The following is a 57671-nucleotide window of genomic DNA, read 5'->3' on the forward strand; positions in this document are numbered from 1 at the left end:
CGAAGGATGGAATAACCAAACATTCCCGGACTAATCGGTTTTAACCCGTTAAAATTCTTTTCATGAATGCTATGCGGTGTTTCTTCAAAATTAAACCATTCAAACTCCTGGCTAAACAATGGATTAAAACCAAGTTGATTGGCTTCTTCAATAACTTTTTTTAACACATTTCTTGGACAGACATATGCTGATGGGCCAGTTAATTCACAAAGAAAAAATGGTATATCGTTTTCCCACGGAATTTTTCGAAATGTGGAAAGATCTATGCTTGCTGGCGTATCGGGATAACCTTTGTGCCATCCACTAAACGAGGAGTTATCATACGAAAGATCGTTCGAATCCCATCCGAAGACAACATCACAAAATCCAAAATGCGAATTATTAATGGATAGAAATTTTTCAGCGCTGATGTATTTTCCCCGCAATACTCCATCAATATCGGTAATTGCAATTTTTACTTTACCGGAAGGATGGTTTTTTACATAATGAAGTATTTGTGATTCATTCATAGGAATGTTATTTAAAATATTTTGAAGAGAACATATAAAACAGAGTTAGCGCAACGGAGATTAGTATTGTTAAATTTAGGAGCGAGCTGTCTTGTTTGCATAATAAGGATATTGATAGATACCCTCTATCGCACAAACGTGGTATTTGTAAATTTGGTATGTAGTATGGCTTTTGAGAACCAAAATTTAGGATTTGGTATTGTAAAATGAATACTTTCTACAGTTCTGTCAACTGAAAAAAGTGAGAGCGCTTTTTAAAGAGTCTCTTAAAACAAAAAACCCTTTTCTCTATTGATGAGAAAAGGGCATTTGCATCTTGTGCTTTGCGGTTAGGACGCTCCATCAGAGTAATACACTATTGAAGAGGTGAATTTGGGACGAGAACATGAATCTCAATACTGGACTGAAATTATCGTTTTCTTACCGGACGAGCCTGTTTTACATTGAATAATCCAACAAATAAGGCATATCCAAAGAGTGCGCCAAAACCTATTTGTCTCATTACTCCAAGCAAATCGGTTGTTTGCCACTCCTGCATTACTTTTCCATCTTTCACTTTTCTGATAAAAATTCCATGCACTTCCAGATTTTTATTATTGGCGGGCGCTCCCATAAATTTTCCAGTATTCACTGCTTTTGAAATAAAACGGATTGATGCAGTATCACCGTCCACAACAATGTGAGGAAATTCCATTCGTAAATTTGAAAATGCCGCTTTCATATCCTGCATAAAACCAATGTACTCATCTTTTGTAAAGACGAATCCGTCCCCGGTATAGGTAAATTTTTCATCTAAGAGATTGTCAAGATCGTTCCATCGCCCTTCTAAGATTGCTTTTGACACGGCTAATGCTGTTTGTTGAATGTTTTCTTTTTGCATGATTGCCCCTTCGGTTATAAAAAATGTTCTGTGATGGTGTTAAGGTACAGAGATACCGAACAGACAACAAGATACTACCCAAAAAGGAAGCACTATCTTTTTGGGTAGTATGGTTTGTTTTTATCTATACGGTATGTATATTTATTCCATGAACAGATATAAATTAAACGGAACATATTTTTATTGTCCTGTCGATCTTACACTTCGTATTGTTGGTGGCAGGTGGAAAGGCTTAGTCATTTGGAATTTACGCGACAAGCCAAAACGATTTGGAGAATTGAAAAAGATCCTGGTGACAATCAACGACAAGATGTTAACGCAGACATTGCGCGATTTGGAAGTGCATGGTGTTGTTACACGAAAGGTTTACACCGTTGTTCCGCCAAAAGTGGAATACGCGCTAAGTAAAGAAGGGAAAAAACTTCTCACCATCATGCAAGGAATGAGCGATTATGGTGAAAAGTTTAAAGTGAAATAATGATGTAATTTGAAACCAATGAAAAGCTACGAAGTTCCAATCGCTTCCACCAAAAGGGATAGTCATTTGAAATTTATGTAACTCCTCGGCAGAATTACATAAAAATTCAAAACGTGCCACCAAATCACAAAAACACGAAACTGCGCAAAAAAAAATTTGAACCATTACCCCAAAAAGATTGGTGAAATTTTGTTCTTTCGTGTTTTAGTGGCAAAAATCACTAATGTTAGTAGTTACGTATTTTTAAACCAAAAAAGCCCTTCTCGTAATTACGGAAAAGAACTTTTACGTTTTGCACAAAGCGCATCGTTTCGGCGGACGAACTAAATTTATAATTATCCGATTATCTTTTATTTTTCATGCCCGAACCAAAAGCAATACCTCTCTTCATCTTAATCCAATTCCACGCTTGTATGCGATCTGTGCCTCAAAGGAGATGACCTTCGAGCTTCCTTCATGCCGCTGTATCCTGATGGTAGAGAGAAATATTTTAATCATGGCTGAGCGGTTTGATGCAGCGATCGCCATCTCTTCGGGTGGAATTTTTTCCATGGATGCATTACCATATTTTGCCGTGAGGTTATCGACAAGGGGCTTCAGATCGATCTGCAGAGAATCGGCGGTATTCTTCTCATTCCACACTGTAATTGTTATTGTGCTCAGATCTTTCCCAATTCGGTATCCAATTCCTTGATCCGAAAATTCACGATTCGTGACCCCTGAAGAAATGCGCTGCCCTCGCAACATTCGTTCATAACCTTCAATGTCCATCACTCTATCTCGATCCGTTGTAAGAGTGATTATCCCGTTTACCGATGACTGCCACACACGAACATATGCTACCCCCATCAGTTTCCCGATTTGCGCCGGGTCTTTAAAGGCATAACCAATTCCCGTACTGTCGCGTTTTAAACTTTCGCTAAACCATGGCTGGATCGCATCGAATCCATGAATTTCTGATAAATAATCAAGGATCGAACTGATCTGCCGGGTAGTTTCCAATTGCAGTGAGTCGTGCTTGCTCTGCACCCGTCCATCAACAAGCATATTATTTTGAACAAGAATATCCTTGAGACGATTGACCTGACTCGCTTCCGAAACGGCGAACATTCCCCATGGACCCACGTTCACAACAAACAGTGCAATGCAAAGAGATGCGGTAAGAAAAAGAATATTTTTTTTCTTGCTGAAAATGAAATATGATGTGAACACACAAAGCCATGCCACGGTTGCGAAGCCAAGATATCTCCCTTCGGTAATCCCGTACTCGGAGACTCTCTGCCATATCGCCAAGAAAAGCATAACCGTGAGCGGAATGATGATGACATAGAACCAGCGGGCAGCTGTTTTGATCCAGCTATTTTCGATTCGCTCTCTAATCGGATGCACTAACAATAGCGAGGTGATACCTGTCGCGATGAATCCAAGAATAAGCCTGCTCACCCATCCTTGAGGCCAATCCCACGCCAGCAGAATCTTCCCGAGATATGCATACAGGATGACGAAATAGATGAGCACAAGAGGAAACAAAATATATTGAGAGAAGATCTTGAGTCCCTTCGGATAGTCCGCAACTTCGTTAATACTATCCAGGTCTTTGGGAATACCTGCAAGAAAAAACCAGATCGAGAATACTCCATTGATGAATACCCACAATTCCCCATACCGCTTTCCGGGAATATCCACCCCGAAAAGATTGTTCAGCGCAGCAAGTGCAATTGCCAGTCCACCCCACATGACGATGGCAGAGATACCGGCAGTAAGGACTCTCACAACCACCGTTTTACAAAAGTGCCAATACCCGAGATTATTTTCGCTCCTCAGAAACGGTATTGTTAGTGTAAAGAAGATCAATCCCAACGTGAGCATCAATAATCGCATGATATGAAATGCAGGTGCGTCGGTAAGATCCTGAGGGACTGTTGTCGAATAGAGTGCAACGAACAGTACACCAGCAAACTGAAAACCAAAAGAAACCGCTTTCCCCCATTTCCATTTCTCAGCCGTAAGGACAAGTCCGGTCAATAACGGAAATCCGAGAATTGCCCCAAAGAGGATCTGCACCAACACCGTCGGTACGATCGATTCATTGTATTCGATCAATACCAATCCGCACGCAGTTCCGACAATTGTATCAAGAAGAACAAGCGGAAAACGAACAAAGGTATTAACTGCGTTTGCGACAGCTTGGGAAATGGTTGGAAGTTTCATTGGCGCCCCCGTAGTAATGGAAAGGAGAACGAGTGGTAAGGCAATCGATTGTATCTCACACAATCGTTATTTTATACTTAGACGTATGCTGTGGTAAAATAGCTCACCTCGTCGAGGAAATCAAGCAATTGAATTCGAAGGAGAATTGTTCAAAAGATCATTACACATTGAGATTATTGTTTTTGGAATTGTTGCGGTAAACAAACCTTAGGTTCGTAAATGCTATAAGTATTGGAACTGGTGGTACATTACAATAGGCAAATTTCTCCGTAACGATACTTTCTATCCTTTTATGACGGCAGACGTTTCGAAGAACATACCAACAACCGGAATTATTGCATTTTTCACTTTTCATATGCACATTCGGCAATGGAAATGGTGACCAAATGATCTTTATTGCAGGAATGACTATAGCGGTGTTCTTTGAATTCTTGCTTATTGGCAAGAAGAACAAATCCAGACCGGAAATAATCCTTATACTCTGGATGTTTCTGATTACGCTGCATCTCTTCATCTTCTATCTCTGGTACAGCGAAGAAATTTATCATTACCCTTTCCTGCTGGGAGTCAGCTACCCTTTTCCGCTGCTCCACGGTGTATTCCTGTATCTGTACGTCGGTACACTTACCAACCAGCTGCCGAAACGTAAAACCTTCCTGATCCTCCATGCCTTCCCTGCTGTTGTCATGTATCTCTTTTTGATACCATTCTTCGTATTATCAGCGGACGAGAAAATTTCCATTTTTAAAAGCCTGGGTGCGGGATACGAGCTTTTCCGGACGATATCAACGTTTGCGGTCAGTGTTTCCGGTATTGTGTACATCGTTTGGTCAAGTCTGCTCCTTAGAAATCATCGCCGTCGTATCCTTGACCGATTTTCCTATCAGCACAAGATCGATCTCCAGTGGTTGCAGATTCTCACCTGGGGCATGGGGGGAATCTGGTTGTTGGTTCTCTTCACCAACGATACAGTTATTTTCATGGGAGTGGTTGTCTTCGTCTTCATGGTTGGTTTTTTTGGTATCCGCCAAGCGAGAATCTTTCCGGCAACCACAGAACCGATGCAGGAGGATGAAGTAAAAGAAAAATATGCAAAATCTGGACTGAGCGACGAGCAGGCAGAACGACTGTATCGGGAACTGACTCGCTTGATGACCGGCGAATCGATGTACAAAAAGAGCGAACTTTCCGTGGATGACCTTGCAACACGACTCAATGTCCACTCCAATACTCTTTCCCAGGTGATCAATGAGAAAGCGGAAAAAAACTTCTACGACTTTGTTAATCACTACCGCCTTGAAGAATTCAAACGGATGGTTTCAGATCCAAAAAACCGAAATCTCACATTGATGTCGCTCGCGTTCGACTGTGGATTCAACTCGAAATCCTCCTTTAACCGGCATTTCAAAAAAATTACCGGCCAAACTCCCTCCGAATATATCGCTTCCGTAAACACTCCATAATAGACCGTACATACGATTCACCATGCAAGGCAAGACACATATTGTGGTTTCATCTTGCACGCTGAAACGAATTCGCCTCTTCACCACCGTATCTTTTTCCCGGTAATGAATATTACCGGGAACAGATTCGGGATCTCCCCGAACGTCCAGACCAAATAAATACCGATGGCCGTTAAGGACCGTTCGGAAATGTAAAGGAGCGTTTTATGAAACAGCGTATCATCACCGCCCTCTTGACAGCGATTTTTGCAATCGCATCATCAGTACCGGCCTTCGCCCATGGTGGATCAAAAAATGTGAAACTTCACGTCAGTAACCGATGGTCGGAGTGTGCCTTGCAGCTCGATCCGTCACTGACACAACAAGCCTGGAGTCGTTTTACCGAAGAGGCTGGTTTAATCACCTATTTTCGTTCGCTGACCGACGCACGACCGATGTCCTTTGGAAATTTCGAAGTGTCCCTGCTTCAGTGGCAGTCTAAAATCGACGATACCAATTCCAGCTGGAACGACACTTTTGTCCATCCTGATTCTACGCATTGGCTCTATGAAGGAGATCGGTTCGGATTTCCCGGATTGACCGCCAGAACCGGTATCACTGACCGGATTGATATTGGAGTCTATTTCACACAGAACCCAAATGCAAATTATGGATTTTGGGGTGGACAGGTTCAGTATAATATTGTCAACGATCGCGATAATCGTTGGGCCGCATCCGCACGTGCAACCATGGTGAAGTTGTTCGGTCCCGACGATATCGATTTTGGTATGTATGGTGTTGATTTTCTGACGAGCAGATCTTATGCCGTTATTGCTGATTGGGTTTCCCTCTCTCCGTATGCGGGCATTTCCGTGTATCTTTCCCGTTCGCATGAAAATTCGGCTGCGGTTACATTGAATGACGAAAATATTTTCGGAATACAGGCAATGATCGGTGCCGTTGCCGAGATCTCAGCATTCCGATGCGCAGTGGAATACAATTACGCTGCTGTCTATTCGCTTTCGTTTAAACTCGGTGTGGCTTTTTAATAGAGCGGAAATTGAAATTATTATTCACAGTGAACTGAATGATGGTTAAATGATTTGCGTCAATGAAAGGAGCGCGTTTAATGGATACAACATACAATCGCCTGCGTTTGAATATTGGATTGATCATATGCTTGTTGTCGGTTCATGCAGCGGCACAGAACAACACAGCACTCGTGTTCACCCATGCCGGTATAATTTCAATGACGAAAGAAGAGGTTCTCAGAGATTATTCTGTTGTGGTAAGAGACGGTAAGATTACGGAAGTGGGTCCGTCAGCTACGGTGACCCTTCCCCCCGGTGCAACCGTCATTGATGCAACGGGGAAATTTTTGATCCCTGCATTATCGGATATGCATGTGCATGTCGAAGGTGATGCTTGGAATATCATGTACCCGAAGGAAAAGCAATTTTCCCGTAATGAAATCCGTTTTGAAGATATTCTCTTTCTCTACATCGCTTACGGTATTACCACCGTGAACATCATGTCTGCCCTTCACGAACACATACCGTTGAGGGAGAACATTGAGCAGAACAAATTGATCGCTCCCCGACTCGTTCTATCCAGGATGATTGACGGTGCGGGAAAAGCGTGGCCTCCTCCCATTAGCACATGGGTTACCGGCGCTGACGAAGCAAAAAAGGCGGTGCTGGAAATGCATCATCACGGGTATGACATGGTGAAGGTCTATTCCTTTTTGGATAAGATTTCTTACGATACCATCATCGCCACGGCACGCTCGCTCTCTATGCCGGTAGTTGGACATATTCCCCTTTCCACGTCTCCGGAATATGTCGTTGCGGCAGGACAAAAAATGATCGCCCATTCCGAAGAAGTCATGAAATTTGCAAAACAGTACAATGCTGCAGAAGTCGATCATTATGCTTCGCTCTTCGCCGCCAGTGATACGTGGGTCACCACTACATTAATCCTTCATCGTAATCTCAACGCACTGTTGAGGAATTCCGATGAAGAACTGACCAAGCCCGGCACCGAATACCTTCATCCGATGGCAACCGGCATCTGGAATTACATTTATCAAAACTTGTACAAGCCTATCCCGACGAAAAACCGGGAGGCCTTAATCGACGGATACAAAAACTTTCAGCGGCCGTTCGTTTATGAACTCAATAAACGGGGAGGCAAATTGTTGATCGGAACTGACGCTTTAATTCCTTCCACCTTGCCAGGCATTTCTCTCCATGAAGAGTTAAAGGAATTAGTCGATGCAGGATTGACTCCGTTCGAAGCATTGAAGATCGCCACAACAAATACGTTTGATTTTCTTGGCGAACGCGACAGGGCCGGCACCATCGAACAAGGGATGGCGGCGAATCTGCTGCTCCTTGAAAAAAATCCGCTGGAGGATATTACTTCTACAAGGACAATTCTTGGTGTGATGACACAGAACCGATGGATATCGAAAAAAGATATCGAGATTCGGTTAACAACGATTCGTGAATCCTATGCAACAATACGAAAGCGGTAATCGATGATCAATGAAATGGAAAAGGCTATTTATTTACTCATAAAAAAAATATCCCGACCGTCGCTGGTCGGGATAGAGATATTTTCTCTGCATCACATTTTCATTGCATTTAATTATTTCAGATGCAGCATTCTTTTTACTTCCATAAACCGGTTATCCTGCCCATAAACAGGCACCATTTCCATCCGATAAAAATATACGCCTGACGCAAGGTGCGTATTCCACACAACGGTGTGCTCACCGGGCTGCTGGATTTTATTCACAAGATTTGCCACGGCAATCCCGAGCGAGTTGAAAATTGTGAGCGTCACGCGGCTTTCTTCCGGCAACGAATACAGAATGCGTGTTGAAGGGTTGAAGGGGTTAGGATAATTTTGCGAGACACTGAATTTTGTCGGACGAATATTGTCCGCGGCAGCACCTTCCGTACTTCCTCTCTTTTCGTAGACAGCATATCCCCACGCCGGCAACGTGATTGAATAATTTTGGGTCACTGTCTTTGCTGAATCATTGAAGATATCGTGATACGTGTCGGAATAACTCTCCGCACTCACGGTGACTGTTCTTTGGGAATTTGAAACATTAAATATGCCGCACACTTTGTCTGCACCTTTTTGACGAACGAACGCGAAAACATTTTGATCATCGGATGTTGCCAGCCGAACCAGGCTTGCGCCCACTGCGCCGTTCCATAGTGCACTGTTGTATCGTTTTGTGCGAAGCAGCGCGCGATAACGGTTCGCCAATGGATGAGTCTGCCACACGATCGAGTCTTTATCAAAGAATTTCAGTCTGTGATTCAATCCGGTTTCCTGTCCCCCATAGATCAGCGGCACGCTGCGGAAAACAAGCGAAAACGCGATGAACGACTCCGCCGCACTGCCAAATAATTCGGTGTCGGTTCCATACCATGAGTTTTCATCATGGTTAGAGGTGAAGTACATTCGAAGGGCATTCCCACCGAACGACGCACTTTCATTCTGCACATATGCAGACAAATTGTTCGCGTTATTGGATCCATTCGCAAGACGGGTCAAAAGACCATTGCCAAAACCATAAAAACTCCAGGCATAGGTGATATCAAATCCTGCAGGATAGTACTTTGCACCATCGTCCTCAGCAATCATCATAATGTCAGGATATAATGTTTTTAATTCGGTGATCGCCTGCGTCCAAAAATCGATCGGAACAAAGCTTGCCGCATCGCAGCGAAAGCCGTCGATCTTTGCCGTCGCGATCCAGTATTTCATCGCACCGATCATATAGTTCCGCAGCTCCTGGTTGGTGAAATCAAGTTGAATCACGTCGCTCCAGTTTGTGCCGTGCGGAGCGATAAAATTACCGCTGCCGTTCTTTTCATACCATTCAGGATGCGTCAGTGTCAATCCATTATCCCACGCTGTATGATTGGCGACCCAATCCATAAGAACATGCATGCCTTTGGAATGGATCGAATCGACAACCGCTTTTAGATCATTCAGCGTGCCGAATTCTGGATTGACAGCGTAGTAATCTTTGACAGAATAATAACTGCCGAGACTCCCCAGCCTGTTTTTTGACCCGATCGGATGAATCGGCATAAACCACACCACGCCGACACCGAGATCTTTGAGACGATCGAGATGTTTCCCGAAGGCGGCAAAGGTTCCTTCCTTCGTGTACTGCCGCACGTTCACTTCATAAACGCTGAGATTATAACTCCATGCGCTGTGACCCTGAGAAATCGCCTTATCCGGCTGTATCCCAATCAAAACACAAGCAAGTAAGAAATACATTGCGGTGGTATGTTTCATATCATTCCTTTTCTGTTATCAAGAGCGGGCCCATACAGATGAATATTATTATCCTTCTTGCTAATAATCGAAAAACTTTGTTTTTCAAAAGAACTTAAAAAGTGCATGAAAAAATCTCATCGCTCTTTCTAATTGAGTTTTGAAACTCTTATATCGACCGTTTTCTCGCCATAACTCACCAACCTCGAGTAATCATCTGGTTTCTCAGATTTCAATTGTTGGTAAGTGTTTTTTCCAATAGGATGAAGATCGTTGAAAGATTTAATAGATTCGAAAGGGTTTTCAGTTTTTTGATCTGTTCCAAACTCTTTGTTGCGATACTTCTCATTTATTGGGCTATTGCCGTCGAATGACTTCTTAAATATTTCAATAACTTCAATTGTTTTATTTGAGGTATCAGGCAAAGGTGTTTTTTTCTTGAGTATGTCCGTTAGTAATCTTTGTCCAATATCAGTCCTGCTGCGTAGGAATCAAATGTCTTTTACAAAGTTTCGAAAGACCTACATCAGAAAGAGTAAATTCTTTGGAGAGTTTAATAAGCGGAGTCTTCCAAACGAGTTCATACAATTCGGTTCGGCTTATTTTGATAGTATCGTGATTATTCATTTCTTAAGACAACTAAACATGGCTACCGATATTAAGAGCGCGCAAATTTTAGTAGTTCATCTATAGAATTAACATCTCCTGTCTTAAGTGCAGTAAGATAATTGGATCGAGTTTGCCCTTTTTGGATGAGATTACCACTACCCCATGTGAACAGTTCTCCTCCATATATTTTTTCTATAATGATATCTGCCATAAGCCTTGAATGCCTGCCATTCCCATTGGGAAAACAATGTATCGAAACAAGTCGATATTTAAACCTTATTGCAATTTCATCTTCTGAAAATACATGATGTTCAATCCAGTATTTTGTGTCAACTATCAAAGCTCTCAGCTCGGTCCGAATCTGTGTCCAATCCACACCAATATTTTTATTGGATTTTCTTTGTATTCCTGCCCAAGACCAGACGTCGCCCAGCATCCTTTTGTGAAGATCGAAAATGAATTCTTCAGAAAGAATTTTATCTACTGATAAACTTCTGCCCATCAACCACTCGAAAGCTTTTTCAATATTCTGTTGTTCTAATTCATCAAGCTCTCCTCTGGTTGCAATCGATTTTATTTTTAGTTCATCTAATTCCTCTGGCGTTAATGGAGTTTGACCGGGATCGTAAGTTAGATTTAATCCCATAAGAAACTCGGCAGTTTTAATTCCAGTTCTTTGGCTTTTTCTTTAATAGCAGCTTTGGTTCTATTGTCTGAAATTGCCTGATCTTCTAATGCCATAGTGTGCGCTGTTCTAAGAACGATATGCTTAGCTACTTCATAAGTTTTTTTTCGTATGTAGTTTTGGAGAGATCCTTCTCTTGGCACAAATCCATATACCAATTCAAGATCCATAGCAGCCGCTGTCTCGCGTAATGTTTTTAAAGTGATATTACCTTCGACCTCTCGCTTCTCGATACCTTGGAGCGTCGGTTCACTGATTTGGAGTCTTTTGGCAACGGATCTTCTCGGCATGCCAAGGGCAGTTCTAATAGCAAGTAACCATCCGTTTGGTGGTGCAAATGGTTCTTTTATATTACGAAATTTTCGTATTTTGCTATCTAATTGCTTTATAATCAAACGTTTTTGGTTATTCATATAAGCCTACATGCTTATTAAAACATATTATTATCAGTCTATATGCTGATTTATTTAATATTAAAATAAGCATATAGACTTATATTGTCAAGGAAAATATATGTCTATATGCTAACTTATTTTCACACCTAAATCCATATTTGTATGGGTGAATATTTAGAAGAAGATGCTAACAAAAGTAATGATTACTAAGATTGAATCATTCTTAAAGATGAAGGAGCCAAAAGGGTTGCTGCGATTTGGTTTTCGTAGAGGTGGAAAACTCGATATTGACTGGAAAAAAGAGAAGGCACCCGAAACACAAGTTTCGAGTGCCTTCATTGGGTGGCTCCGCGAGAAACACGAGGAGTCTAACTTTTTAAAGTTCGAAATTCCTGTTGTTTTGGTCAAAATATGCAAAGGCGCCCAGCATATTTTCATCGACCACAAGCGTTTACCCTACTATCTGAACCTCCACAATTCGGATATGATTGCGCTTCGGGTGGCTGGTCTGATCCACCCAGAAGTACCGGACAAGATTTCGTAGATTTCCCTTTTTTAATAAAGAATTCGCAATAAGGGAAGAAATATCTGGTCATCGACCCAGTTCGAATCAAATCGTGTTTTGATCTTCCTCCTTTTTCTATTCATTACTTCACAAATTCATTCCTGTACCCAAAACATGAAGATAATTCGAAAAAGGTTAGCTTGATCGTACTCGGAGAAACATATTATGAGATGCGTTTGGATTGCAGTTTTTAAGAACCGTGCTGCAATGGTGAAATACTTCAGCGATAGCAGTATCTGGATGCGGTCAGTCATGATCGATCTACTCGACGATCATAATATTTCTTCCTTTGAGATAAGTGTGACCGGACCATAAAAAACCGATCCAGAAAAGAGAGAGCAAATTTGCCAAGTTATGTATATTTCGTATTCAATCCATTGCGGGGAAGAATTTTTGTTTTCTATCAATAATTCTTTCGGGGATCTATACCCCGGTGCATACCGTCGTCGATGAGTAGTATATTTGATACAACATTCTTCGCTGTCAATCCTTGCATCCTCCAGTGATACAAACCACCGTTGATTGAAATACCCCTACCTCACCCTGCAAAAATGACGATTGAAAATATACTGAAACTCTATTCCTTCTTATCATTTATTTCCTTATTCTTTGGATGATAATTTCGCTGTTGTGATGGTAATGAATGAGAAAATTCAATAACCCAATGTGGATCAGTATGAAAAAATTAATCGAATGTGTTCCGAATTTCAGCGAAGGACGGAACATGGCTATCATAAAACAGATCACTTCTCAGATTGAACGAGTTGACGGTGTCCGGCTGCTTGATGTGGACCCCGGAAAGGCTACCAACAGAACAGTGGTAACGTTTGTCGGTGAACCTGAGGCAGTTCTTGAAGCTGCATTTCAGGCGGTAAAGAAAGCTTCTGAAATTATTGACATGAGAAATCATACCGGTGAACACCCCCGCATGGGCGCGACCGATGTCTGCCCACTCATTCCGATTTCCGGAATTACAATGGAAGAAACAGTTGTGTACGCACGACGCCTGGCAGAACGCATTGGAAAGGAACTTTCCATTCCCGTGTATTGCTATGAGTACGCTGCCTATACCGAGGAGCGAAGAAATCTTGCGAACTGCCGCGCAGGAGAATATGAAGGGCTTCAAAAGAAATTGTCCGACCCGGAATGGAAACCCGACTTTGGTCCTGTTGCATTTAATGCTACAGCAGGAGCAACTGCCGTCGGCGCTAGGGATTTTTTGATCGCCTATAATATAAACCTGAATACAACATCTGTGCGAAGAGCAAATGCAATTGCGTTTGATATTAGAGAAAAGGGGCGTCCGAAAAGAGAAGGCAACCAGATCGCAGGCAAAATCCTTAAAAATGAAAAAGGGGAAGATCTGTACATTCCCGGCACGTTGAAAGCGGTGAAGGCCATCGGATGGTACATTGAAGAATACGGTATTGCACAAATTTCAATAAATCTTACCAATATCAACATCACTCCTGTTCACATTGCATTTGAAGAGGCATCTAAAAAGGCATTGGAACGGGGAATACGGGTCACCGGTTCTGAATTGATTGGATTGATACCCTTACAGGCCATGCTCGATGCAGGAAAATATTTTTTGAAAAAACAGCAGCGTTCGGTCGGTATCGCAGAGGAAGAAATAATAAAAATAGCAATAAAATCGCTTGGCCTCGATGATCTCAAACCGTTCAATCCAAAAGAAAAGATCATAGAATATCTGCTAGAAGACAATTCAAAAAAGAAATTGATCGACTACACCTGCAAGGGATTCGCAAACGAAACAGCATCAGAATCACCCGCTCCGGGAGGCGGATCAATTTCTGCATACATCGGCGCACTGGGAGCGTCGCTGGGAACGATGGTGGCAAACTTATCGTCCCACAAAGCCGGCTGGGATGAACGGTGGGAGGAATTTTCCACTTGGGCAGAAAGGGGTCAGGCGATCAAGGACAAGCTGTTGTTCCTGGTTGATGAAGACACCAATGCATTCAATGCAATCATGGATTCGTACAAACTTCCAAGATCAACAGACGCAGAAAAAAAATTACGGTCTGAGGCGATTACTACAGCAACACGATATGCGATTGAAATCCCCTTCCAGGTCATGGAGACATCGTATGCATCAATGGAGCTGATAAAGGCAATGGCGGAAAAAGGAAACCCGAATTCGGTCAGTGATGCGGGGGTCGGTGCGTTGTGTGCGCGGTCCGCCGTGATGGGTGCATTTTTGAATGTGAAGATCAATGCTGCAGGGGTGAAGGAATCTGATTTTGTAAAAGAAAAACTTCACAAAGGTGCAGAGTTGGAGAGCAAGGCAATGGCACTCGAAAAAGAAATTCTCGAGATCGTTAATAGTAAAATTCAATAGAGTATATCGAGATATCCTTCATCGACTCAGATCTGATCTCTGCTTCCTCTCGATTCACCAAACGCATCGGAAAATACGGCCTTGTTGAGAAGAACTCAACCGCTGGTGTTCTCCAACTCGACGTTTTCAACCCACGGTTTGACCATTATGTACTAGATCGTGTTCTAAGGAATATACGACATACACAGTATACGCTATAAAATGAAAATCCCGACCATGGTGGTCGGGATTTCTCGCTCCGCGGGTAGGGCTCGAACCTACAACCCCGTGATTAACAGTCACGTGCTCCGCCATTGAGCTACCGCGGAATCAAACAATTTCTTCAATTGTTCAAGGTTTGGCTTAACAATATAGCCAACAAACGGAAAAAAGTCAACGAATTCTTCATATTTACACTACATTTCATGAATATCCTAATTTTTCCGCTTCTTGACTGCCCTTTCGCATTTCGGTATATTATTTTTAAATGCAGTAGATTTTGAGAATCGATGGCTCGCATCATGCCGAAATTTTGGGGAACTGTAAAATTGCCTGCTTCGTTTTGTTCCTAAAAAAATATTGATGGTATTTAAAAGAAACTCACTACGGAATTCGTCTTAATAGAGTAAGTCATAAGAAAAGGGAAAATACATGGAAGGAAATTTTTCAAATCGTGTTCAGGATGTCATCCGACTCAGCCGCGAAGAAGCGCTCCGGCTCGGTCATGATTATATCGGCACAGAACATTTACTCCTCGGAATCATCCGTGAAGGTGAGGGCATTGCCGTAAAGATCCTCCGCAACCTTGGCTGCGATCTTTATAAACTAAAAAAAGCGGTCGAAGATACTGTCCGCACTTCTGGCGGAACGCTGACCATCGGAAATATTCCTCTTACAAAACAGGCTGAAAAGGTTCTAAAGATCACCTATCTGGAAGCGAAACTCTATAAATCCGATGTCATCGGAACGGAACATCTTCTCCTCTCTTTATTAAGGGATGACGATAATATCGCCGCTCAAATCATGCATCAATTTGAAGTGCATTACGATAAAGTCCGCGCAGAACTTGACAATATTATCAGCGGAAAACCGTCGCAGCCACCGGCTCCAGGCGGACAGCCGCAAGAAAAGAAACAGGAAAAATCTAAAACTCCGGTGCTCGATAATTTCGGCCGTGACCTGACAAAGCTTGCAGCAGAATCAAAACTTGATCCCGTTGTTGGACGGGAAAAAGAAATCGAACGTGTGGCGCAAGTTCTTTCGCGCCGCAAAAAGAATAATCCCGTACTCATCGGCGAACCCGGTGTAGGAAAGACTGCCATCGCTGAAGGTCTCGCACTTCGGATTATTAATAAAAAAGTTTCTCGCGTACTTCACGACAAACGCGTTGTCACACTTGATCTTGCCGCACTCGTTGCGGGAACAAAATACCGCGGACAATTTGAAGAACGAATGAAAGCGGTGATGAATGAATTGGAAAAAGCAAGAGACGTTATCCTTTTCATCGACGAACTTCACACCATCGTTGGTGCGGGCGGAGCATCCGGCTCGCTTGATGCATCGAATATGTTTAAGCCGGCATTGTCGCGCGGAGAACTGCAATGTATCGGTGCTACCACGCTGGATGAGTATCGTCAGTTTATCGAAAAGGATGGTGCACTCGATCGCCGGTTCCAAAAAATTATGATTGATCCCGCAAGTGTTGATGATACCATTCAGATTCTGGCAAATATCAAAGACAAATATGAACAGCACCACGGAGTTCGTTATACCGAGAAGGCAATTATCTCCGCCGTAAAATTAAGCGACCGGTATATTACCGATCGTAATCTTCCGGACAAAGCGATCGACGTTATGGATGAAGCCGGCGCGCGTGTCCATTTGGCGAACATTGTCGTTCCGCAGGAAATTTTGAAATTGGAAGAAGAGATCGAAAAGATTAAACTCTCCAAAAATAGCGTGGTGAAAAGTCAAAATTTTGAAGAAGCCGCTCGACTTCGCGATCTGGAAAAGAAATTATTAAGCGATCTGGAAATTGCAAAGCGAGAATGGGAATTAAAATCGCAGTCGTTAATATTCGATGTGACGGAAGACCACATGTCTGACGTTGTTGCGATGATGACAAGCATTCCTGTCAACAAGATTGCCGAAGGCGAAACACAAAAATTGCTCAAGATGGATTCTGCGTTGAAGAATATCATCATCGGCCAGGACGAAGCGATTGAAAAACTGACGAAAGCAATTCGCCGCACTCGCGCGGGATTGAAGGATCCGAAACGTCCTATTGGTTCGTTCATTTTTCTTGGACCAACCGGCGTTGGAAAGACTGAGTTGGCAAAATCACTCGCACGGTATCTGTTTGATTCGGATGAATCGCTGATTCGCGTTGATATGAGCGAGTATATGGAAAAATTCTCTGTTTCACGACTCGTTGGCGCTCCTCCCGGTTATGTGGGATACGAAGAAGGAGGCCAACTGACCGAGAAAGTCCGCAGAAAACCGTATTCGGTTGTTTTGCTGGATGAAATTGAAAAAGCTCACCCCGATGTATTCAACATATTGCTTCAGGTATTGGATGATGGTATCCTTACTGACTCGCTCGGAAGAAAAGTCGATTTTAAAAATGTCATTCTCATTATGACATCAAATATCGGTGCACGGGATATTAAAGTAACAAAAGGATTCGGTTTCGGCGATGAAGCGATTGGGGACAAATACAAACATATGAAGGATACTATCGACGAAGCAGTAAAGCGTGTCTTCAATCCGGAATTTTTAAACCGCATCGACGACACTATCGTCTTCCATCAACTGAATAAAGAAGATATCACCAAGATCATTGATCTCCAGGTGAAAGAACTCTTCAAACGGATGAGCACGATGAACATCTCCATCGAATTGACCAAACAAGCAAAAGAATTTCTTGCCGAAAAAGGATACGACCAACTCTATGGCGCACGTCCGTTGCGGCGCGCATTACAGAAATATGTTGAAGACCCGGTCGCAGAGGAAATCTTAAAGGGGACATTCGGTGAAGGTAGCATCATCAAAGTAAAAATGAACAAGAAAAAAGATGATCTCACATTCACTTCTGGAACACAATCTGATGACAGCGGCGAAGCACCGGAAGAATTAAAACAGGAAGGTGTAGCGTAAGAGTGTTTTTTAATGCCATGACTTAAAGTCATGGCATTAAAAAACGAACGCGGTTAGCTTATATTCTGCAATCGATAAAATGCAATCAGGTCGGTACCGACCGGTTTCCCACCGCTCTGCCGTATCATCGTTGTAATTTGCCCTCGATGATATGTTGAATGATTCACCAAATGCTGTAATGACTGCCACACTTTTTGCGTTACCTGCTCCCCCTTCAAATTATGAAATGTCAACGTGCGCCCTAATTCCGTTTCTGTTAATACTGAAATGTATTTTTTCCATCCCGCCTCCACATCACTCCATTTCGTCTTTACAGATGCATACGTCGAAAAAACATCCTTCTTCATAAACACTCCGGGATCTGCACCGTTCATCCGCTGCAGCCAGATATCTTCGGCACCGCAAAGATGCACCAGCGTTCCGTGAATACTTCCAAAACTGTTTTTGAGATCAACATACAACTGTTCTTCAGGTAGTGTATCGACTGCTTGAAGCGTTCGAGCATTAGCCCATGAGTTGAATTCAAAAAGTGTTTTGAAATCAGCAATATTCATAAGTTTTCTTTTATGTTTGATAGATCTCTTGCTTGATGTATGATCGCCAATATTTCTATAAGATCATCGTTGGTTCTGTAAATAATTCGATAGTGATGAACAAATATTTCTCTAATGGCAATTTCTGCAACTTCAGGCACTATTCTACCCATCAACGGAAAGAGCTTTAAGTTTTCAGCGGCAAGGATTATTTTTTCAATAAGAATTGAAGCGTAACGGGTCGAATCTGGAGTAAGATATGATTGAATACCATCTAAATCATTCACTGCAGGATCTGTCCACACTATTTTCATCGGATCCCGAATTTCCTCTTCACCTCTTCGTGGACAATGACATTTCCTTCGTCAGCTGCTTTTATTCCTTTGGATATTTTTTGACGAACATAAAGCTCATAAAAAATATCATCCCATGAAGCTGAGGAAGGGAGTTTTTCAATAAGATCTTTTGCTTCTTGTTTAGCACTGTTCATTGTTTAACCCTCCTCCTTCAAAAATACATCATGGTGACTTTATGTGCAAGTAAGTAATTTTTTTATCTCAAATTCTCCTTCACTTTTGCCAAAAATTTCAGCGCTTCCAATGGCGTCATAGCATTGATGTCGATTTTTTTTATCGCATCGCGCACCTCGTCATCTTTCATCTCAAACATGGTGATCTGCGGGGTGTTCTCCACTCTCGTCATACGACGTTTAGATTTACCGAGATGACCGTCACCTTTCAATTCATGCGGAGTCAATTGCGACGCTTCGAGATTTTCCAGAATCTTTTTTGCGCGATCGGTCAACGATGTGGGAAGTCCGGCCATCATCGCAACCTGAATACCATACGAATGGTCGGCGGTTCCCGGTGTAACCGTGTGGAGGAATACCACTTTATCACCATATTCTCTTACATCAACTTTGTAGTTTTTAATTCTAGGATAAAGAGTCGCAAGCTCGTTCAATTCGTGGTAATGCGTCGCAAACATTGTGCGGGCACCGATCTGTTCATGCAAATATTCCGTCAATGCCCAAGCAATGGAAATTCCGTCAAATGTGCTGGTTCCCCTGCCAACCTCATCCAATAATATCAGACTCCGCTTTGTTGCACGATTGACAATGTTGGCCGCTTCATGCATCTCCACTAAAAACGTACTTTCCCCGCTGGTGATGTTATCGCTCGCTCCGACCCTGGTGAAGATATTGTCTGTTAATCCAATAACAGCCCGTTTTGCCGGAACAAAACTTCCGATATGAGCGAGGAGGACGATCAATCCCGCCTGACGCAAGTAGGACGACTTACCGCTCATGTTTGGTCCGGTGATAATCAGGATTTGCTGCTCTTTCGTATCCAACTGCACGGAATTCGGAATATACTGCTCACCAATTGGAAGCAATTGTTCAATTACCGGATGCCGTCCCTCTTCTATAATAAGCGCATCACTTTCGTTCACCTCCGGTATAGTATATCTATTCTCTTGTGCAGCCTGCGCTAAAGAAACAAGGCAATCAAGCGTTGCAATCTGCTGTGCATTGGATTGAATCACACCGGCAAATTGCGATGCATGTAATCTCAGTTCATTAAATAATCTTATTTCAATCGCAAGAATTTTTTCATCCGCATTCAGCACTTTGTCTTCGTACTCTTTCAGCTCGGGAGTAATATACCGCTCCGCATTCGTCATCGTCTGCTTGCGGATGTAATCATTCGGGATTTTTTCTTTATGTGTATGGGTGATCTCAATAAAATATCCGAATACATTATTGAATCCAATCTTCAACGATGAAATTCCTGTCCGTTCCCGCTCTTTTATCTGGAGCTGTGCAATCCAATCTTTTGCGGAGAATGACAATGACCGAAGTTCATCTAATTCCTTGTTGAATCCTTCACGGATCACTCCCCCTTCATCAAATTTCATCGGTGGATCGTCCGCAATCGCACGAGTGATTGCATCGGTCAGTTCTTCCAGAGGTTGAAGCTTAGAGTTAATCTCATGCAGAGTGGAAAGATTTTCCAAATCTTTAAGATTTGGAAAATCTTGGCTAAGAATCTTTTTCAACTTCGGAATGCTTTGCAAAATCCTCTTCAGCGCCAGCATCTCCCGCGGATTCGCGCGGCTTGTGGCGATGCGTGCAATCAGTCTCTCCATATCACCGATTTCAGAAAGTTCTGATTGAAGATCTGTACGAAGTGAAGATTGATCCACAAGAAATTTCACACCACTCGACCGCCAATGGATCTGTTCAATCTTTTTTAATGGATTGTTCACCCACCGTTTTAATAGACGCCCACCCATTGGGGTGTTTGTTTTATCAAGCACAGAGAATAATGTTCCGTCAAGTGAGCCTCCGAGAGATGAGGTAATTTCAAGATTTCGTTTCGTTGCAGGATCGAGAACAATGGTATCTTCAACAGAATACGGAACGATTTTTTGAATATGAGCAAGGTTCGCTTTTTGTGTCTCATTCAAATAATGCATCACTCCACCGGCAGCGATAATTCCGATGCTCATCGATTCAATGCCAAATCCTTTTAAGGACTGAGTCTTAAAATGCTGAAGCAGTTTCTCATTTCCATAATCAAATTGAAACAGCCAGTCATCAAGCGATGAATAAATTCCTTTATACTGTGTACGAAGCAATTCCTGAAATGATTCTTTGTCCCGCTTTTGGACGAGTAATTCTGCGGGTGCGATGGAACCCAGAATCTCCGGAAGTTGTCGAAATGGAAATTCCGAAGTATAAAACTCTCCCGTAGAAATATCGACGAATGAGAATCCGATAAGATCATTTGCCGCAGCGATAGCGCTTGGCAATGCAACACACGCAAGATAATTATTTTGTTTCTGTTCAAGAATTTTATCGGAAAAGGATACTCCCGGCGTTACAACTTCAATCACATCACGCTTCACAATTCCTTTTGCAAATTTCGGATCTTCCAGTTGTTCACAAACGGCAACCCGCAAACCGGCCTTTAGTAATTTTGGAAGGTACGTTTCGAGCGCGTGATAGGGAAATCCTGCTAATGGTGTTTCTCCTACGTCCCCAGCTTTACCACGGCGAGTGAGTGTAATTCCCAATACTTTCGAAGTTGTTTTTGCATCTTCATCGAATGTCTCATAGAAATCCCCCATCCTAAAAAGCAGGATTGTATCCGGATATTTCGCCTTTACGGAGGCGTATTGTTTCATTAAGGGGGAGGACATAGTAGATTACAAGATTGCAAAATTACATGATTATCAAAATTAAAACTTCCGAAATCATAGTGATTTCGGAAGTTTATTGTGGTTTCAAAGTAGAAAAAAAATAGAGGGGAAACAAGAAGGGAGGGTCGCCTCATCCTCTACTATGTAGATAAGGGAACATCATTTTTATAGTGATCACGCCGTCTTGAATGATAACTTTAACAAGCTAAAAACAATAAAGGAGAGAATCGTTGCCGCTACAGGATACAACACTTCAACAATCATCCTTGAAGAAAGAAATACCCAAATCCCTCCAGCGATATATATCGTAAATAGGAACGCAGTCAAAATCAGCGAAACAAAAAAGCCGAATCGGTACACCGTGATACCAATAATAAGAACCGAGAGAATAATTAACGCAATTGTCAGCTCTCTGCTCTGGACGTAATTGGAGTTTTCAATAAGACTAATGATGGAGCTGGCAACTGCTTGAGTATAAATCGGTGAAGTAAAGAGTCCATCGCTATAGTTCCAGGCGATAAGGACAATTTTTTTTTCAAAATCATTCTTGAACTTGCGAAGATCCGTAATTGGAACTTTATCAATCTGAGAATCTCTTCCGATGGAAGAAATATCTGCGGTATATTGTACCATATCGGTTGATCCGTTGTCATTAAAACCATGGAATGCTACATAATGGAAATTCCTTAATAGCCTGATGATACAGATATTATCCGAAAACGCTTCACCATTACTGTTGACAGGAACTTTGATATCACCAACAATAATCGTATTTCCAATCTTCACCGGTCTTATCGAATCTGGAATGCCGTAATATCGCCTCGCCACTGAGAGAGCAATATCCGCTGTATAACGGTATGGGAAATGGCGAACAAGGTTCGAGTAATATCGCGTGTACGGTTCTATTTTTTTAACCGTCAAAGGCGAAAGGTTGTTTTTCGAGATCGGATTTTGATAATACCAATAGTCTCCCGCGAAAGTAACGCGGCTCATCGATTGAAGAACATTCACCAGCGAATCCAATCTCTTCAATCTCCTTTCCGTCATCGGATACAACCTTCCCGGAAGTTCGATAATCACGACTTTGGCACCGGCATCTTTTAAATCCTCGGAGATTTTGATCATATCAGTGATATAGCGATGGGGATTATTATCTTCGGAATAGAAATGCAACACTTCAACATAATTTTTTGGATTGGGAAATTGACGGGTAATTGCTTCCCTGTACATTCGTTCAATGCTTCGATTCTGCAAAAAGAAATCCTCATTGCCGTTGAATACTTGGTTAACATTCATGATCAACATAAAGGAAATGATAGACGCTCCCCATACAACAAACCATAGAAGGGTTTTATTTCTTGGAGAAAGCTGCTGAGCATAATACCGTTGGAGTATGCCTCCAATTCCCAGTTCGTAAAATCGAACAAGTTTCGGTGAAGGGTTGGGACGGGAAGTGATCACAAATAGAATGGCTTGCATTATTTGATATAACAAAACCAATCCGCCTATAGACAACACAACAATGATGCCTCGTAATGCTGCGTATTTGTTGGAATACGACATTCCGGTATAGGAGGAATAGATATACACCAGCAGAATAAATAGCAGACCGGTGATACTTAAACGGATAAGATATGGTACTATTTTTTTCATTATAGTGGTTTAATTTCGTGAGTATTGAAGTGTATTGGGTAGCGGAAATTGACTGATCATCTGTGATTGCTGCGTCTGTTGTTCACTTGATAACGAATCGAAAGACAACAGCACCGCCGCTCCAAAAAGAAACACTGCAATCATCGATAGCATCGCCGTTGGGATGGAAATGATAAACCGCCGTTCCAGCAGCGGACGTGATGTCATATCCAAGACGCCAAGTTTCTGATCGAGCAGTTCCGGCACCGGAGTATATTCTAATTGTCGAGCAGTATCGTGGATCGATTTTGCAGTGAAGAAAAATTCTCTGCATGCTCCACATGCTGCTAAATGCTGGAACATTGGCTGCAACGCATCCTGCGGAAGTTCATTGTCTAAAAATTGACTGATCTGTTCTTGATGTTCTTGGCAATTCATGACCAACTCTCCTAAAATATTTAGTGAATCTTTTTTCCATTGTCATATTCTTCGTTAACAGTTACGACCCCTTTTTTATTAAATTCTCTCCTCTTTCCATGACGTAATCCATTCAGCGTTTCCCATTCTTCCCGTTTTATTCCGGTGCTGTCAAAATATGTCTGACGTTCCCTTTTTTCACCAATCACTATTTTTTCATACTGCAGCTGTCCATTGGCATAATATATTCGAAATCCTGCCGAATCGTTTACGGAAATAAGCTTTCCATCGTCGGTATATCGTTTTCCCGTTATCACCATCCCTAAACCGTCAGCGGAAGGCCACCGGGTCATGATAGAAATAATTTGACCCTTCGATCCATATTCAACAATACTATCTTTATCCGGAATTTCCTCACGTCGCACAGAATTCATTCCGGATGATTGGAAGAAGTAAAACATTTCCGAGTGCTTTTTTCCTTCTACGGTGAAGTGTATCCGCTTGATGATTCTGCCGTGCGCGTAATATACTTCCGTAACGGAACCATCGTTGAGTTTGTTTTTCACCATTCCATCCTGCGGCGCTCGCTGACGACACCCTTCCGACAGAATACAAATCACAAAAACACCGAAGAGTAGATATTTCATAAACCCTCGCAAGTCGGATTGATTATCACTAAAAAAATGGTTTAAGCATTTCGTTCAACGCTACGCGCGATTTGTAGAGTTTCGTTTTTACGGCACTAACCGTCGTCGAAGTCAATTGCGCAATTTCATTGTAGGTCATCCCCTCAATCTCGCGGAGGAGATATGCTTCCCGGTATGCCGGTTTTAATTGTTGAATTGCCTTCTCAATTTTTTCCTTTGTTTCCATCTGAATGGAAATGCTTAACGGTGTGGAATGATCAAAAACTATTGTTTCATCATCAAATTGTTCCATCAAAATAGTGTTCTTTCTTCGGATAACCATCAACACTTCATTCCGTGCAACAGAAAATAGCCACGACTTACAAGCAATTCCTTTTTCTATGGAGTGGATTTTGGTGATCATCTTCAAGAATGTTTCCTGCGACGCATCTTTTGCAGCATCCTCATCCGTTAACATTCGCAGACAGAATGAATAGATCCCATTCTTATGACGGGAATAGAGCACGGCACCGGCACCGATCTCTCCGTTCTTTAATCGTATCACTAATTCTTCGTCCGAAATTGAAAGCGAATTCACTGGTCCCATTATTGTTCTTGAATTGCGGTAGTAAGATGCACAAGAAGATGAAAAGTTGCCACTCCCCTCCATTGCCTTTCGATACCATTCTCTCTATATTTCTGCCACTTCATTCACGATTCAATCAATTTTCCGGAGACATATTATGAAACAGCTCACAGTGTTTCTTAGTTTAATACTGCTCGTCTCATTGACAGACGCACAACTGAAAAAACGCGTTGCTATTGCAACATTTGAAGATAAAACCGGCTCAGGCTATGCTCACATCGGCTCCGGCGTTGCCGATATGCTGACAACCGCATTGGTAAAATCTGGTAAGTTTACAGTAATTGAGAGGCAGGAATTAGAAAAAGTTCTGAATGAACAGAAATTGGGAGAAAGCGGTCTTGTCACCGCAGAAACCGCTCCAAAGGTCGGAAAACTTCTCGGGGTTGAATTGATTGTTGTTGGATCTGTGTCGGAATTTGGGACAAAAGAGAATCAGGTTTCCGGCGGATTGTCGTTTATCAGCGGCGGTATCAAACGCAAAACGTCACGTGCAGTGGTTGATGTCCGTCTTGTGAACACAGTTACCGGAGAAATTGTCGCTGCTGAATCGAAAGAAGGAGAAGAATCCTCTACCGGTATTGCTTTCGATTATGAAGGAATTGATTTCAATAATATGGACAGCTGGGACGACACCGATATCGGAAAAGCGTGCCGTAAAGCTGTTGATGGAGTTGTGGAATTGATCACGGAAAACATGGGAAAAATTCCGTTCACTGGAAAAATCTTAAAAATGAACAGCGATGGAACATTATTAATGAAACCGGGATCGGAAGGAAACGTAAAGGTCGGGATGGAATTTGACGTGTTCCGCGTCGGCGAACCGATCAAAGATCCCGATACGGGACTTGACCTTGGCGCTGAAGAAACAAAAATCGGACATGTAAAAGTGATTGAAGATGCATTAAAAGGAAAAGCAGCCAAAGCAAAAATCACTGATGGAAAAGATATTCAGGCAACAGATATTTTGCGTGAACCAAACTAAGAGCAATGAAGAATTGAGAATGTATAATGAAGAATAACAAATCCCGCATGAACAATAATCAAGACATTCTACATTATTCATTCTCAATTCTAAATTAGTATGCACGACATCATCCTCCGCACAACCAATCTCGGTAAACATTACAAGAATCGATGGGCAGCTCAAGAAATTAATCTTGAAGTGCATCGCGGTGATGTATTCGGTTTTCTCGGTCCAAACGGCGCGGGAAAAAGCACCTCTATCCGAATGATCCTTTCCTTAATCAAACCTACGACCGGAACGGTGGAACTGTTCGGACACGATCTTTTTCAAGAACGGGAACTAGCGCTTAAAAATGTTGCCGGTATTGTTGAAAAACCGGACTTCTATCTCTATCTCTCCGCATATCGTAATATGCAAATCGCCGGTTCCCTTACCCTTGGAAAAACTCCTGATGATAAAAAAATTATGGAAACGCTCGATATGGTTGGGCTTGCCGAACGTGCAGAGGATAACGTAAAAACATACTCGCATGGGATGAAGCAGCGGCTCGGAATTGCTCAAGCACTTCTATGCGATCCGCAATTAGTGATGCTGGATGAACCAACAAATGGACTCGATCCGCAGGGGATGAAAGAAGTACGGGAATTAATTGTGCGTCTTACAGAAGAAAGAGGCATCACCGTTTTTCTTTCATCACATCTTTTAAATGAAGTTGAACAAGTTGCAACACGCATGGCTATTATCAACAAAGGAAAAATGATCGTTCAAGGAAGTGTTGAAGAACTTTTGAAAGCAAATGCCCATAAAACATTATTCAACGTAGAACCGGTAAAAAAATCTCTCGCACTCCTTGGAAAAATAAAGAATGTTTCTGAAGTATCGTTGACAGAAGATGGAATCATCGCTAAGATTGATCCAAAGCATGTGCCTGTTGTTATCAATGAATTGGTAAAAGCGAAATGCAAGATCTTTTCTGTTCAACCAAAACACAGCCTGGAAGAATATTTTTTGGATGTAACTCAGGAAAGTTAAAAGTCAAATTACAAAGTAACGTTATCCAAATGTACAATCATAGCTTTTCACTTCACACTTTTATTTGTTTTTTACTTTTGACTTTTCAATTTTAACTTGTCGTATATGCTTAACCTCATCTATTGGGAACTCTTTAAAACTTACGCAAAGTGGCGTACGTATATCGGTTTCATTGCCGTTGGTGTGCTCATCCCATTAATCATGTGGATTATGTGGATTGAAGGTGGAAAATTCATCCAATATCAATTGCGTTCACTTCAGTCAGATTTTCTCATCACCGGAAATTTATTTAACGGCTGGGTAATTGCACAGATAATTATGAACGGCCTTTGGGTTCATGTCCCCGCACTTATCGCTCTCGTCGCTGGCGATCAGCTTTCGGGAGAAGCCACGGCGGGGACATTTCGGCTTACGCTTATTCGGCCTGTGTCACGCACAAAAATTCTGAATGCAAAATATATTGCGACCCTTCTCTACACTGCATCACTGGTGATTCTTATTGCCGCACTTTCCGTAGGACTCGGTGTATTGATTTTCGGGACAGGAGATCTTATTGCAGTAGATAAAGATGGCATCGTTATCTTATCCGAAACAGATTTGTTCGCTCATTTTCTTTTTGCCTATACCCTCTCCATATGGTCAATGTTTGTTGTCGCTTCACTCGCATTTTTTATCTCAGCATTGGTCGAAAATGCCATTGGTCCCATCATCATCACCATGACGGTCATTGCCATTTTTTATATCATCACGTTTCTTCCTGTTGAATCGGTAGAGGGAATAAAACCGTGGCTATTTACAACGCATATGAATGTATGGCAGCAAGCCCTCCGCGATCCGTTTGATTGGGATACGATCAGAAACTCCGTGCTTGTTCTTGGTGCATATATTGTCGGTTTTTGGGGAGCAACATTATTAATCTTCAAACGCAAAGATATTTTATCATAATAACATCATTCTCTTTACTCTCTGTGGCAAAAAAGGAATAGTATGAATATCTCAAAAACAATTTCCGAAATGAAGACGGGATTTCTTCCGACATTTTGGATTGCAAATATACTGGAGTTGTTCGAACGATTTGCATTTTACGGTTCGAAAGCTGTTCTCACAGTCTATCTCGCAAATCGTGTTGGACTTGGCGTACAAGCAGCCGGTACACTTGCCGGTTTGTTTTCCGGACTTCTTTATTCACTTCCGATTATTGCCGGAGTGTTTGTCGACCGATATGGATTCAAAAGAACGTTGTCCGCGTGTTTTGCATTTTTTACTATAGGATATTTTCTGATTGGACTTGCCGGACTGGAGTTTGGCCAGGCGATTGTTGAATCCGTCGGCAAAACAACATATGTCGTAACCGTTTTAATCTTGACCGCTATTGGCGGTTCGCTGATTAAACCGTGCATTGTCGGCACAGTTGCAAAAACTGCCAATTCCGATGTGCAATCGCTCGGATATTCCATCTATTATACGCTTGTCAATATTGGCGGGGCGGTCGGACCAATTCTTGCCCTCCAGGTACGCGAAGGATTGGGAATTGAATATGTATTGATTATGTCTTCGTTAACTTCATTTTTGCTCTTTATCGGGACTCTGTTATTTTACAAGGAACCCCCAAAACCGGCAGATGCAAAACCGCAGGCATCTCTTGCGAAAGTTTTTGGCGATATGTTGACGGTATTTAAAAATGTGAAGTTCATTTCGTTTCTTGTGATCTTCTCCGGGTTCTGGATCATGTTCTGGCAAATCTTCTATTCATTCCCATTTTATATCACCGAAGTATTGAAGTTTTCACAGTTTGAACTTTTGGAAACAGTTGATGCGTGGACAATCATCCTTGTCAGTGTTCCGGTGACGGCACTGGTAAAACGATGGAGCCCCATTACAGCCATGTCACTCGGATTTGCGATTGCAAGTTCTTCCTGGATTCTGATGGCAATTTCTCCAACAATTACAGCCGCAATTGTTGCTATGGTATTATTTGCAGTTGGCGAGGCGACTCAAGCTCCACGATTCTATGAATACGTTGCTAATCTTGCACCAAAAGATCAGGTTGGAACGTATATGGGATTCGCATTTCTTCCGGTCTCTATTGGATCTTTCGTTGCAGGGCCGCTTTCAGGGTGGTTGGTAAAAACATATCTTCAGGATACAATGAATCCGATGATGATGTGGGGTATTCTTGCTGCTATTGGATTTGGTGCTACGCTATTGATGATTCTCTACAATATTTTTATCGCAAAAAAAGCATAACGGGTAAATATATGAAACGGATGCTGGTATTTGTTGCTATTGCAGTTTTTGGAATTTTTTCATCGGCGAATGCTCAACAGCTTTCGGCGGAAAAGATCCTGCAGAACGTAAAGGCAAACTTTGATGCAGTAAAAGATTATACGGCAAACATCACCGGAAAAGTTTCTATGGAGCGGTTGAAAGTGCCGAAGATGAGTTTAAAGCTCTATTTTAAACAACCGAATAAGTTTAAAACGGAATCGACAGGGACATCTTTTATTCCGAGAAATATTCTCGATCTAAATCCGGGAGATCTCTTATTAAAATTTGACGCTTCGTTGATGGGCACAGAGGAAGCAGAGGGAAAAATATTATACAAGATACGACTCATCACCAAACCGGAAAAGAAGAAACAGGTTCGGGAAAGTTTCATTTGGGTCGATAAGACCCACTGGACGATCACTAGGCTTGAAGCATACCCCATTGAAGGCCGTAAGATCGAAGTATTGATTGAAAGCATGGTCATCGATGGAAAATATATTTTACCGTCAAAAATTTCGGCAAAATTTGATTTCGAACAGAACATCGATTCGCTTGCAGAAAAAATTTATTCTCCGCAGCGTATTCCACGCAAAGGTTCTGCCGAATTGATCTATTCCGATTATCAGATCAATACAGGATTGAGTGATGAGTTCTTTGAGAAGAAAAAGGAACCAAAGGAATAAACAACAAAGCCGCTAAACAGCGGCTTTTGTGTTTTTATAACATGCTAAAATAACTAGAACCCATCTCAAAAACACAAAAACAACAGTCATTCTGAATCCCGATGTTGTTTATCGGGATGAAGAATCTGAAAATAGTATCAGATTCTTCGCTGCGCTTAGTATAAAAACATCCAAGGCTTGCTCAGAATGGCAATAGTTTCATTTTTGAGATGATTTCTAGGCTAATTTTTTTGTTGTTCCATCATCGTGATGAATTTTGAAAAGAGATAATCGCTGTCGTGCGGGCCAGGTGATGCCTCAGGATGGTATTGCACACAAAAGAGTGGATGATGTTTGTGCTCGAATCCTTCCACCGTTTGATCGTTCAGATTGATGTGTGTTAATTCAATTTGTGATTGATCCATCGATTTCCAATCAACGGCAAAACCGTGATTTTGAGAGGTGATCTCAATAACATTTGTCTTAAGGTTTTTTACCGGATGGTTTCCGCCACGGTGTCCAAACTTCAGTTTATAGGTCTTCCCGCCAAGTGCAAGGCCAAGCAATTGATGTCCGAGACAAATCCCAAAAATCGGCTTCTTTCCGATTAATTTTTTGATATTCATGATGGCGTATTTCACAGCATCCGGATCGCCGGGACCGTTGGAAAGAAAAATCCCGTCGGGATTCATCGCTAAAACCTGTTCCGCGGAAAAACTTGCCGGCACAACCGTAAGATCGCATCCATAGCTCACAAGGCGGCGAAGAATGTTCTGTTTTACACCATAATCATACACAACAACTTTATACTTGGCGTTATTTGTTTCGCCATTTTTTGTACCTAATGCAAAATCGGTCGTATCAATCTGAGACCAGTGATATTCTTTTTCTGTTGTGACCCTCTTTGCAAGATCAAGACCATTCATATCCGGTGATGATTTTGCTTTTGCAATGAGCGATGCATCATTCAAATCACTCGTAGAAATCACACCACGCATTGATCCTTGCGTTCTCAGAATCTTGGTCAACATGCGTGTATCGATTCCCTGAATGGCGAGGATATTATTTTTTTTCAACCAATCACCCAGCGAAGAATTTGCTCGCCAGTTACTGTAAAAATCGAAATATTCTTTTACAATAAATCCGCTCACTTGGGGTTTAGTCGATTCAACATCTTCCGTGTTCACTCCGTAGTTCCCGATCTGCGGATAGGTCATTGTCACAATCTGTCCAGCGTACGAAGGATCGGTTAGGATCTCTTGATATCCGGTAATGCTGGTATTGAAACATACTTCACCGTACGTTTCTCCTTCGGCGCCGAAATGCTCACCGGTAAATATTGTTCCGTTCTCTAAAGCAAGTTTTGCAATCATTAAACTAAAAAGTTATCACCATTATTCGAAGAAAATTTGCTGTCCATCATAAAAATACGAAAAATTTGTTGACAACTGAAATAGAATTTTGTTTATTATAGTAGTCTTAGAGGAGCGGTGCACACAAGTACGTATGCGGAGAGTAGAACAACTCGATGAAACATACGGAAAAGGTTCGCAGGTAGCGCCGCCGAAAGCCGGAAGATAGTTCACCTTCCGTGTTTGGGATGCAAGAATACGACTTGCAGACTGTTGTTCCGACAAACCGGAACAAAGCGCTAATGACAATCTGCAAAGAATTGTTTTTGCCGTATATTTAGGCGGTTCATATCATTCTAACGTAGAGAGTCCAGAGCGCTTCTCTACGTTTTTCGTTTTAAACACCAGGCAAAGAATTTCCAAATCTTGAAGATTTAGAAATTCTTTGACGAAAAGGAATGTATATGAACATTGTTCTTATCGGTTACGGCAAAATGGGTCGCGAAATAGAATCTATCGCACAACAGCGAGGACATTCTATCATTGGAAAATTCTCTTCGAATTTGCCTCTCCCTCAAGTTTCCTCGGATTTCTATCAATCACAGAAGATTCATTGTTGTATCGATTTCTCGCATGCTTCCGGCGTCAGCAAACATGCGGAAATTTGCAGTTTGTTGGGCATTCCCTTGGTTGAAGGAACAACAGGTTGGCAGCATCAGCAGAAGGATATATTTGACCTTGTCCGCAGAAATAACGGATCAATAATCTATGGAAATAATTTTTCTGTCGGTGCTCAGATGTTTTTCAACATTGTCCGCCGTGCAGCTGAAATGATGAACACTTTTTCTGAGTATGACGTTGCCATCCATGAAACACATCACATACAAAAAAAGGATGCACCGAGTGGAACAGCATTGACCCTTTCACAGATATTGCTGTCGTCAATGAATCGAAAAACTACTGTAAAAGACCAATTCGATACTTCAGTCATACAATCCAATCAGATTGGTATTTCCAGTACACGTATCGGGAATGTATCGGGTACTCATTCCGTGCTGTTCCATTCTCCGGCAGATGAGATCGAATTAGTCCATCGAGCGCACAACCGCACCGGATTTGCATTAGGCGCAGTACTGGCCGCAGAATTGACTCAGAATTTTCCCGGAATCTTTTCCTTTGAAGAACTCATCTTTGAAAAATCAATACACAGGGAATTATCATCTTGAACAAAAATTTTTCTTAGTGGGATGTGTTGATAGGCCATTTATGCAGAATAATATTTTACGAATCATTCATTAATTATAAGGTATCTATATGTCTTCCACATTTTCTTTTCGCGGCGTAGCTACAGCCCTTGTCACTCCGATGGTACAAGGGGGAGAAATTGATACGCAGGCATTACGGCAGCTTGTCGAATTCCAAATTACCGGCGGTGTAAACGGACTTGTTCCGTGCGGCACTACCGGGGAAAGTGCAACTCTTTCTCATCCCGAACATCATCACGTAATGGATGTCGTGGCTGAACAAGCGAACGGTCGAGTTCCGTTGATTGTCGGCGCGGGAAGCAACTCAACACGTGAAGCGATTTCTCTCACTCAGCATGCACGTGCCATCGGAGCAAATGCCGTTCTCTCCGTTGCACCCTATTACAACAAACCAACGCAGCAAGGATTTTTTGAGCACTACAAAGCAATCGTGGAGGCCGTCGATATTCCCCTGTTTGTCTATAATGTTCCAGGAAGAACCGGAAGTAACATCAATGCAGAAACAACACTGCGTCTTGCGGAACTTCCCGGTATTGCAGGAATCAAAGAAGCTTCGGGAAACATACCGCAGGTGATGGAAATCCTTCGCCATCGTCCGAACAATTTTGTGGTTCTTTCTGGCGATGATGCTCTCACACTGCCAATGATGGCGCTTGGTGCAGATGGTGTTATTTCAGTGGTGTCAAATGAGGTTCCATCGGAATTTTCATCAATGGTGCAATACTGTCTTGCGGGAGATTTTGTAAAGGCACGAACCATTCATGAGCGACTACTTGATCTGATGAATCTCAATTTTATCGACTCAAATCCCATCCCAGCAAAAGCTGCATTGTCGATGATGGGAATCATTCAAGAAGCATACCGTCTTCCGCTAACGCCGATGTCCTTAGAGCATAAGTTTACGTTGCGCCGTGCGCTTGAAGAATTGTCGTTGGTGGAACACACAGCGTAATATTTCACTCATCCGAAAAGTACAGGAAACACATTCAATTTTTCATTTTTTAAAGAGAACATGTCAAATAATCTTAAAGAATTACAGCAGTCGATAGAACGGGAATTTGAAAAACCGTCAAAAAACGGACAGAAATTATTCTTCTCATTTTTACGCTTATTAGATAATGGAACAGTCCGCACTGTCGAAAAAATCAACGGTGAATGGACTGTTCATCACTGGGTAAAGAAAGGAATCCTGCTCGGTTTCCGTCTTGGTAAATTAAAAGCGATTAAGAATTCAAAACCATTTTCATTTTTTGATAAACATACATATCCGGTAAAGACATTTACGGTAAAAAATAACGTCAGAATCGTACCGGGAGGAACAACGGTACGAAAAGGTGCCTATGTTGCTCCTTCGGTTATTATTATGCCTCCGGCGTATATCAATGTGGGTGCATATGTTTCCGCACATACAATGATCGATTCACACGCACTTGTTGGTTCATGCGGATATATCGGAGAGCGTGTTCATCTCAGCGCTGCAGTGCAAATCGGCGGAGTGCTGGAGCCGATCGGTTCATTACCTGTTGTCATTGAAAATGATGTGATGGTTGGCGGCAATTGCGGAATTTTTGAAGGAACCATCGTTAAACAACGAGCCGTGATTGGAAGCGGAGTAATTCTCAACGCGTCCACTCCAGTCTATGATCTTATTAATGAAACAATTATACGGCCTAATTCGAATGGCTCTATCGTTATTCCGGAAAATGCGGTCGTTGTCGCGGGCAATCGGCGGTTCGATTCACCCTTTGCGCAGAAATATGGTTTAGGACTTTACACACCAATGATTGTGAAATATAGAGATGAACGTACCGATGCGAAAACCGCGTTGGAAGAAAGTTTACGCTAAAAAAGAAGATTGATAGTTTAAGACAACAAGCTTCCCTATTTTACCATCTCAAAAATGAAACTAATGCCATCCTGAGGAATGACCATGCTTTTGTGTTTTCGAGATGACTTCTAGTAAAAATATCTGTATGTTGTCCCGAATTAAAAAAAATCAAATACATTCATAGCTGGCCAAAATAGTATGATGACAATTGTTTTATTAATCGCTTCAAATGTCTTTATGACTTTTGCTTGGTATGGACATCTAAAATTTAAGGAGATTGATTTATGGAAAGTGGTTCTGGCAAGCTGGGGAATTGCATTCTTCGAATACTGCTTAATGGTTCCGGCAAATCGTTATGGCTATGGAAAATTTAACGCGGCAGAATTAAAAACAATTCAGGAGATTATTACACTTCTCGTTTTTTCTGCTTTCTCCGTCGTATATCTGAAAGAAGAATTGCGATGGAATTACATTGTTGGTTTCATTCTTATCATTGCGGCAGCATTCTTTATTTTCAAAAAATGGTAACCATAAAGGCTGTCTTTACTTTTATTGAAAATTTCAACACGCTAAATTAGGATTTTTACCTCTTTTACCGAGCACCTTCCTTCGTTCACCGAAAAACTAGCAACATTTCTCTGTTTTCAGAGTAAATTACCCTCGAAGTTCTTTGAAAACCTTGTGGTTTTAACGAATTCTTAATTTTTCTTTACCTCATTGCAAAAAGTGTGAAACTTAGGTATATTGGAAACCGTAGAAACGATCACGGTTTCTTACAATATATTTTAGACTTACACGTCAATCAATGCAGGAAATCTGCATTTTTTAATGGAACATCGGAAACCAAAAAAACGTTGCGGGTTTCCAGATAGCAGAAAGAAGGAGAGCATTGTGTCCGATTTAGAATTGAAGAATAGAATTGTTGAAGCTGCACGAGAGCATTTTTTTGCCAATGGTTTTAGTAAAACAACCATGGAAGAGTTTGCTCAAAGCATGGGAATGAGCAAAAAAACCATCTATAAATTTTTTCCCGGTAAAGATGAGATCGTCAAAGAAATTACACGCGAAAAATTAAAAACGATTCATCATCAATGCGAATGTATTCGTTTGGATAATTCGGTAGAATTTATTGACCGGATTAGAAAGACAATCAACTTTATCACCTCCGAAATGCAGCAGATGAAACCACAGTTCTATCTGGATGTTCAACGCACGATGCCGGAGCTTTGGAAGGAAGTGGATAATTTTCGAAATGACAAAGTGATGAACGATTTTGGATTAATGGTAAAACAAGGGGTTGATCTCGGAATATTCCGTAGCGATGTTAATGTGCAGGTGTTCGTATTGATGTATGCCACTGCTATGCGCACCATCATTAATCCGGAAGTGCTTTCTCATCTGCCGATCAATCTTAGTCAGGCATATCAAGCCGCGGTCACCGTCTTCTTCGAAGGAATGATGACCGATGAAGGAAGAGACAAATACAGAAATAAATTAACCGAACCAATGAAAGAAGAGGTTGTATCATAATGAATAAATTTTTCATCACGATGTTGTTCTTGTTCATTTCCATTGTTTCCGGACAGCAGAAACTTTCACTGACTGTTGAGCAAGCGGTGCAGACAGGATTAGAAAACAGTAAAGCACTAAAATCATCGCAATTTAAAGTAGTGGCTGCTGAAGCAAAAACAAGCGAAACAAACGCTCTTGGCCTCCCTTCGGTAAAATTGAATGCAGCATATACTAAACTTAGCGCTGTTGATCCATTTAAATTAAATTTCCCGGCTTTTGGTACGGTACAAGCAGACAATAAGACCGTGTTATTTAATACCGTTGCTGCGCAGCTTGGCGACAATATTACCAACAATTATACATTACGGGCTACCGTTCAGCAGCCTCTCTTCACCGGAAATAAAATTTCCAGCGCCGAAGATATTGCAGAATATTCCTATGAAGCAACAAAACAAGATTTTACAAAAGATAAATCCGAACTTATCTATAATGTTAAAAATGCCTATTGGAATGTTTATCGTGCAAAAGAATTCAAAAAAGTTGTCGACGAAAATGTCGGGCAGATTAAAGCACATGCTGCTGATGCTGAAAATATGATGAAGCAAGGTCTATTGACAAATAACGATCTACTAAAAGTTCAAGTTCAACTTTCCGATGCGCTTGTTCGACAGATTGATGCAAAGAATAATGTCCTTCTCTCGATGATCGCATTAAACAACACTCTAGGATTGCCGTTATCGACTGAAATTGAAATCTTTTCTCAATTGCAGCCAAACGCTGTCTCGTCGACAGATATTGATGCACTGGTGAAAAAAGGGATTGAGAACCGCCCGGAAATTCTTGGTATGAACGCTCGATTGAAAGCCAGCGAATCAAATCTTTCTATTGCGCGTTCCGGATGGTATCCGCAAATCTATTTGGTTGGTAATTACAATTATCTTAGACCAAATCAACGCATCTTCCCGACAAAAGATGAATTTAAGGGAACATGGGATGTTAGTATCTCTGTTTCATACGATTTGTGGAATTGGAATACATCGGGAAGCCAAGCAACCCAGGCAGAAGCGCAATTGTCACAAACGGAGCAGGCACTTTCACAAATGAAAGACGGAATATCGTTGGAAGTGACACAAAGTTATTTATCGCTGCAACAATCAAAAGAACGCTCCGAAGTAGCCAAACAAGGAGTAGAACAGGCAGAAGAGAATTACCGTGTCACCAATGAACGATATAAAAAGGGATTAAACGTCAACTCCGATCTTTTAGACTCCGAAGTGGCGTTATTAACGGCAAAATTGAACTATACGCAATCGCTTGTCGACTATGAACTTGCGGCTGCCCGATTGACAAAATCAATCGGAGAATAATTTTATTTTCAACAAAACACAGAAGGGCTAACAATGACAAAGTATCGAATTTTATCAATCTCTATAGTAATCTTGGGCGTTTCACTTGGTTTTATGATGAACAGTCAGCCTGGCGACGGACAACAAGCAACTTCCCAATCCGGAAGCAACATTGCTACATCGTACTCCGTTTCCGTTGTAACGGCAAGTAAACGAAATCTTTCAAGCACATTTTCGTTAATGGGCACCATTGCAGCAAATAATGATGTCACCATCATTTCTGAAACGCAGGGACGAGTGGTGAAGGTAAATGCTCAGGTGGGAGACTTTAAATCCGCCGGTTCAGTTCTTGTTGAGGTGGATTCAGAATTAAAAGAAGCAAACTATAAGACAGCGCAAATGTTATACGAAAAAGCAAAAAAAGATCTTGAACGGTTTGAATCACTCTATAAAGACAGTTCTATTTCCGAATCACAAATTGAGCAGGCTCGATGGAGTTTCCAAAACGCCGAAGCTCAGTATATCATTGCAAAGCGTCAATTAAAAGATACGAAGATCACTACGCCGATCTCCGGAATTATCACCGCCCGCTACGTGGATGTTGGATCAACAGTAATGGGTGCGCCGCAATCGACGGTGATTGGAAATGTAGTGGATATTTCAAAACTGAAGGTGAAAATCAACGTTGCGGAAAAAGATGTCTTCAAATTAACTGTTGGCGATAATGTCGAAGTGACAACGGATATTTATCCGGAAGCAGTTTTTGCCGGACGAATTGCAACGATCTCCTCAAAGGGAGATGATGCGCACACCTATCCCGTTGAAGTCCGCATTGACAATAGTTCAAAACACCCTTTAAAGGCAGGGATGTTCGGACGGGTAAACTTTACCTCAAAATCTGTTCAAGAAAATATCATCATTCCTCGCGAAGCGATTGTTGGAAGCGTAAAAGATGCAAAAGTATATGTTGTTGAAAAGAACGTAGTAAAACTACGCGCAGTAAAAGTTGGTGCAGAATTTGGAACAAATGTCGAAGTCACATCGGGTATCAAAGAAGGCGAAGTTGTTGTGGTCAATGGAAAAAATAATTTGAAAGAGAATGCTTCTGTTGTGGTTCGCAAATAATTATCACTGATCGTTGTTCCTGTTTCATAGTCCAACGGCCATTTAGAAAAGAGAAAGAATACAATGACAATTACAGAATTAGCAATTAAACGTCCCTCCATCATCGTCGTGATCTTCGCCGTGTTGAGTGTTCTTGGGATTTTCAGTTTCACACAATTAAATTACGAACTTCTGCCGAAGATTACTCCGCCGGTGATTACCATCAGCACCATTTATCCAGGAGCATCGCCGTACGAAGTTGAAAACAATGTAACGAAATTGATCGAAGATGCCGTTTCCGGGATTGATAAGATTGATGCCGTACGTGCAACCTCGTTCGAGGGAATCTCCTTTGTGTTCGTCGAATTCAAACAAAGTGCAAAGATAGACATCGTCCTGCAGGATGCTCAACGAAAGGTCAACCAGATTACGGCGCAACTGCCCAATGGAGCAAAAGCACCAACACTCTCGAAGATCGCTTTGGATGAAACACCTGTCCTCCGTATCGGTGTAACAAGCCAGATGCCTGCAAGGGATTTCTTCCAATTCTTCAAAGACCGTGTGCAACCGAGAATTTCGAAAATTCCGGGAGTGGGGCAGGTTGTCATCAGCGGCGGTGAACAACGCGAAATTAAAGTGAATTTGGATGCAGCGAAACTTCGGTCGTATAATCTTTCGTTGCTTCAAGTTTCCCAGGTAATAAAAAATGCCAATATGGACTTTCCCACCGGTAAGATTAAAGATATTGATGGTCAGTACATCGTCCGTGTTGCGGGAAAATTCAATTCTGTCGAAGACATGAAGAGTCTCGTCGTCGGCAAATCACGACAGGGTGGTGATATCCATCTTGATGATGTTGCCGAAGTGCAAGACGGCGTAAAAGATATGGATCAGACTAATCGCGTGAATGGTGCTACGTCTCTTGGATTGCAAATATTGAAACAGTCCGATGCGAATGCGGTTGCTGTTAGTAAAGTCGTGCGACAAGAGTTGGAAAAAATTCAAAACGATTATAAGGATGAGGGCATTACATTTGATATAGCACAAGACAGCTCTCTGTTCACCATTGAAGCGGCAAATGCCGTCGGCGTAGACCTGTTGCTTGCTATTGGAATGGTTGCTTTGGTGATGTTGTTGTTTCTCCATAGTGTTCGCAATTCTTTTATTGTATTGGTTGCAATTCCTGCTTCGCTGGTCTCAACATTTGTGGCAATGTACGCTCTTGGATTCTCACTCAATCTTATGACACTGCTTGGATTATCCTTGGTGATCGGTATTCTTGTTGATGACTCCATTGTCGTCCTGGAAAATATCTATCATCATCTGGAAAAGGGTGAAGAACAGCGGGCAGCATCGTTACGAGGACGAAATGAGATCGGATTTGCTGCATTATCCATTACTCTTGTCGACGTTGTCGTATTCTTTCCGCTTTCAGTTGTCGGCGGTTTGATCGGAAATATCATGCGTGAATTCTCTCTTGTGATTGTTGCTGCAACGTTAATGAGTTTGTTCGTTTCATTTACGGTGACACCCCTTCTTGCATCGCGATTTGCAAAGTTAGAACGATTAACCAATAAAACATTGATGGGAAAATTTGCCCTTGGTTTTGAGAAACTGTATCATCGTTTCCAAGAACACTATCTTCGAATGTTGCGATGGAGTTTAACGCATAAGAAATGGGTCGCATTCGGCACGGTGCTCTTGTTGATTGGTTCGTTCTCTCTCGTCTTCATGGGATTAATTGGATTTGAATTCATTGCGCAATCGGATCGTGGTGAGTTTGGTGTCACCATCGAACTTCAGCCCGGCGCAACGGTTGAACAGACGAACCAGGCGTCATTAGAAGTGGAGCGAATTCTTTCCACAATGCCTGAAATTCAAAAGGTGTTTACAACCGTCGGAATATCACAGGATGGTTTCATCGGTATTGCCAGCAATAATATCACTCAACTAAACGTGGCGCTTGTTCCAAAGAATAAACGCGTAAAATCAACCATCCAGGTTGGCGAAGAGATTAAAGAACGAGTCCGTGAAATTCCCGGATTGAAAGTGTTCGTCTCTCCCATCGGCATTTTTGGTGTGGCAGACCAAGCACCAATTCAGATTGCCGTGAATGGAACGAATATGAAAACCGTGCAGGAAACGGCAGATCGTGTAAAAGAAATTCTTGGCAATATTAAAGGAGCGGAAGATGTTCGACTATCATCAGAATCTGGAAAGCCGGAATTACAAATTGATATCGATCGGGCAAAACTTGCTCAGTTCGGTCTCTCCATCGCGGAAGTGGGACAAACGCTCCGCATAGCATTGGCGGGAGATGATCAGTCAAAATTTCGCGATGGCAACACTGAATATGATATCCGCATACAATTGGATGAATTCAATCGATCGCGCACTGGCGATGTGGGATCTTTAACATTCATGAACATGCGCGGACAACAGATTGAGTTAAATCAATTTGCCAATATTTACTCATCGGCAGGACCAACAAAATTACAGCGGCAGGATCGCATTAATGTTGTCTATGTCAACGCTCAAACTGTTGGACGTCCTTCCGGAACGATTGTTCAGGACTTCCGAAAAGAATTGGCAAAAATTGAACTGCCAAAATCGATCGGCATTGTGTACCTCGGTAACGAAAAAAATCAGCAAGAAGGTTTCGGCAGTATGGGAATGGCGATGTTAGCGGGAATCATTTTCATTTATTTGATCATGGTCGCATTATATGATTCATATGTGTATCCCTTTGTTGTTTTGTTCTCCATCCCTGTAGCGATGGTTGGTGTATTCATTGCAATGGCGGCGGCAGGAAAAGCACTTTCAATTTTTTCAATGCTTGGCATCATCATGTTGTTCGGTCTTGTCGCAAAAAATGCTATCCTGATTGTCGATAGAACAAATCAGATGCGCACTGAAAAAGGGATGAATGTCTTTGATGCGTTGATGGAAGCAGGACAATCTCGTCTCCGTCCGATTTTGATGACAACATTAACAATGGTGTTTGGTATGCTGCCCATTGCAATGTCCAAAGCGGCTGGTAGCGAATGGAAAACAGGCCTTGCCTGGGCGCTTGTCGGTGGATTAACAAGCTCTATGTTTTTAACTCTTCTTCTTGTTCCTGCGGTGTATATGAAAGTGGATGAATGGAAGAACAGAATTCCTGCATTCTTTAAACGTCCTTCCGGAATGTTTGGGCGTTTCAAGAAAAATGGTTCGAATGGAAATGGAATTGCAGTGCATACAAACGGACACTTGGAAGTAACTTCGACAAACAATTAGAAGCTATCTCAAAAACACAAAAAAAACAGTCATTCTGAATCCCGATGTTGTTTATCGGGATGAACCTGCCTGCCGCACCGAAGGTGTCCTTTGGACAGGCAGGGAATCTGAAAATAGTATCAGATTTGCCGTCATCATTTTGTATTATGCGGCACTCCGTACAGCGGAGCTTCGCTGCGCTTAGTATAAAAACATCCAAGGCTTCCGCCAAAAAGAAGGCGGACAAGTGCTCAGAATAGCAATAGTTTCATTTTTGAAATGGATTCTAGCAATTATGCTGTTCATAACAAAGAATCCCCGAAAACATAGTGTCTTCGGGGATTTCCTTTTCTATGTCCCTTTCTTTCGCAGTTCTGTTGTCAACTTCCCTGCGAATCCCCAATTATCAGTCTCTACTTCATCGATAACGATATGAATATGTTCAGGCTTCTTTCCTAAAACACGCTGCAGGGTTTCAGTAATCTCTTTCACCACCTGGGCTTTCTGAGAAACGGTCACTCCGTCTTTTGTTATTTTAACATTAACGTATGGCATGCTGTCCTTTCCTGATTATTTTATCGGGATTATTTTGAAGTTATCTGTGTGGTTCTAAGGAATTTATTTGCTGCTTTTATGTTATAGTAAGAGTATTTTCACTACACCTAACAATATAAGAAGAGGTTCAATACTTTTTCCATCAGAAGATACCACATTAACCATTGGAGGAACAATGTTACTTACCACAACAAACACGGTTGAAGGGAGAAAAGCTCTTAAATATTATGGATTGGTCAGCGGCGAAGCGATTCTTGGTGCGAATATCTTCAAGGATTTGTTTGCCGGGATCCGCGATATTGTCGGCGGGCGTTCAGCTGCGTATGAGGAAGAGTTACGCCATGCAAAAGATATTGCGCTGGATGAAATGCAGCAACAGGCCCGTTCACTTGGAGCCAATGCTATTATTGGTGTTGATCTGGATTATGAAACTGTCGGGAATGGTACAATGCTGATGGTCAGTGCGAGCGGTACGGCTGTAACGTTGGAGTAATTGTCAAGTCTGTCGAAAATACCTCGCAGGTCTAAAAGACCTGTGAGGTGTTGAAAACCTATAGGGTCTTCCTTAAATTTGTTTTAGCACCTCTACTGCTTTTTCCAAAGCGCGTGCACGATGACTGAGTTTATTTTTTTCTTCAATGCTCATCTCAGCATACGTTCTGGAAAATCCTTTTGGCATAAAGAGCGGATCATAACCAAATCCCTGATCGCCGCGCGGTTCTTCAATGATGATCCCTTCAACATTTCCTTCCACCGTTCGTTGAATTCCCTTACCGACGATTGCAATAACAGTGCGGAATTGGGCTTTTCGTCTGCGCGGTGCAACACCTGTCATCGCTCGGCGTAATTTGTCGCAATTATCCTTATACGTTGCATTCTCCCCCGCATAACGGGCAGAATAAACTCCCGGTTTCATGGCAAGATAAAAAACTTCCAATCCGGTATCGTCGGCAAGCGAAAGCATTCCTGTCACTTCAAAAGCCTCGCGAGCTTTCTTCAATGCGTTCCCTTCAAGCGTCGATTCATCCTCAATTGTCTTTGGACCGTTGGGAATATCAATGAGTGAATGGACTTCTAAGGGAAGCGACGCAAAAAAATGTTTGATCTCTTCAACTTTATGGAGATTATTTGTTGCTAGAAGAATCTTTTTCACACTGTTTTCCTTGGAAAGAGATCGTAGTAGTTAATATTGGATTTTATCGTGCTTTTGCTCCCATTCCCGAAATGCGGCAAGCGCTTCCTCGCGCATTAATTGTGCGGTTGGAATTTTTCGATTGGAGATTTTTTTGGGAAGTTCTTCATAGAGGAATTCATCATCAAAACCGATCTTTGCCGCATCGCCTCTTCCATTCGCAAAGTAAATTTTATCTGGCCTCGCCCAATAGATGGCACCGAGACACATTGGACACGGTTCGCATGACGTGTAGATTTCACACCCGGTCAGTTGGAACGTCTTTAATTCTTTACATGCATTGCGGATAGCAACAATCTCTGCGTGCGCCGTCGGATCATTTGTAGACGTAACACTATTTGTTCCCCGTGCAACGATTTTTCCATCTTTCACAATCACACACGCAAACGGTCCGCCGATTCCATCGCGAATATTTTGAATTGAAAGCCGAATAGCTTCCCACATAAATTCTGCGTTCATACGTTTTTCCTGCTGAATAGTATTATTATCCGACCAACTGTTTAATCGCTTCTTGAATTGTCTCCACCCCAATGATGGAAATATCTTTTGACGATTTCATTTTCTTTGCATTCGTTGTCGGAACAATGATTGTTTTGAATCCAAGTTTTGCCGATTCTTGAACACGTTTGTCACAATGCGCAATGGTCCGAATTTCTCCTCCTAATCCAATTTCTCCAATAGCAACGGTCTGCGAATCAACAGGAATGTCACGGAGCGACGATACAATCGCAGTAGCTATTCCCAGATCGGCTGCCGGTTCGTCAATTCGAATTCCTCCCGCAACATTAACAAACACATCATGCGCACCAGTATTGATTCCCACTCGTTTATCCAACACTGCCAATAACATCTGCAAACGCCTCAGATCAAATCCTGTCGACGTTCGTTGAGGCATACCATAATTACTTGTGGAAACCAGCGCTTGTACTTCAATTAAGATCGGTCGCGTTCCTTCCAGACTTGCGACGATGGCCGCACCGCTTGATCCATAACTTCTCTCAGAAAGAAATATTTCCGAGGGATTCAATACTTCCCGCAAACCGGTATCATGCATCTCAAAGATGCCAATCTCATTCGTTGACCCGAAACGATTTTTTATTCCTCTCAATATTCTATAAGCGTAATGCTTCTCCCCTTCAAATTGCAGAACGGCATCCACCATATGTTCAATCACCCGCGGACCGGCAATTGCACCTTCTTTCGTCACATGCCCAATCAGAATAATTGGGATATTCTTCGCTTTTGCTATTCGCGTCAGCATTCCTGTTGATTCGCGCACCTGACCAACACTTCCGGGAGCACTTTCTAGATTGGGATTAAATAATGTCTGGATTGAATCAACAATCACCAAATCCGGCAAAGCCCGTTCAATCACATCGATGATTGTCTCAAGATTCGTTTCAGCAAGAAGTTGAAAATTGTTTGTGGCTTTTCCCAACCGTTCTGCTCGAAGTTTTACTTGTTTAGGAGATTCTTCCCCGGTAATGTAGAGAACTACTTTATCTTTCAAATGAAGTGCAACCTGCATCATCAAAGTCGATTTTCCGATTCCTGGATCACCGCCAAGAAGAATGACGCTGCCGGTAACAATTCCTCCTCCAAGCACACGATCGAACTCCGCCATACCTGAAACAAAACGGACGTCTGCAATGCTATCCACCTCATGAAGAGGAACTGGTGCAATTTTAGATGCGATGCCCCCGCTTTTGCGGACAAGTTTTAACGGAGTCGGAGCTTCTTCAACAAATGTGTTCCATTCATTGCAATTTGGGCATTTACCAGTCCAACGGGCTGAAACGTAACCGCAAGATTGACAGACATATTTTGACGATTGTTTTGACATATAGAGTAAATATAGCCACAATGTGAGAGAGGCACAAAGATAATTTTCAAATTTCCGTTGATGTATAAGAGAAGGGAATCATCAAAACAACGAAGGCATTCCTGAGTGAAATGCCTTCAAGTTAAAACGTATTATTGATTGGTGAGGTGACTATTGCACCAGCCACAAACTCAATTCCGGAACGTATGTTATTAAAATCAGGGCAATGAAAAGAACAAAAATAAATGGAAGTGTTGCAATCGCTACTTGTCCGATTGACCGTTTAAAACGGAAGCTTGCCATAAAGAGATTCAGTCCTATCGGCGGCATAAGATAGGCGATCTCAAGATTTGCCAGAAAGATAATCCCAAGATGGATCGGATCGATACCATATTGTCGTGCTACGGGAACAATAAGTGGAACAACAACGATGGCAGAAAAAATCTCCATCATCATTCCGATAATGAGGAGAAAAACATTCAGGATCAGCAGAAAGAATATTTTGCTGGTGACAACCTGACTGATATATTCAAATAGTTTTTGCGGAACCTGTTGATCGATCAGATAATTCGTTAATCCCATCGCACAGCCAAGAATCATAATGATGGCACCGACCAAGACCATACTTTCTTTCATGACGCGAGGAACATCGGTGAAAAACTTCAGATCCTTATAAATGAACACTTCAACAACAAACACATAGAACGCCGTCACAGCCGCCGCTTCCGTTGCCGTGAACAATCCGCCGTAAATACCAAAAATGATGAAGAATGGGAGCGGTATCTCCCACGCTATTCCTCTAATTGCCTTCCACGCTTTTTTGGCATCAAACGGATGGCGAGGCACATGCGATTTGCTTCCCTGCTGAATGCTGTAGATTGCAACCACCAACATCAGAATGACGCCTGGAACAATCCCCGCTTTGAACAATGCGTCAACGGAGACCTCGGCGAATGTTCCGTAAAGAATAATCGGCAATGATGGCGGGAACAAAAGTCCCAAACTGCCGGACGTTGTGACAAGACCGAGTGCAAATTTTTCAGAATACTTTTCCGAGATCAGAATAGGAAAGACCAATCCACCAAGCGCCACAATCGTTACGCCCGAACCGCCTGTAAATGCCGTAAAAACCGCGCAGCTGATCAACACAACAATTGCAAGACCGCCCGGCATCCACCCGATGAGCGCCTGTGCCAGCGCAACAATGCGCAGAGGAGCTTTGCTTTCGGCAAGAAAATATCCGGCTACTGTAAATAAAGGAATGGCAAGCAGAACCGGTTGACCGGCAAGACGGTACAATTCAATGATGACCGCAGCAGTATCAATCCCCTCTTGGGAAAATCCATACATGGAGATGGCACCGATGATTGTGAAGAGGGGCGTACCGATAAGAACGAGAAGAATAAGTCCGAGAATGATGAGAATGATCGACATTAGTGCTTCGCCTCCTCAGTATTCCAATTCCCTTTGATCATTTCAACACTCCAATTCAACGCGCGGACAACAAAGCGAAACGACAGCATCGCATAACCAATCGGAATAATAATAATAAAATACCAACTAGGAAGGTCAAGAATAAGAGTTGATTGCGATTCCATTTCGAGTTGAACGAACGAAATCGATGCCTGCATCAATAAATAACAGATGATCCCTGCAAAAATGCTGGTGATCACAAAAAATACCTTCCGTGGTTTTTCTGGCACCATTTTGCTTACAAATTCAATCCGCAAATGTCTCCCCTCACCGGTAGCAATAACGGCACCGAAATATCCAACCCACAACACAAGGTGGCGAAGGAAAATATCTCCCCACTCAATGCTCGATTCAAAAAAATTTCTCAGAATCACTTGGCCAAATGCCATAACAATCATAACTCCGAGCAAACTGACGAGCAACCAGCCGGAAATTTTTTCAAGCCATTTATCTATGAGAAGTATTGGTTTCATACTATCGTAAGAGTGAATAACATAAGCACACTATTTATTTTTTTGCTCTAAAATCTGAGAGAGCTTTTTCAACACGATTCAACAGATCTTCGGAATACAACCTTCCGACAAGTGAACGGCGCGCTTTGCTGCCAATCTCATCATACGATTTTAATTCATTGGCATCCGGTTTATTGAATGTCATCTTATTCTTTTTCAGCGTTTCCAATGATTTAATATTGTCTTTTCGGCTCTGTTCCGTCAGTTTACGCATGAATGCTTTCCCATGCTTTACCAGGATCTGTTGTAAATCTGCCGGAATCTTATCAAAATCACGTTTGGATATTACTACTGCACCAGAAGCATTCGTGAGCGGATAATCCATTAAATGACTGGTAGCGGAATTCCATTGCAACGAAACAATCGCTAACGGTGACGCATATGCACCGGTGATTAATCCGGTCTGAAGAGAAGTGACAACATCGGTAATGGAAAGCTGTATCGGATTGATACCAATAGTCTTAAATGTTGCATCGGCTACGGGATCACCTTCCCATTCCCACATTTTAATATTATGAAGATCACTGATCTTGGAAACGGGTGATTTAGAAATGATATAGACTGAACCGACCTCTGCCCAGCCAAGAAGAACAAATCCGCCGTTTGAAAATTCTTTATCGAACTCCGCGTCGAATTGTGACACAATATAGTCGACTTCTGCATGATTCTTAAACAAGAATGGCGCATCAAGCACCCGGGCAGATTTTGCAATCTCACCAATGCCGAATCCGGTAATCCCTGCGCTGTTTAATTGACCAAGACGGATCTTCCGCATCACATCCTTTTCATCTCCGGCAACTCCGCCGGGATAAATACGAAATCCAAGTTTGCCGCCGCTTTCTTTTTTCACGGCAGCATCATATTCTTTCATGATGTTGATCCAAGTGCTTCCTTCCGGTGCCAGCGTGGCGAATTTAATAACATATTCTTGCGCATAACCAATTGTGGTTAATACAATAACGCAAATGATCAAAAAGAGTTTTTTCATATTGAAGCTCGGGAAATCGTTGGGTGATTATACATTAGAAGAACAGCTCGTCGATACGTTCAGCAAGCTTTTTTGCTTTTCGTTTTGCGATGGCATTCACCAGGCGTTGTTGCGGCAGTTCATCAAGCGAAGTTTCATCGATCGTTCTCAGCAATTTTTCAAACAGTGCTTTATCCTGCATCTGCACGCAATAACTTTTTGCCATATACAGATGCGGGAGGATAAATTTATTGTTCCCAATCTCAAAACATTTTTCAAAATGGTATCGTGCGCTGTCTGGTTTTCCGCCCAGGTTCTTGGGAGTTGTTGCAAGAATCGCGGCAAAATAGAGATGGGCGCTTCCGTAAAAATAGGTTTCATCGTTCTTCAAAACAAATTCCATCATCGCATTCACTTTGGGAAGATCGCCGAGCACCGACGGATCGGAAATACTGACGTTGATCAGATTTCCCCATGCATTTGCCGTCCAAAAAATCATCGGAACGTCTTCTTTGCTGAATTGTTCCAGACTTTTTTTAAATGCTGTTTGATCTTGTTCGAATGCTTGTGCAAACTGTTTGTTCTTTTTTAACGACCGTAAACCGTAATCACGCGCTCGAGCATACAAAATTTTGGCGCGTTCAACATCCACATCTTCCACAAAACCAAGAGTATATCCTGTATATCCTTCCGTCAGCAGGAATGCCAGGTGATCATCATCTTTATCTTTCGCACGATATAACGCCTCCAATAACGTCAAGTTGCCTGGAATTGCTTTCTCTGCAAAATCAAGATCGGATTCTTCAAAGATCGCTTCGAGACCATAATCAACAATATTGGTTGTTGCGTTAACTGCTACTGTGTTGACAACACCACAAGACCAGTGGATGATCGAAAAGAATAGAAAAATAAAAAATGAGATCTGTTTCATATGCTTAGAAAATAAAAAATTGTTGGCCTATATCCAAGGTGGAATGTGTGCTGGAAAATGAAAAATACTTAAGGATTTACAATTTTTTAGCGACAAGAATGCTTGCTTCCTTGTTTCTAATGGGGTACTTTTATTTACCATAATGAAAAGAAAGGATCCACTTTGAAGCGCGTCTGCTCTATTCTATTGATCTCAATATTATTCACATTCTCCCTCTATAGCCAGTTGTCACCGCTGCGTTCCGGTCCAATGGTCGGCTATGGTCAAATGACGGAGATCATGTTATGGGTGCAAACAATAAAACCGTCGACAGTTCAATATCAATATTGGGAATCTGCCAATCCAAAATTAAAAATGAAAAGTGTGCCGGTAAAAGCATTGGAAGAGAATTCCTTCATTGCAAAAACAGCAATTGCAGGATTACAGCCGGGGAAAAAATTTGAGTTTGAACTGATGATTGACGGAAAAGTCGTTAAACGAAATTATCCCTTACGATTCCAAACGCAACCGTTATGGCAGTGGCGGACGGACCCACCCGATTTTTCGGTTGCCTTTGGATCATGTGCTTATGTGAACGAACCAGAAGTTGACCGCCCTGGAAAACCATACGGAAGCGACTATGGGATTTTTAATACCATTGCATCAAAGAGCCCAGACCTTTTTATTTGGGGCGGGGACAATACGTATCTTCGTGAAGTGGATTGGGATTCTCGGTCGGGAATCATTCATCGTTACACCCATACTCGTGAAATTCCTGAAATGCAGGCACTCTTGGGAAGCACACATAATTATGCAACATGGGACGATCATGATTTTGGACCAAATAATGCGGATAGAACAAACAGATTGAAAGACGTTTCTCTTGATGTATTCAAACTCTTTTGGGCAAATCAAACATATGGAACGGATGAAACCAAAGGAGTGTTCGGAAGATTTCTGTGGGGTGACGTTGAATTCTTTTTACTCGATGATCGGTACCATCGTTCTCCAAATGATGCACCGGACGACAATAAAAAGACAATGTTTGGCACTGAACAATTGCAATGGTTAAAGGATTGTTTAACAAACAGCTCGGCACCATTTAAATTCGTTGTGAATGGAAATCAGGTATTAAATGCCAACGGTAATTATTATGAAGCAATGACTCAGTTTACAAGCGAATATCAAGAGATGGTTTCCTTTATCAAAAAAAATAATATTTCAGGCGTTATGTTCCTCAGCGGGGACCGTCATCTTACTGAACTTGTAGTCCATAACGATAGCACCTTCTATCCTCTCTATGATTTCACAAGTTCGGCATTAACATCAGGAATGAATAGTGAGATAAGTGAAAAAGAATTAAAAAGTTCATCCCGCGTTGAAGGAACATTAGTAAACGATGCACATAATTTTGGTATGTTGCGCTTTACCGGACATGGAAAAGATCGCGCTGTTACGATGGAATGCTATGATCTTACTGGTGCATTGCGTTGGTCAAAAACTATTAAAGCAAACGAACTTCGTGCAAAATAATCAGAACATTGTTGGAACAATCCTATGAAAGAACAAAAAGCAAAAATTCTCATTGTTGAGGATGAAAAAAAAATTTCTGCACTGATCCGCAAAGGATTGGAAGAGGATAAGTATTCGGTTGACGATGCATTCGACGGTGACAAAGGTGAACAACTTGCCAAAAAGCAGCCGTACGACTTGATTATTTTAGATATTATGCTCCCCAAAAAAGATGGGATACAGGTGTTGGATGCGTTACGTAAAGAACAGATAGAGACACCCATCCTTATGCTCACGGCAAAAGGAACTGTTGAAGACCGCGTAAAAGGCCTGGACACCGGTGCAGATGATTATCTCGTAAAACCTTTTGCTATCACGGAATTGCTTGCTCGAGTTCGTTCATTACTGCGTCGGAAAAAAGGTGCGGAAAAATCTGCCACAACATTAACCATTGCGGATCTTACGTTGGATCTTGTTGCCCGAAAAGTTATCCGCAGCGGAAAATTAATCGACCTGACCTCAAAAGAATTTTCGTTGTTGGAGTATTTCATCCGTAACAAGAATAAAACTCTGAACCGAAGCACCATCACCGAACATATTTGGAATTATAATTTCGACACTGGTACAAACATTATTGATGTGTACATCAACCATCTCCGGACAAAGATTGACGGTGGATTCCAAACCAAATTACTTCACACCATCCGCGGCGTTGGATACGTTCTGAAAGATCATGCCTAAAACAATGAAGAATCTTCACCGGTCTATTCGATTCAAACTGACGTTGTATTATTCCCTCATCGTGGGTGGAACGTTATTGGGATTTGCCCTTGCTTCCTATTATTACACAGAACAGAATCTTCTTTCCAGCCTTGACCGTTCGTTATACAATGAAGTGGTATGGTTAAAAAATTTCATTGAACCTCGCGCCAGTAAAGTTAAAGTGAAAAAACAGAGGATCAAACCCAAACAACAAGCAGCAAATGAAAAAAAATCCCCAACACAGGAAATTCGAAAGTCCGACGAGATTGAAATCGTCAACACAGATTCATTGGATGTTGAATTTGACGCCATTTGGAATCAGATCTATGAACATACTCTTCTAACGCCAAAAAAACAGATCATCCAAATCAAAGATAGAAATGGCGATATCCTCTATAAATCGGGATTGGGGAAGGAAGATATCACGTTCGATGAAGTTCCGCAGGATATTACCAAACTCGTCACTATTTGGAACGCCAAGGGACAACCGCTCCGGCTTGCTGTCAGTCAAGACAGAACAATGAAAGTGTATGTCGCATATCCTATTTCAGAGATTGATGATGTACTCAGCAATCTTTTTTCGATTTTTTTATTTTTAATACCGGTAGCAGTTGTAATTTCCGTCGGCGGCGGGTGGTTCCTCGCAACGCGTTCACTCAAGCCGGTGGATGATATTGCACGAGCAGCACGGGCAATCACCGCTCATAATCTCGATCAGCGAATCCAATTTTCTGGTGTAGATGATGAACTGGGCCGTCTTGTTGCAACATTTAATGAAATGATTAGCCGACTGCAACTGTCATTCACACAGATACAGCAATTTTCCAGCGATGCATCGCACGAATTACGCACACCATTAACAATTATGCGCGGCGAACTGGAACTTGCGCTCCGATCAAAAAAGAATTCATCCGAACAATATCGCACCGTACTCTCCAGCGCACTCGAAGAGACAATGCATATGACCGCTATTATCGAGAATCTGCTCACCTTGGCAAAGGCAGATCGCGGATTGACGAACTTTACAAAAGAAGATGTTTGGCTCCGGTCGATTGTTCAGGAATTGTTTGAGGATTGTGAAATGCTTGCAGAGCACAAAGAAATTACAGTAACACTCGGAACATTGGACGACGCCCTCATATTGGGTGATGCTGTTCGGATACGTCAATTGTTATTGAATCTTGTCGACAATGCCATTAAATATACGCCGGAACGCGGAACCGTTGCGATCTCGCTTATTCGGGAACAATATCAAGCCAGAATTGATATTAAAGATTCGGGCGTAGGGATTCCCTCCGAGGACATTTCAAAAATATTCGATCGTTTCTACCGTGTGGATAAAGCCCGAACAAGAGAACTGGGCGGGAGCGGACTTGGTCTTTCCATTTCTAAATGGATCGCCGATATTCATGGTGGAACGATTTCTGTGGAAAGCACTGTGAACAGCGGAAGTATTTTCACAGTAACACTACCGTTAAAGCCCCAATCACCGCAGTTGGAGATCTTCAACTAAATTCTTCTATGCATTGCATCTTGCTGTGTGATTGACTATTTTTTTCCGAGAATTATTTCCCATCGTATCAATTACCCATTCAGGAGAAACGAATGTCATCGGAACCACAAAAGAATACTCTTGCCCGCCGTTTAACACTCACAAACGCAATCATGGTTGTTATCGGCTCGGTGATCGGCTCTGGAATATTCCTCACTCCGCAAAATGTTGCAGCAAATGTTGATGTGCCGGGATTGATGATTGGTGTGTGGATTCTCACCGGATTGCTGACGCTTGCCGGTGCGTTAACAAATGCAGAAGTTGCCAGCTTAATTCCAGAAGCCGGTGGCCAATATGTCTTTTTCCGGGTTACATTCGGACAGTTGACTGCTTTTCTATATGGATGGACTACGTTTATCGTTTATCAAACCGGATCTATTGCTGCTATCGCTGTTGCCTTCGCAAAATACCTCGGTTATTTCGTCGACCTTCCGCATTTGGGACCGGAGTTGGAGGCATGGCAACTTCCTTTGCTTGGAAATATTTTCCCGTTAAAAAATATTGGTGTCACAATGGTTGCGATTCTTGCAATCATCACGGTAACGACAATTAACTATTTCGGCGTCCAGTTTGGAGGGATGATTCAGAATATTTTCACCATCTTAAAGGTGGTAGCCATCGGCGCGATTATCGTCCTGGCATTCTCTTCCGGAAAAGGAAACGTTGATAATTTCTTTCCGCTTTGGGGAATGCCTTCTTCCGGTTCATTACTTGCTGCAGTCGGAGTTGCGATGATTGCTACGTTGTGGTCATACGATGGTTGGAATTCCCTCACCTATCTTGCAGGAGAAGTCATTGAACCGCAGAAAAATATTCCGCGTGCATTAATCTTTGGAACGCTTGCCGTTATTCTCATCTATGTCACTACAAATATGGCCTACCTGTATATTCTCCCCATCGGACAAATAGCACAATCAAAACTTGTTGCAGCGGATGTGATGGATGCAATTTTTTATGGCTGGGGAGGTGCAATTATTTCGGCAATGGTAATGATCTCAACATTCGGCACAGTGAATGCAACATCTATGACAACTGCTCGTGTTTTTTATGCAATGGCAAAAGATAAGATGTTCTTTAAAAGTATGGGTGAAATTCATCCGAAATTCCGTACACCGAACAAATCGCTCGTTGTTCAATGCATCTGGGCCTGTATACTCTGTTTGACCGGCACGTATGATCAGATCTTCACGTATGTGATTTTTGCGGGTTGGATTTTTTATGCACTTGGAGGCGCGGCAGTGTTTATCCTTCGCAGCAAACAACCAAATGATGTACGTTCATACAAAGTTCCATTTTATCCAGTCATTCCTATTGTTTTTATTATTGTTGCAACGTGGTTCGTCTACAATACGATTGTTGAACAAACAGCAGATTCGATGGTTGGATTATTTTTGGTTGCGGCTGGAATTCCGTTTTATCTCTACTGGCAAAAACAGATGACGAAAGCCTGATGTTTTCTCATTCACGCCATAACTTAACGTCATGGCGTGAATAAGAACATCATATCCAATATTCACTTCGCACAGATTGTACCAACTCTTCAGAGTATTGTTTAAAATCATTGGACGTTTTGAAGTACTCTCCATAAAATTTCTTATCGACGGTAACTCCATGACTGTCAGTCATTGCACTACTATCTATCAGCATACGGTAGCTTGAATATTTCCAATCTTCTAATCTGGTCACTAATCTAGCACGTAGTGGATTTTGATGGATGTAGTTCAATAAGATAAACAAGTATCGTTCATCCGTAATTTCTTTTGCTTTCGTGTTTTGTTGAAAGAGATTTCCATTCCGGTCAAAGCGTTTATTGATCGCTCTTGTGTAAGAACGGAGCACAACACCTATTGATTTCGATATTTGCAAAGTATCGTTTGATTCGATACGGATCAGAAAATGAAAATGTGTCGGCATTAAGCAATAAGCAATCACCGAACAATGTAGAGAAAGATATGTTTGAAATTTTAAGAGAAAAAAGAGATGGTTTTCTTCTTGGGGAAAGAGTTTTTCTTTATTGTTCGTACGGTTATAGAGATGGTAGTATTTACCGTATTCAAAAATCATTAATACAATGTTAAAAAACTCTTGTCATGACGTCAAGTCACGGAATGAGTTATAACATTGTTATTTGAGGTCAAATACGCGAAGTCAAGGGTCTCAATCATGCCATGACTTAAAGTCATGGCATGATTGAGACCTAGAAATCTCCGCCTAAAGAAAAATAATATTTTGGAACAGAGAAACTAGAACCATTATAAGACCATGCCACGTCAATCTTCAACGGCAGTCCGAATAAGAACATTCGCACTCCCATCCCTGTTCCAATCAACAAATCTTGTGTCGCGATATTTCCCTGAGAGTCTTTTCCAAAAGCACGGAATGCTTTCTCCTTTGTCCATGATGAACCGACATCAAGAAATGTTGCCCCGGTAATATTTCCAAGCGCAATAGGGAGCCCACCCGTCACCAGATACTGGATGAACGGATACCGTAGCTCATAATTCATCAATGCATATTTTGTTCCATTCTTTACATTGTAATTAAATCCACGCATGGGAAGCGCCGGCGTAAGGAATGCAAAATCTTCAATATTCACAATTGGGATTCCGCCGTTTTCAAATTCCCGATTGATCCATCCGTCCGTACCGCCAATAAAGAACCGTTGTGCATTTTTGCCGGTGCTTATTCCACCAGAATACCTCATCACAAAGGAATAAGTTTTCCAGAACTTAAAATAGGTTCGGTAATCAGCCGTATATGTTTGAAAATCAAGCGAGTTCTTTTCGAGTTTTGGACTGACCATAGCGTTCACATTATAGCGTGAGCCATTGTTCGGTGATGTATAACCCCACAGCGTATTATCGTGCACATATCCAATACTTGGAATGAGCAATTCTCGGCGTTGGTTGGGGATGACGGAATATTCAAGATTTTCCCTGAGCAGATTCATCCAGGAAATACCAAACTCAAATCGATTGAAGCGGTCTAGCGGCATCGAAGCTGATCCGGAAATTCCCCACGTACGGAAGCGATACAAATTTACTCCAATCTGATCTTCAAGATACAGGAAGCGCGCACTATGATATCCTTGAACACCATAATCAATAAATGCTGGGAGATAATAATAGGCAAGCACATAATCACTATTTTTCAAATCAAGCAGCAGGTTCGTTAAAAAATAAATTTGATGATCGCCCAACATATCGCTGAATGCCATCATCGTAGTACCTTGCACTCCGTAAAACGTGCTGAACGCTGCATTTCCATAAACAATATCGGGGGAAAAGTTCAGTTTATATTTATTGACAATAAAATTGCTATCGTCATCCATATTCCCAGATATAGAAAGTGATTTTGTATTCAGCGTCGGAATATTTTCTGATTCCTGTTGTTTGGGTGCCTCGTCATTAAAAACATAATGATTAAAATCAATGTGAACGTTTTCACCATACACGCTGGTTGTATCGCTTTTTACTTCTGCGGCATTGAGTGCAGATAAGGAATCGGTATTTCGCTTTCCGGAAAGTTGTTTGCGCTTAATATATTCCGTTGGTTCCAATTGAGCAACATCAAGTTTTTTCTCAAACGGTGTTTTCAAAAGGAAGATATCAAATCCCGCCTGATCCAAAGCAGAAAAAGCAAGTTTATTGCCATCCGCTGATAGAGAAAGTTGATATACGCCTGTGATGGAATTGGTGATCGGTCTATCCTGCTGTGTAACAAGATTTCGCTCATACACATTACCATTGCCGTTTCTGTCGGAGACATACAATAGTTTTTGACCGTCCGGTGAAATGACTGGTGAAGTTTCATCACTTCCTTCGTCGCTGGTAATGCGCACAACAGTACCGCTGGAAACTTCAAGTGAATACAGATCTAATTGTTTATATGCTGCCCGGACCATCTTAAAGTTTGCCGGGAGCATATTGCGGGAAAGATTGTCTTTTCGATCAGAAACGAAATAGATCTTTGTTCCGTCAGGAGACCATACCGGATCGGAGTCTGAAAACGGATCGTCCGTAAGATTTTTCAATTCTTTGGTTGAAAGATCATAAGAATAAATATCCGATTGGTACGATGTGTTTCCGACAAAAATGATCTTATCCCCTTTGTGCGACCAATCGATGGTGAATATTCCTTCAAGATCGAACTCAATCTTTTCCTCGTCACCGCTATTGACGTCGATCAAATAGATAGCATCCCGTTCGCCGCTTTTTGCTGCCAAAGCAATCTTTTTTCCATCGGGGGACCAGCTCATTCCCGGCGTGAGTAGATGCAGCTCTTCAAAATTTTTCGTCCGTTGACCATCCACCACTTTGGTGATCTTATTATCAATCGTGGACATTATATAGACATCAAAATAGTCATCACGGTCTGAGATAAACGCCAGTTTGTCTCCTTGGGGCGAAATTGCCGGACTGGTGTTATAAAAATTATTTTCTTTTACATGGTTCGTCATGCGGGTTGAAAAATCTTCCGGTTCTTCACGCTTGGCAACATCAGGCCAGTAGAGTACTTTTTGTTCTTTATGCCAACGTTCAGAAAGTTCTTCCACACTTAAGCCAATAGCGCTCTTAAAACCCGCATCAACATTTCTCAATGACTTTATACGGTGTAATACCTCGGCAATTTTTTGATCGCCGTATTTGTTTGCGATATAATAGAAAACGGATTGACCGCCACGATAGGCGAAATATCCTCCTAAAAATTCAATCGGAGGAAGATATGTGTTGATTGTTGCATCACGCATGAACATGTCGGAGTTCGTATCCCATTTCAGAGCCTCATATTCGGCAAATCCTTCGCTAATCCACATCGGAAGTTGTATTCGGATATTGTTGGATATAATCGATTGGATGGAACCGCCGTAGAACATGTCATTCATTACAGCATGTACTAATTCGTGATGAATCACATGGCGGAATTGACGATAATTTCCTTCAAACGGAAGTACGACACGGTTTTTAAACAGTTCGGTAACACCGCCGATCCCTTCTTCAAGATATTCCCCAACAACATTTGTTTGTTGAAAATCGTTATGTGAATTATAGACCATGATGGCGATGCGGTTGTTTAATTGATACCGCATTGTGTTGCTGATGGATGTGTATGCGGATTCGGCAGCAAAGGCTGCGAAATTAGCGATTGACGCTCCGCCATCATAAAAGTAAATATCGAAATGACTT

At 42.0% G+C, this 57671-nt stretch carries 52 protein-coding genes, 1 tRNA gene and 1 riboswitch (2 of these 54 cut by a window edge); of the genes, 26 read left to right on the forward strand and 27 right to left on the reverse strand.

Annotated elements, in window-relative coordinates:
• Together WDA22_15425 and WDA22_15430 are read right to left on the reverse strand one after the other, a co-directional pair.
• Nucleotides 1-509 carry the beginning of a glutamine synthetase family protein gene (locus tag WDA22_15425; GenBank protein ID MFA5834866.1) on the reverse strand. 838 nt of this gene lie to the left of the window's left edge, so only the first 509 of its 1347 coding nucleotides appear in the window; its start codon is at nucleotides 507-509; its stop codon lies beyond the left edge, outside the window.
• Between the two features lie 409 nt (nucleotides 510-918).
• The gene (locus WDA22_15430) at nucleotides 919-1389 is read right to left on the reverse strand and encodes an ester cyclase (protein MFA5834867.1); all 471 of its coding nucleotides are present in this window, start codon (nucleotides 1387-1389) and stop codon (nucleotides 919-921) included.
• Nucleotides 1390-1537: 148 nt separating this feature from the next.
• Here WDA22_15430 and WDA22_15435 point away from each other — a divergent pair, with 148 nt between their 5' ends.
• On the forward strand, nucleotides 1538-1867 hold the full coding sequence (locus WDA22_15435) for a helix-turn-helix domain-containing protein (GenBank protein ID MFA5834868.1): 330 nt from the start codon (nucleotides 1538-1540) through the stop codon (nucleotides 1865-1867).
• Nucleotides 1868-2254: 387 nt separating this feature from the next.
• Here WDA22_15435 and WDA22_15440 read toward each other — a convergent pair whose 3' ends face one another.
• Nucleotides 2255-4078, reverse strand: a complete 1824-nt coding sequence (locus tag WDA22_15440; GenBank protein ID MFA5834869.1) for a DUF4153 domain-containing protein — start codon at nucleotides 4076-4078, stop codon at nucleotides 2255-2257.
• 386 nt (nucleotides 4079-4464) lie between these two features.
• Between WDA22_15440 and WDA22_15445 the strand changes: the two genes are divergently transcribed.
• The 3 genes from WDA22_15445 (at nucleotide 4465) to WDA22_15455 (ending at nucleotide 8056) form a co-directional block, all read left to right on the forward strand.
• Nucleotides 4465-5541 carry a helix-turn-helix domain-containing protein gene (locus WDA22_15445; GenBank protein ID MFA5834870.1) on the forward strand — a complete coding sequence of 359 codons (1077 nt, stop codon included), beginning with the start codon at nucleotides 4465-4467 and terminating at the stop codon, nucleotides 5539-5541.
• 206 nt (nucleotides 5542-5747) lie between these two features.
• On the forward strand, nucleotides 5748-6569 hold the full coding sequence (locus tag WDA22_15450; protein MFA5834871.1) for a hypothetical protein: 822 nt from the start codon (nucleotides 5748-5750) through the stop codon (nucleotides 6567-6569).
• Between the two features lie 80 nt (nucleotides 6570-6649).
• On the forward strand, nucleotides 6650-8056 hold the full coding sequence (locus WDA22_15455; GenBank protein ID MFA5834872.1) for an amidohydrolase family protein: 1407 nt from the start codon (nucleotides 6650-6652) through the stop codon (nucleotides 8054-8056).
• 113 nt (nucleotides 8057-8169) lie between these two features.
• Here the strand turns inward: WDA22_15455 and WDA22_15460 are convergent, their stop codons facing one another.
• From WDA22_15460 to WDA22_15475, 4 genes are all read right to left on the reverse strand, one after another.
• Complete coding sequence (locus tag WDA22_15460; protein ID MFA5834873.1) at nucleotides 8170-9849, reverse strand: alpha-amylase family glycosyl hydrolase; 1680 nt, start codon at nucleotides 9847-9849, stop codon at nucleotides 8170-8172.
• Between the two features lie 128 nt (nucleotides 9850-9977).
• On the reverse strand, nucleotides 9978-10253 hold the full coding sequence (locus WDA22_15465; GenBank protein MFA5834874.1) for a hypothetical protein: 276 nt from the start codon (nucleotides 10251-10253) through the stop codon (nucleotides 9978-9980).
• A 233-nt stretch (nucleotides 10254-10486) separates the two neighbouring features.
• Nucleotides 10487-11083: a mobile mystery protein B gene (locus WDA22_15470; GenBank protein ID MFA5834875.1), complete on the reverse strand. Its 597-nt coding sequence runs from the start codon at nucleotides 11081-11083 to the stop codon at nucleotides 10487-10489.
• Nucleotides 11074-11535 (reverse strand): mobile mystery protein A, encoded by a 462-nt coding sequence (locus WDA22_15475; protein ID MFA5834876.1) that lies wholly within the window; start codon nucleotides 11533-11535, stop codon nucleotides 11074-11076. The genes WDA22_15470 and WDA22_15475 overlap by 10 nt, the downstream gene beginning before the upstream one ends.
• A 181-nt stretch (nucleotides 11536-11716) precedes the next feature.
• Here WDA22_15475 and WDA22_15480 point away from each other — a divergent pair, with 181 nt between their 5' ends.
• The 3 genes from WDA22_15480 to ftcD all read left to right on the forward strand — a co-directional run bounded on the left by WDA22_15480 (nucleotide 11717) and on the right by ftcD (nucleotide 14444).
• Nucleotides 11717-12061, forward strand: coding sequence for a hypothetical protein (locus WDA22_15480; protein ID MFA5834877.1), 345 nt, complete (start codon nucleotides 11717-11719; stop codon nucleotides 12059-12061).
• Between the two features lie 186 nt (nucleotides 12062-12247).
• Nucleotides 12248-12397, forward strand: coding sequence for a hypothetical protein (locus WDA22_15485; GenBank protein ID MFA5834878.1), 150 nt, complete (start codon nucleotides 12248-12250; stop codon nucleotides 12395-12397).
• 361 nt (nucleotides 12398-12758) lie between these two features.
• A complete protein-coding gene (ftcD, locus tag WDA22_15490; protein MFA5834879.1) occupies nucleotides 12759-14444 on the forward strand; it encodes a glutamate formimidoyltransferase in 1686 nt (561 codons plus the stop codon).
• Between the two features lie 236 nt (nucleotides 14445-14680).
• Here the strand turns inward: ftcD and WDA22_15495 are convergent.
• Nucleotides 14681-14752 (reverse strand) — tRNA-Asn (locus tag WDA22_15495).
• Between the two features lie 322 nt (nucleotides 14753-15074).
• On the opposite strand from WDA22_15495, the gene WDA22_15500 reads away from it, so the two are divergent.
• Nucleotides 15075-17579, forward strand: coding sequence for an ATP-dependent Clp protease ATP-binding subunit (locus WDA22_15500; GenBank protein ID MFA5834880.1), 2505 nt, complete (start codon nucleotides 15075-15077; stop codon nucleotides 17577-17579).
• Between the two features lie 53 nt (nucleotides 17580-17632).
• Here WDA22_15500 and WDA22_15505 read toward each other — a convergent pair whose 3' ends face one another.
• The 8 genes from WDA22_15505 to WDA22_15540 form a co-directional block, all read right to left on the reverse strand.
• Nucleotides 17633-18133 (reverse strand): DinB family protein, encoded by a 501-nt coding sequence (locus WDA22_15505; protein ID MFA5834881.1) that lies wholly within the window; start codon nucleotides 18131-18133, stop codon nucleotides 17633-17635.
• Complete coding sequence (locus WDA22_15510) at nucleotides 18130-18426, reverse strand: type II toxin-antitoxin system RelE/ParE family toxin (GenBank protein MFA5834882.1); 297 nt, start codon at nucleotides 18424-18426, stop codon at nucleotides 18130-18132. The genes WDA22_15505 and WDA22_15510 overlap by 4 nt, the downstream gene beginning before the upstream one ends.
• Nucleotides 18423-18602 (reverse strand): hypothetical protein, encoded by a 180-nt coding sequence (locus WDA22_15515; protein ID MFA5834883.1) that lies wholly within the window; start codon nucleotides 18600-18602, stop codon nucleotides 18423-18425. Before WDA22_15515 ends, WDA22_15510 begins: the two co-directional genes overlap by 4 nt.
• Nucleotides 18603-18664: 62 nt before the next feature.
• Nucleotides 18665-21316: a DNA mismatch repair protein MutS gene (gene mutS / locus WDA22_15520; protein ID MFA5834884.1), complete on the reverse strand. Its 2652-nt coding sequence runs from the start codon at nucleotides 21314-21316 to the stop codon at nucleotides 18665-18667.
• 174 nt (nucleotides 21317-21490) lie between these two features.
• On the reverse strand, nucleotides 21491-22969 hold the full coding sequence (locus WDA22_15525) for a hypothetical protein (protein MFA5834885.1): 1479 nt from the start codon (nucleotides 22967-22969) through the stop codon (nucleotides 21491-21493).
• 9 nt (nucleotides 22970-22978) lie between these two features.
• Complete coding sequence (locus tag WDA22_15530) at nucleotides 22979-23386, reverse strand: zf-HC2 domain-containing protein (GenBank protein MFA5834886.1); 408 nt, start codon at nucleotides 23384-23386, stop codon at nucleotides 22979-22981.
• 20 nt (nucleotides 23387-23406) lie between these two features.
• A complete protein-coding gene (locus WDA22_15535; protein ID MFA5834887.1) occupies nucleotides 23407-24012 on the reverse strand; it encodes a hypothetical protein in 606 nt (201 codons plus the stop codon).
• Nucleotides 24013-24040: 28 nt separating this feature from the next.
• A complete protein-coding gene (locus tag WDA22_15540; protein MFA5834888.1) occupies nucleotides 24041-24598 on the reverse strand; it encodes a sigma-70 family RNA polymerase sigma factor in 558 nt (185 codons plus the stop codon).
• Nucleotides 24599-24734: 136 nt separating this feature from the next.
• Here WDA22_15540 and WDA22_15545 point away from each other — a divergent pair, with 136 nt between their 5' ends.
• From WDA22_15545 to WDA22_15565, 5 genes are all read left to right on the forward strand, one after another.
• Nucleotides 24735-25619: a CsgG/HfaB family protein gene (locus tag WDA22_15545; GenBank protein ID MFA5834889.1), complete on the forward strand. Its 885-nt coding sequence runs from the start codon at nucleotides 24735-24737 to the stop codon at nucleotides 25617-25619.
• A 99-nt stretch (nucleotides 25620-25718) separates the two neighbouring features.
• Nucleotides 25719-26633 (forward strand): ABC transporter ATP-binding protein, encoded by a 915-nt coding sequence (locus tag WDA22_15550; GenBank protein ID MFA5834890.1) that lies wholly within the window; start codon nucleotides 25719-25721, stop codon nucleotides 26631-26633.
• Nucleotides 26634-26738: 105 nt separating this feature from the next.
• Nucleotides 26739-27578, forward strand: a complete 840-nt coding sequence (locus WDA22_15555) for an ABC transporter permease (protein MFA5834891.1) — start codon at nucleotides 26739-26741, stop codon at nucleotides 27576-27578.
• Between the two features lie 42 nt (nucleotides 27579-27620).
• Nucleotides 27621-28880, forward strand: coding sequence for an MFS transporter (locus tag WDA22_15560; GenBank protein MFA5834892.1), 1260 nt, complete (start codon nucleotides 27621-27623; stop codon nucleotides 28878-28880).
• Between the two features lie 11 nt (nucleotides 28881-28891).
• Nucleotides 28892-29584 (forward strand): outer membrane lipoprotein-sorting protein, encoded by a 693-nt coding sequence (locus WDA22_15565; GenBank protein MFA5834893.1) that lies wholly within the window; start codon nucleotides 28892-28894, stop codon nucleotides 29582-29584.
• Nucleotides 29585-29805: 221 nt separating this feature from the next.
• Here WDA22_15565 and carA read toward each other — a convergent pair whose 3' ends face one another.
• Nucleotides 29806-30936, reverse strand: a complete 1131-nt coding sequence (carA, locus tag WDA22_15570; GenBank protein MFA5834894.1) for a glutamine-hydrolyzing carbamoyl-phosphate synthase small subunit — start codon at nucleotides 30934-30936, stop codon at nucleotides 29806-29808.
• Nucleotides 30937-31035: 99 nt separating this feature from the next.
• A riboswitch (Lysine riboswitch) is annotated at nucleotides 31036-31225 on the forward strand.
• Between the two features lie 154 nt (nucleotides 31226-31379).
• Here carA and dapB point away from each other — a divergent pair.
• The 8 genes from dapB (at nucleotide 31380) to WDA22_15610 (ending at nucleotide 41249) form a co-directional block, all read left to right on the forward strand.
• Nucleotides 31380-32141 (forward strand): 4-hydroxy-tetrahydrodipicolinate reductase, encoded by a 762-nt coding sequence (dapB, locus tag WDA22_15575; GenBank protein MFA5834895.1) that lies wholly within the window; start codon nucleotides 31380-31382, stop codon nucleotides 32139-32141.
• A gap of 88 nt (nucleotides 32142-32229) precedes the next feature.
• On the forward strand, nucleotides 32230-33132 hold the full coding sequence (gene dapA / locus WDA22_15580) for a 4-hydroxy-tetrahydrodipicolinate synthase (protein MFA5834896.1): 903 nt from the start codon (nucleotides 32230-32232) through the stop codon (nucleotides 33130-33132).
• Between the two features lie 60 nt (nucleotides 33133-33192).
• Nucleotides 33193-34026, forward strand: coding sequence for a 2,3,4,5-tetrahydropyridine-2,6-dicarboxylate N-succinyltransferase (locus tag WDA22_15585; protein ID MFA5834897.1), 834 nt, complete (start codon nucleotides 33193-33195; stop codon nucleotides 34024-34026).
• Between the two features lie 180 nt (nucleotides 34027-34206).
• The gene (locus WDA22_15590) at nucleotides 34207-34536 is read left to right on the forward strand and encodes a DMT family protein (protein ID MFA5834898.1); all 330 of its coding nucleotides are present in this window, start codon (nucleotides 34207-34209) and stop codon (nucleotides 34534-34536) included.
• Between the two features lie 363 nt (nucleotides 34537-34899).
• Entirely contained in the window at nucleotides 34900-35538 is a 639-nt protein-coding gene (locus WDA22_15595; protein MFA5834899.1) for a TetR/AcrR family transcriptional regulator, read from the forward strand.
• A complete protein-coding gene (locus tag WDA22_15600) occupies nucleotides 35538-36887 on the forward strand; it encodes a TolC family protein (protein ID MFA5834900.1) in 1350 nt (449 codons plus the stop codon). Before WDA22_15595 ends, WDA22_15600 begins: the two co-directional genes overlap by 1 nt.
• Nucleotides 36888-36920: 33 nt before the next feature.
• Nucleotides 36921-37991, forward strand: coding sequence for an efflux RND transporter periplasmic adaptor subunit (locus WDA22_15605; GenBank protein ID MFA5834901.1), 1071 nt, complete (start codon nucleotides 36921-36923; stop codon nucleotides 37989-37991).
• A 63-nt stretch (nucleotides 37992-38054) separates the two neighbouring features.
• Nucleotides 38055-41249, forward strand: a complete 3195-nt coding sequence (locus tag WDA22_15610; GenBank protein ID MFA5834902.1) for an efflux RND transporter permease subunit — start codon at nucleotides 38055-38057, stop codon at nucleotides 41247-41249.
• Between the two features lie 330 nt (nucleotides 41250-41579).
• Here WDA22_15610 and WDA22_15615 read toward each other — a convergent pair whose 3' ends face one another.
• Nucleotides 41580-41783, reverse strand: coding sequence for a 4-oxalocrotonate tautomerase family protein (locus WDA22_15615; GenBank protein MFA5834903.1), 204 nt, complete (start codon nucleotides 41781-41783; stop codon nucleotides 41580-41582).
• Nucleotides 41784-41958: 175 nt separating this feature from the next.
• On the opposite strand from WDA22_15615, the gene WDA22_15620 reads away from it, so the two are divergent.
• Nucleotides 41959-42276: a heavy metal-binding domain-containing protein gene (locus WDA22_15620; protein MFA5834904.1), complete on the forward strand. Its 318-nt coding sequence runs from the start codon at nucleotides 41959-41961 to the stop codon at nucleotides 42274-42276.
• Nucleotides 42277-42348: 72 nt separating this feature from the next.
• Here the strand turns inward: WDA22_15620 and rdgB are convergent, their stop codons facing one another.
• From rdgB to WDA22_15655, 7 genes are all read right to left on the reverse strand, one after another.
• The gene (rdgB, locus tag WDA22_15625) at nucleotides 42349-42936 is read right to left on the reverse strand and encodes an RdgB/HAM1 family non-canonical purine NTP pyrophosphatase (GenBank protein MFA5834905.1); all 588 of its coding nucleotides are present in this window, start codon (nucleotides 42934-42936) and stop codon (nucleotides 42349-42351) included.
• A gap of 30 nt (nucleotides 42937-42966) precedes the next feature.
• Nucleotides 42967-43434 (reverse strand): nucleoside deaminase, encoded by a 468-nt coding sequence (locus WDA22_15630; GenBank protein ID MFA5834906.1) that lies wholly within the window; start codon nucleotides 43432-43434, stop codon nucleotides 42967-42969.
• 25 nt (nucleotides 43435-43459) lie between these two features.
• Nucleotides 43460-44818 (reverse strand): DNA repair protein RadA, encoded by a 1359-nt coding sequence (radA, locus tag WDA22_15635; GenBank protein ID MFA5834907.1) that lies wholly within the window; start codon nucleotides 44816-44818, stop codon nucleotides 43460-43462.
• A gap of 150 nt (nucleotides 44819-44968) precedes the next feature.
• The gene (locus WDA22_15640; protein MFA5834908.1) at nucleotides 44969-46231 is read right to left on the reverse strand and encodes a TRAP transporter large permease subunit; all 1263 of its coding nucleotides are present in this window, start codon (nucleotides 46229-46231) and stop codon (nucleotides 44969-44971) included.
• Complete coding sequence (locus tag WDA22_15645; protein ID MFA5834909.1) at nucleotides 46231-46743, reverse strand: TRAP transporter small permease; 513 nt, start codon at nucleotides 46741-46743, stop codon at nucleotides 46231-46233. Before WDA22_15645 ends, WDA22_15640 begins: the two co-directional genes overlap by 1 nt.
• A gap of 34 nt (nucleotides 46744-46777) precedes the next feature.
• Nucleotides 46778-47770 (reverse strand): TRAP transporter substrate-binding protein DctP, encoded by a 993-nt coding sequence (dctP, locus tag WDA22_15650; protein MFA5834910.1) that lies wholly within the window; start codon nucleotides 47768-47770, stop codon nucleotides 46778-46780.
• Between the two features lie 34 nt (nucleotides 47771-47804).
• Complete coding sequence (locus WDA22_15655; protein ID MFA5834911.1) at nucleotides 47805-48680, reverse strand: TRAP transporter TatT component family protein; 876 nt, start codon at nucleotides 48678-48680, stop codon at nucleotides 47805-47807.
• Between the two features lie 162 nt (nucleotides 48681-48842).
• On the opposite strand from WDA22_15655, the gene WDA22_15660 reads away from it, so the two are divergent.
• The 4 genes from WDA22_15660 (at nucleotide 48843) to WDA22_15675 (ending at nucleotide 53936) form a co-directional block, all read left to right on the forward strand.
• The gene (locus tag WDA22_15660; GenBank protein MFA5834912.1) at nucleotides 48843-50192 is read left to right on the forward strand and encodes an alkaline phosphatase D family protein; all 1350 of its coding nucleotides are present in this window, start codon (nucleotides 48843-48845) and stop codon (nucleotides 50190-50192) included.
• 24 nt (nucleotides 50193-50216) lie between these two features.
• Nucleotides 50217-50912: a response regulator gene (locus WDA22_15665; protein MFA5834913.1), complete on the forward strand. Its 696-nt coding sequence runs from the start codon at nucleotides 50217-50219 to the stop codon at nucleotides 50910-50912.
• 4 nt (nucleotides 50913-50916) lie between these two features.
• Complete coding sequence (locus tag WDA22_15670) at nucleotides 50917-52446, forward strand: ATP-binding protein (protein ID MFA5834914.1); 1530 nt, start codon at nucleotides 50917-50919, stop codon at nucleotides 52444-52446.
• A gap of 92 nt (nucleotides 52447-52538) precedes the next feature.
• Nucleotides 52539-53936, forward strand: a complete 1398-nt coding sequence (locus tag WDA22_15675) for an amino acid permease (GenBank protein ID MFA5834915.1) — start codon at nucleotides 52539-52541, stop codon at nucleotides 53934-53936.
• 49 nt (nucleotides 53937-53985) lie between these two features.
• Here WDA22_15675 and WDA22_15680 read toward each other — a convergent pair whose 3' ends face one another.
• Together WDA22_15680 and WDA22_15685 are read right to left on the reverse strand one after the other, a co-directional pair.
• Entirely contained in the window at nucleotides 53986-54549 is a 564-nt protein-coding gene (locus WDA22_15680; protein ID MFA5834916.1) for a transposase, read from the reverse strand.
• A 133-nt stretch (nucleotides 54550-54682) separates the two neighbouring features.
• A protein-coding gene (locus WDA22_15685; GenBank protein MFA5834917.1) for a biopolymer transporter Tol crosses the window boundary here: on the reverse strand, nucleotides 54683-57671 show its 3' portion. 116 nt of this gene lie beyond the right edge of the window; 2989 of the gene's 3105 nt are visible here — the last part of the coding sequence; its start codon lies beyond the right edge, outside the window; it ends in the stop codon at nucleotides 54683-54685.

It is taken from the genome of Bacteroidota bacterium, assembly GCA_041658205.1.
Lineage (GTDB): Bacteria > Bacteroidota > Ignavibacteria > UBA10030 > UBA8401 > UBA8401.

Excerpts from the sequence above, each read along its gene's own strand:
- WDA22_15460 (MFA5834873.1), bottom strand. The coding sequence starts at position 9,849 with ATGAAACATACCACCGCAATGTATTTCTTACTTGCTTGTGTTTTGATT.
- WDA22_15605 (MFA5834901.1), top strand. The coding sequence starts at position 36,921 with ATGACAAAGTATCGAATTTTATCAATCTCTATAGTAATCTTGGGCGTT.
- WDA22_15550 (MFA5834890.1), top strand. The coding sequence starts at position 25,719 with ATGCACGACATCATCCTCCGCACAACCAATCTCGGTAAACATTACAAG.
- WDA22_15680 (MFA5834916.1), bottom strand. The coding sequence starts at position 54,549 with ATGATTTTTGAATACGGTAAATACTACCATCTCTATAACCGTACGAAC.
- WDA22_15535 (MFA5834887.1), bottom strand. The coding sequence starts at position 24,012 with ATGAAATATCTACTCTTCGGTGTTTTTGTGATTTGTATTCTGTCGGAA.
- WDA22_15645 (MFA5834909.1), bottom strand. The coding sequence starts at position 46,743 with ATGAAACCAATACTTCTCATAGATAAATGGCTTGAAAAAATTTCCGGC.
- WDA22_15510 (MFA5834882.1), bottom strand. The coding sequence starts at position 18,426 with ATGAAAATAGTGTGGACAGATCCTGCAGTGAATGATTTAGATGGTATT.
- WDA22_15450 (MFA5834871.1), top strand. The coding sequence starts at position 5,748 with ATGAAACAGCGTATCATCACCGCCCTCTTGACAGCGATTTTTGCAATC.
- WDA22_15455 (MFA5834872.1), top strand. The coding sequence starts at position 6,650 with ATGGATACAACATACAATCGCCTGCGTTTGAATATTGGATTGATCATA.
- WDA22_15555 (MFA5834891.1), top strand. The coding sequence starts at position 26,739 with ATGCTTAACCTCATCTATTGGGAACTCTTTAAAACTTACGCAAAGTGG.
- WDA22_15585 (MFA5834897.1), top strand. The coding sequence starts at position 33,193 with ATGTCAAATAATCTTAAAGAATTACAGCAGTCGATAGAACGGGAATTT.
- dapA (MFA5834896.1), top strand. The coding sequence starts at position 32,230 with ATGTCTTCCACATTTTCTTTTCGCGGCGTAGCTACAGCCCTTGTCACT.
- WDA22_15505 (MFA5834881.1), bottom strand. The coding sequence starts at position 18,133 with ATGAATATTGCTGATTTCAAAACACTTTTTGAATTCAACTCATGGGCT.
- WDA22_15545 (MFA5834889.1), top strand. The coding sequence starts at position 24,735 with ATGAAACAGCTCACAGTGTTTCTTAGTTTAATACTGCTCGTCTCATTG.
- WDA22_15445 (MFA5834870.1), top strand. The coding sequence starts at position 4,465 with ATGATCTTTATTGCAGGAATGACTATAGCGGTGTTCTTTGAATTCTTG.
- WDA22_15525 (MFA5834885.1), bottom strand. The coding sequence starts at position 22,969 with ATGAAAAAAATAGTACCATATCTTATCCGTTTAAGTATCACCGGTCTG.
- WDA22_15640 (MFA5834908.1), bottom strand. The coding sequence starts at position 46,231 with ATGTCGATCATTCTCATCATTCTCGGACTTATTCTTCTCGTTCTTATC.
- WDA22_15435 (MFA5834868.1), top strand. The coding sequence starts at position 1,538 with ATGAACAGATATAAATTAAACGGAACATATTTTTATTGTCCTGTCGAT.
- WDA22_15540 (MFA5834888.1), bottom strand. The coding sequence starts at position 24,598 with ATGGGACCAGTGAATTCGCTTTCAATTTCGGACGAAGAATTAGTGATA.
- WDA22_15480 (MFA5834877.1), top strand. The coding sequence starts at position 11,717 with ATGATTACTAAGATTGAATCATTCTTAAAGATGAAGGAGCCAAAAGGG.
- WDA22_15440 (MFA5834869.1), bottom strand. The coding sequence starts at position 4,078 with ATGAAACTTCCAACCATTTCCCAAGCTGTCGCAAACGCAGTTAATACC.
- radA (MFA5834907.1), bottom strand. The coding sequence starts at position 44,818 with ATGTCAAAACAATCGTCAAAATATGTCTGTCAATCTTGCGGTTACGTT.
- mutS (MFA5834884.1), bottom strand. The coding sequence starts at position 21,316 with ATGTCCTCCCCCTTAATGAAACAATACGCCTCCGTAAAGGCGAAATAT.
- WDA22_15615 (MFA5834903.1), bottom strand. The coding sequence starts at position 41,783 with ATGCCATACGTTAATGTTAAAATAACAAAAGACGGAGTGACCGTTTCT.
- WDA22_15665 (MFA5834913.1), top strand. The coding sequence starts at position 50,217 with ATGAAAGAACAAAAAGCAAAAATTCTCATTGTTGAGGATGAAAAAAAA.
- ftcD (MFA5834879.1), top strand. The coding sequence starts at position 12,759 with ATGAAAAAATTAATCGAATGTGTTCCGAATTTCAGCGAAGGACGGAAC.
- WDA22_15600 (MFA5834900.1), top strand. The coding sequence starts at position 35,538 with ATGAATAAATTTTTCATCACGATGTTGTTCTTGTTCATTTCCATTGTT.
- WDA22_15670 (MFA5834914.1), top strand. The coding sequence starts at position 50,917 with ATGAAGAATCTTCACCGGTCTATTCGATTCAAACTGACGTTGTATTAT.
- WDA22_15620 (MFA5834904.1), top strand. The coding sequence starts at position 41,959 with ATGTTACTTACCACAACAAACACGGTTGAAGGGAGAAAAGCTCTTAAA.
- WDA22_15565 (MFA5834893.1), top strand. The coding sequence starts at position 28,892 with ATGAAACGGATGCTGGTATTTGTTGCTATTGCAGTTTTTGGAATTTTT.
- WDA22_15470 (MFA5834875.1), bottom strand. The coding sequence starts at position 11,083 with ATGGGATTAAATCTAACTTACGATCCCGGTCAAACTCCATTAACGCCA.
- WDA22_15630 (MFA5834906.1), bottom strand. The coding sequence starts at position 43,434 with ATGAACGCAGAATTTATGTGGGAAGCTATTCGGCTTTCAATTCAAAAT.
- WDA22_15475 (MFA5834876.1), bottom strand. The coding sequence starts at position 11,535 with ATGAATAACCAAAAACGTTTGATTATAAAGCAATTAGATAGCAAAATA.
- WDA22_15430 (MFA5834867.1), bottom strand. The coding sequence starts at position 1,389 with ATGCAAAAAGAAAACATTCAACAAACAGCATTAGCCGTGTCAAAAGCA.
- WDA22_15655 (MFA5834911.1), bottom strand. The coding sequence starts at position 48,680 with ATGAAACAGATCTCATTTTTTATTTTTCTATTCTTTTCGATCATCCAC.
- WDA22_15500 (MFA5834880.1), top strand. The coding sequence starts at position 15,075 with ATGGAAGGAAATTTTTCAAATCGTGTTCAGGATGTCATCCGACTCAGC.
- WDA22_15515 (MFA5834883.1), bottom strand. The coding sequence starts at position 18,602 with ATGAACAGTGCTAAACAAGAAGCAAAAGATCTTATTGAAAAACTCCCT.
- WDA22_15560 (MFA5834892.1), top strand. The coding sequence starts at position 27,621 with ATGAATATCTCAAAAACAATTTCCGAAATGAAGACGGGATTTCTTCCG.
- carA (MFA5834894.1), bottom strand. The coding sequence starts at position 30,936 with ATGATTGCAAAACTTGCTTTAGAGAACGGAACAATATTTACCGGTGAG.
- WDA22_15675 (MFA5834915.1), top strand. The coding sequence starts at position 52,539 with ATGTCATCGGAACCACAAAAGAATACTCTTGCCCGCCGTTTAACACTC.
- WDA22_15530 (MFA5834886.1), bottom strand. The coding sequence starts at position 23,386 with ATGAATTGCCAAGAACATCAAGAACAGATCAGTCAATTTTTAGACAAT.
- WDA22_15485 (MFA5834878.1), top strand. The coding sequence starts at position 12,248 with ATGAGATGCGTTTGGATTGCAGTTTTTAAGAACCGTGCTGCAATGGTG.
- dctP (MFA5834910.1), bottom strand. The coding sequence starts at position 47,770 with ATGAAAAAACTCTTTTTGATCATTTGCGTTATTGTATTAACCACAATT.
- dapB (MFA5834895.1), top strand. The coding sequence starts at position 31,380 with ATGAACATTGTTCTTATCGGTTACGGCAAAATGGGTCGCGAAATAGAA.
- WDA22_15610 (MFA5834902.1), top strand. The coding sequence starts at position 38,055 with ATGACAATTACAGAATTAGCAATTAAACGTCCCTCCATCATCGTCGTG.
- WDA22_15590 (MFA5834898.1), top strand. The coding sequence starts at position 34,207 with ATGATGACAATTGTTTTATTAATCGCTTCAAATGTCTTTATGACTTTT.